Source organism: Sphaerospermopsis kisseleviana CS-549 (genome assembly GCF_028329225.1).
Taxonomy (GTDB): Bacteria; Cyanobacteriota; Cyanobacteriia; order Cyanobacteriales; family Nostocaceae; genus Sphaerospermopsis; species Sphaerospermopsis kisseleviana.
In genome coordinates this window covers 1-43434 of the sequence record NZ_JAQMTI010000279.1, presented here as the reverse complement: position 1 = coordinate 43434, position 43434 = coordinate 1, and the positions used below count along the sequence as shown (strand labels likewise).

At 36.2% G+C, this 43434-nt stretch carries 42 protein-coding genes, 1 tRNA gene and 1 pseudogene; 22 read left to right on the top strand and 22 right to left on the bottom strand.

Annotation, left to right across the window (positions count from 1 at the left end; all coding sequences use genetic code 11):
- A pseudogene (locus PN497_RS22430) lies at positions 1-75 on the top strand (photosystem II protein D1); the annotation flags it as partial.
- A 410-nt stretch (positions 76-485) separates the two neighbouring features.
- Here PN497_RS22430 and murA read toward each other — a convergent pair.
- The gene (murA, locus tag PN497_RS22425) at positions 486-1832 is read right to left on the bottom strand and encodes a UDP-N-acetylglucosamine 1-carboxyvinyltransferase (RefSeq protein WP_199301859.1); all 1347 of its coding nucleotides are present in this window, start codon (positions 1830-1832) and stop codon (positions 486-488) included.
- A gap of 328 nt (positions 1833-2160) precedes the next feature.
- On the opposite strand from murA, the gene PN497_RS22420 reads away from it, so the two are divergent.
- The 4 genes from PN497_RS22420 (at position 2161) to PN497_RS22405 (ending at position 4522) form a co-directional block, all read left to right on the top strand.
- Positions 2161-2242, top strand: a tRNA-Leu gene (locus PN497_RS22420).
- A gap of 60 nt (positions 2243-2302) precedes the next feature.
- The gene (locus PN497_RS22415) at positions 2303-3085 is read left to right on the top strand and encodes a TrmH family RNA methyltransferase (protein ID WP_096567412.1); all 783 of its coding nucleotides are present in this window, start codon (positions 2303-2305) and stop codon (positions 3083-3085) included.
- 120 nt (positions 3086-3205) lie between these two features.
- Entirely contained in the window at positions 3206-3775 is a 570-nt protein-coding gene (locus tag PN497_RS22410; RefSeq protein WP_096567410.1) for a thermonuclease family protein, read from the top strand.
- 90 nt (positions 3776-3865) lie between these two features.
- Entirely contained in the window at positions 3866-4522 is a 657-nt protein-coding gene (locus PN497_RS22405; protein WP_096567408.1) for a polysaccharide deacetylase family protein, read from the top strand.
- 263 nt (positions 4523-4785) lie between these two features.
- Here PN497_RS22405 and PN497_RS22400 read toward each other — a convergent pair whose 3' ends face one another.
- From PN497_RS22400 to PN497_RS22385, 4 genes are all read right to left on the bottom strand, one after another.
- Positions 4786-5562 carry an ABC transporter ATP-binding protein gene (locus tag PN497_RS22400; protein WP_096567406.1) on the bottom strand — a complete coding sequence of 259 codons (777 nt, stop codon included), beginning with the start codon at positions 5560-5562 and terminating at the stop codon, positions 4786-4788.
- Positions 5563-5601: 39 nt separating this feature from the next.
- Positions 5602-6600 (bottom strand): FecCD family ABC transporter permease, encoded by a 999-nt coding sequence (locus tag PN497_RS22395; protein WP_096567404.1) that lies wholly within the window; start codon positions 6598-6600, stop codon positions 5602-5604.
- A gap of 196 nt (positions 6601-6796) precedes the next feature.
- Positions 6797-7060 carry a hypothetical protein gene (locus PN497_RS22390; protein WP_096567402.1) on the bottom strand — a complete coding sequence of 88 codons (264 nt, stop codon included), beginning with the start codon at positions 7058-7060 and terminating at the stop codon, positions 6797-6799.
- Between the two features lie 380 nt (positions 7061-7440).
- Positions 7441-8868 (bottom strand): isochorismate synthase, encoded by a 1428-nt coding sequence (locus PN497_RS22385; protein ID WP_096567400.1) that lies wholly within the window; start codon positions 8866-8868, stop codon positions 7441-7443.
- A gap of 298 nt (positions 8869-9166) precedes the next feature.
- Here PN497_RS22385 and menA point away from each other — a divergent pair, with 298 nt between their 5' ends.
- The 3 genes from menA to PN497_RS22370 all read left to right on the top strand — a co-directional run bounded on the left by menA (position 9167) and on the right by PN497_RS22370 (position 12790).
- Entirely contained in the window at positions 9167-10066 is a 900-nt protein-coding gene (gene menA / locus PN497_RS22380) for a 2-carboxy-1,4-naphthoquinone phytyltransferase (RefSeq protein WP_096567398.1), read from the top strand.
- Positions 10067-10301: 235 nt separating this feature from the next.
- Complete coding sequence (locus PN497_RS22375) at positions 10302-11237, top strand: o-succinylbenzoate synthase (RefSeq protein ID WP_096567396.1); 936 nt, start codon at positions 10302-10304, stop codon at positions 11235-11237.
- A 179-nt stretch (positions 11238-11416) separates the two neighbouring features.
- Complete coding sequence (locus tag PN497_RS22370; protein WP_096567394.1) at positions 11417-12790, top strand: 2-succinylbenzoate--CoA ligase; 1374 nt, start codon at positions 11417-11419, stop codon at positions 12788-12790.
- Positions 12791-12829: 39 nt separating this feature from the next.
- Here the strand turns inward: PN497_RS22370 and PN497_RS22365 are convergent, their stop codons facing one another.
- From PN497_RS22365 to PN497_RS22350, 4 genes are all read right to left on the bottom strand, one after another.
- Complete coding sequence (locus PN497_RS22365) at positions 12830-13279, bottom strand: acyl-CoA thioesterase (RefSeq protein ID WP_096567392.1); 450 nt, start codon at positions 13277-13279, stop codon at positions 12830-12832.
- Positions 13280-13406: 127 nt separating this feature from the next.
- On the bottom strand, positions 13407-14522 hold the full coding sequence (locus tag PN497_RS22360) for a T3SS effector HopA1 family protein (protein ID WP_096572644.1): 1116 nt from the start codon (positions 14520-14522) through the stop codon (positions 13407-13409).
- 76 nt (positions 14523-14598) lie between these two features.
- Positions 14599-15837: an aminoglycoside phosphotransferase family protein gene (locus PN497_RS22355; protein ID WP_096567390.1), complete on the bottom strand. Its 1239-nt coding sequence runs from the start codon at positions 15835-15837 to the stop codon at positions 14599-14601.
- A gap of 617 nt (positions 15838-16454) precedes the next feature.
- On the bottom strand, positions 16455-16763 hold the full coding sequence (locus tag PN497_RS22350; RefSeq protein ID WP_096567388.1) for a TMEM14 family protein: 309 nt from the start codon (positions 16761-16763) through the stop codon (positions 16455-16457).
- A 77-nt stretch (positions 16764-16840) separates the two neighbouring features.
- Between PN497_RS22350 and PN497_RS22345 the strand changes: the two genes are divergently transcribed.
- The 3 genes from PN497_RS22345 (at position 16841) to PN497_RS22335 (ending at position 21149) form a co-directional block, all read left to right on the top strand.
- Positions 16841-18169: an ATP-binding protein gene (locus PN497_RS22345; RefSeq protein ID WP_272110875.1), complete on the top strand. Its 1329-nt coding sequence runs from the start codon at positions 16841-16843 to the stop codon at positions 18167-18169.
- Positions 18170-18391: 222 nt separating this feature from the next.
- Positions 18392-19678, top strand: coding sequence for a tellurite resistance TerB C-terminal domain-containing protein (locus PN497_RS22340; protein WP_272110873.1), 1287 nt, complete (start codon positions 18392-18394; stop codon positions 19676-19678).
- Between the two features lie 145 nt (positions 19679-19823).
- Positions 19824-21149 (top strand): ATP-binding protein, encoded by a 1326-nt coding sequence (locus PN497_RS22335; protein WP_096567385.1) that lies wholly within the window; start codon positions 19824-19826, stop codon positions 21147-21149.
- 140 nt (positions 21150-21289) lie between these two features.
- Here the strand turns inward: PN497_RS22335 and PN497_RS22330 are convergent, their stop codons facing one another.
- Positions 21290-22687 carry a serine/threonine protein kinase gene (locus tag PN497_RS22330; RefSeq protein ID WP_096567383.1) on the bottom strand — a complete coding sequence of 466 codons (1398 nt, stop codon included), beginning with the start codon at positions 22685-22687 and terminating at the stop codon, positions 21290-21292.
- A gap of 134 nt (positions 22688-22821) precedes the next feature.
- Between PN497_RS22330 and PN497_RS22325 the strand changes: the two genes are divergently transcribed.
- The 8 genes from PN497_RS22325 to PN497_RS22290 all read left to right on the top strand — a co-directional run bounded on the left by PN497_RS22325 (position 22822) and on the right by PN497_RS22290 (position 32321).
- The gene (locus PN497_RS22325) at positions 22822-24996 is read left to right on the top strand and encodes a DEAD/DEAH box helicase (protein ID WP_096567381.1); all 2175 of its coding nucleotides are present in this window, start codon (positions 22822-22824) and stop codon (positions 24994-24996) included.
- Between the two features lie 219 nt (positions 24997-25215).
- The gene (locus tag PN497_RS22320; protein WP_096567379.1) at positions 25216-26637 is read left to right on the top strand and encodes an FAD-dependent oxidoreductase; all 1422 of its coding nucleotides are present in this window, start codon (positions 25216-25218) and stop codon (positions 26635-26637) included.
- A 325-nt stretch (positions 26638-26962) separates the two neighbouring features.
- Positions 26963-27793, top strand: a complete 831-nt coding sequence (locus tag PN497_RS22315; protein WP_096567377.1) for a metallophosphoesterase — start codon at positions 26963-26965, stop codon at positions 27791-27793.
- 186 nt (positions 27794-27979) lie between these two features.
- Positions 27980-28663, top strand: coding sequence for a magnesium protoporphyrin IX methyltransferase (bchM, locus tag PN497_RS22310; protein ID WP_096567375.1), 684 nt, complete (start codon positions 27980-27982; stop codon positions 28661-28663).
- 229 nt (positions 28664-28892) lie between these two features.
- Entirely contained in the window at positions 28893-29369 is a 477-nt protein-coding gene (locus PN497_RS22305; RefSeq protein ID WP_096567373.1) for a hypothetical protein, read from the top strand.
- Positions 29370-29400: 31 nt separating this feature from the next.
- Positions 29401-29781: a DUF423 domain-containing protein gene (locus PN497_RS22300; protein WP_096567371.1), complete on the top strand. Its 381-nt coding sequence runs from the start codon at positions 29401-29403 to the stop codon at positions 29779-29781.
- 154 nt (positions 29782-29935) lie between these two features.
- Positions 29936-30703 (top strand): ATP-binding cassette domain-containing protein, encoded by a 768-nt coding sequence (locus PN497_RS22295; protein WP_096567369.1) that lies wholly within the window; start codon positions 29936-29938, stop codon positions 30701-30703.
- Positions 30704-30806: 103 nt separating this feature from the next.
- Positions 30807-32321: a glycine betaine ABC transporter substrate-binding protein gene (locus tag PN497_RS22290; RefSeq protein ID WP_096567367.1), complete on the top strand. Its 1515-nt coding sequence runs from the start codon at positions 30807-30809 to the stop codon at positions 32319-32321.
- Positions 32322-32410: 89 nt separating this feature from the next.
- Here the strand turns inward: PN497_RS22290 and PN497_RS22285 are convergent, their stop codons facing one another.
- The 8 genes from PN497_RS22285 to PN497_RS22250 all read right to left on the bottom strand — a co-directional run bounded on the left by PN497_RS22285 (position 32411) and on the right by PN497_RS22250 (position 39991).
- Positions 32411-33187 (bottom strand): hypothetical protein, encoded by a 777-nt coding sequence (locus tag PN497_RS22285; RefSeq protein ID WP_096567365.1) that lies wholly within the window; start codon positions 33185-33187, stop codon positions 32411-32413.
- A gap of 377 nt (positions 33188-33564) precedes the next feature.
- Positions 33565-34416: a lipase family protein gene (locus tag PN497_RS22280; RefSeq protein WP_096567363.1), complete on the bottom strand. Its 852-nt coding sequence runs from the start codon at positions 34414-34416 to the stop codon at positions 33565-33567.
- A 106-nt stretch (positions 34417-34522) separates the two neighbouring features.
- On the bottom strand, positions 34523-35017 hold the full coding sequence (locus PN497_RS22275; protein WP_096567361.1) for a DUF427 domain-containing protein: 495 nt from the start codon (positions 35015-35017) through the stop codon (positions 34523-34525).
- Between the two features lie 113 nt (positions 35018-35130).
- Entirely contained in the window at positions 35131-36123 is a 993-nt protein-coding gene (egtD, locus tag PN497_RS22270; RefSeq protein ID WP_096567359.1) for an L-histidine N(alpha)-methyltransferase, read from the bottom strand.
- 82 nt (positions 36124-36205) lie between these two features.
- Positions 36206-37570: a 5-histidylcysteine sulfoxide synthase gene (gene ovoA / locus PN497_RS22265; RefSeq protein WP_096567357.1), complete on the bottom strand. Its 1365-nt coding sequence runs from the start codon at positions 37568-37570 to the stop codon at positions 36206-36208.
- A gap of 319 nt (positions 37571-37889) precedes the next feature.
- Positions 37890-39074 carry an FtsW/RodA/SpoVE family cell cycle protein gene (locus PN497_RS22260; protein ID WP_096567355.1) on the bottom strand — a complete coding sequence of 395 codons (1185 nt, stop codon included), beginning with the start codon at positions 39072-39074 and terminating at the stop codon, positions 37890-37892.
- A 256-nt stretch (positions 39075-39330) separates the two neighbouring features.
- Positions 39331-39696, bottom strand: coding sequence for a DUF5615 family PIN-like protein (locus PN497_RS22255; RefSeq protein ID WP_096567353.1), 366 nt, complete (start codon positions 39694-39696; stop codon positions 39331-39333).
- Positions 39689-39991, bottom strand: coding sequence for a DUF433 domain-containing protein (locus tag PN497_RS22250; protein WP_096567351.1), 303 nt, complete (start codon positions 39989-39991; stop codon positions 39689-39691). Before PN497_RS22250 ends, PN497_RS22255 begins: the two co-directional genes overlap by 8 nt.
- A gap of 285 nt (positions 39992-40276) precedes the next feature.
- On the opposite strand from PN497_RS22250, the gene PN497_RS22245 reads away from it, so the two are divergent.
- Genes PN497_RS22245 through PN497_RS22235 form a run of 3 tightly spaced genes read left to right on the top strand, consistent with a single transcriptional unit; the run spans position 40277 to position 41081 of the window.
- Entirely contained in the window at positions 40277-40603 is a 327-nt protein-coding gene (locus PN497_RS22245; protein WP_334310687.1) for a TerB family tellurite resistance protein, read from the top strand.
- A gap of 35 nt (positions 40604-40638) precedes the next feature.
- Positions 40639-40860, top strand: coding sequence for a type II toxin-antitoxin system HicA family toxin (locus PN497_RS22240; protein WP_096567347.1), 222 nt, complete (start codon positions 40639-40641; stop codon positions 40858-40860).
- Complete coding sequence (locus PN497_RS22235) at positions 40860-41081, top strand: type II toxin-antitoxin system HicB family antitoxin (protein WP_096567345.1); 222 nt, start codon at positions 40860-40862, stop codon at positions 41079-41081. The genes PN497_RS22240 and PN497_RS22235 overlap by 1 nt, the downstream gene beginning before the upstream one ends.
- On the opposite strand, the gene PN497_RS22230 is transcribed toward PN497_RS22235, so the two are convergent.
- From PN497_RS22230 to apcA, 4 genes are all read right to left on the bottom strand, one after another.
- A complete protein-coding gene (locus tag PN497_RS22230; protein WP_268932475.1) occupies positions 41082-41216 on the bottom strand; it encodes a hypothetical protein in 135 nt (44 codons plus the stop codon).
- A 269-nt stretch (positions 41217-41485) separates the two neighbouring features.
- Complete coding sequence (locus PN497_RS22225; protein WP_096567343.1) at positions 41486-41692, bottom strand: phycobilisome linker polypeptide; 207 nt, start codon at positions 41690-41692, stop codon at positions 41486-41488.
- A 332-nt stretch (positions 41693-42024) separates the two neighbouring features.
- Positions 42025-42510, bottom strand: coding sequence for an allophycocyanin subunit beta (gene apcB, locus PN497_RS22220; protein WP_015213876.1), 486 nt, complete (start codon positions 42508-42510; stop codon positions 42025-42027).
- 68 nt (positions 42511-42578) lie between these two features.
- Positions 42579-43064 carry an allophycocyanin subunit alpha gene (gene apcA, locus PN497_RS22215; RefSeq protein ID WP_096567341.1) on the bottom strand — a complete coding sequence of 162 codons (486 nt, stop codon included), beginning with the start codon at positions 43062-43064 and terminating at the stop codon, positions 42579-42581.
- Between the last annotated feature and the right edge of the window lie 370 nt (positions 43065-43434).

Below are 43434 nucleotides of genomic sequence, written 5' to 3'. Positions count from 1 at the left end.
CACAACTTCCCCTTAGACTTAGCTGCTGGTGAAGTTGCTCCTGTTGCTTTGACTGCTCCTGCAATCAACGGTTAATCTGAAACTGGGTTTAATAAGCTTAGTTAAATAAGAAAATACCCTCCAGAAATGGGGGGTATTTTTGTTTTGGGGTAAGCATTCAGCTATCAGTTAACAGCAATCAGCTTTTTGTATCGGTTAGTCCAAAAATCACCTATTGTTGACAGAGATCGTAAGTGTTCCACCGGACATGATATGAATCGCAAAAGCCAAAAGCCAAAAGTTAATATTCTCTAATATTGTCTAATATTCTCTCCCTGACTCCTGACTCCTGACTCCTGACTCCTATAACACCGATTCATTAATCGTAAGGGCGAAGCATTCGGACGGAATATGAACTGGTTTCAGCAATAGGTTATCACTCGAATGCTTCGCCCCTACAAGGTAAAAACAAATTACCTAGCATTACTGAATCGACGCTCTAGACCCTAGATAGATGCAGAAGCTGACGAGATTTGATGATTTGAATGTAATTCAGCATCTGCCGATGCTTCATTTACTCGAATAATTTTCGCTCCCAGTTGCTGTAACTTCATATCTAATCTGTCATAACCACGATCTAGGTGTTTTAGTCCTTGAATAGTGGTTTTTCCTTCTGCTGCTAGTCCAGCAATGACTAAAGCTGCGGATGCTCGTAAGTCTGTACCTATTACTGGTGCGCCGGATAACATTGGCACTCCGCGAACAAAGGCAGTATTACCTTTAACGCGAATATCTGCCCCCAAGCGGTTCAACTCAGAAGCATGGCGCAGCCGATTTTCAAACACAGATTCGTTAATGATACTGTCACCTTCGGCCAAAGTTAGCAAGGCCATAAACGGTGCTTGCATATCTGTGGGAAATCCCGGATGGGGTAAAGTATCAATATCTGTAGCTCTGAGTTTTTCGGCGGGTAAAACTCGCAAACAGTCTGAACCTTCTTCAATGATCGGTACACCAATATCTCGCAATTTGGCAATGACGGGAATTAGATGATCCGGTGCTACGGGAGACAGTAACAGTTCTGAACGGGTGATTGCGCCAGCGACTAAAAAAGTTCCTGTTTCAATGCGATCAGGAATAATTGTATAGTCGGTAGAATGTAATTTTTCGACACCAACAATGGTAATGGTACTTGTACCGGCACCTTGAATTTTTGCTCCCATTGAATTACAGAAGTTGGCTAAATCAACTACTTCTGGCTCTCTGGCTGCATTTTCAATAATGGTTTCCCCATCAGCTAAGGTAGCTGCCATCATTAAGGTTTCGGTTGCACCAACGCTGGGAGTATCTAAGTAAATTTTCGCTCCTTGCAATCTTTTATTGCTACCAGGAACGTAGGCATTACAAATACCATGCTCAATTTGCACCTCTGCCCCCATTGCTTGCAGTCCTCGGACGTGCAAATCAACTGGTCTCGCACCAATAGCACAACCCCCCGGTAATGGCATTTGTGCTACACCCAATCGCGCCAAAATTGGACCAATGGCAAAAAAACTGGCTCGCAGTTGGGTAACTAATTCATAGGGTGCTTTAGATGTGCTGATATCTATGGCATTGATATCTAACATATCCCCTTGTCTGGTTAAGGACAAACCTAAAGCGGATAAAACTTGCCCCATGCGTTCTACATCCGCCAATAAGGGGACATTGCGAATCCGACAATCTCCTGAACAAAGCAAAGCTCCAGCCATGATTACCAATGCTGAATTTTTTGCCCCGCTGATTCTTACATGACCTTGCAAAGAATGTCCACCCCAAATTTGCAAGACTGAGGAGTCTGCTTCAGGTGACAACTTGCCCTCTGGTAAGCTGCTAGAAGAATTAATAAGCCTACCTCCAAAAAATAAGTAACAATAAAGGTTTGAAGTTGGTTTCGATTCTACAGTAAAGAGTAGATTTGTCTACATTTTCTTTCTTTGGGCATTGGGCATTGGGCATTGGGCATTGGGCAAGATCAAGTCAAAAGTCAAAACTAAATAACTCTTTTCTCCCCTGCACCCTGTCCCCTGCCCCCCTGCTTCTTCCCCAGTCCCCAGTCCCCTGTTCCCTATAAAGAATTATATTGACAATTTTCAAGATTTACGCAATAATAGGAAATTGGTGATAAGATAATAAAAGCCAGCGGAACTGGCGGAATTGGCAGACGCGCTAGATTCAGGTTCTAGTGCCGCAAGGCTTCCGGGTTCAAGTCCCGGGTTCCGCATTATTAACATAATATTGGGTTTTAGATCATTCTAAAATCCGAAATCTAAAATTTAAAATCGTGCTGACCAGTTTACAAAATCCCCTAGTTAAGCAGATCCGCAAGTTGCACTCTACCAAAGAGAGGCATAGACAACAATTATTTTTATTGGAAGGGACGCACTTGTTAGAAGAAGCTTGTGCGGTTGATTATCCTTTAGATGTAGTTTGCTGTACTCCGCAATGGGAACAGACACATCCTCAATTATGGCAAGTGGCTTGTAATCAGTGTAATCGGGCAGAAATTGTCAGTACAGAAGTTTTAGCAGCGATCGCAACTACAGTACAACCAGATGGTGTGGTAGCGACTGCAAAACGGGGTGAACAGGAAAACCAAGTTCCTTGGAGTGGGTTAGTTTTGGCTGTGGAAACTTTGCAAGATCCCGGTAATTTGGGAACTATTATTAGAACTGCGGCAGCTGCGGGTGCGTCGGGTTTATGGTTGAGTGATGATAGTGTTGATTTAGATAATCCCAAGGTTTTACGTGCATCTGCGGGGCAGTGGTTTCGTTTAAATAAGGCAGTAAGTGAAGATTTAAAAGCAACAGTTCAACAATGTCAGCAAGCGGGAATGCAAGTAATTGCGACTTTACCAACTGCGAGTTTAACTTATTGGGACGTAGATTGGCAAAAACCGAGTTTAATTTTACTGGGAAATGAAGGTGCTGGTTTGTCAGATGATTTAGCCGCAATGGCAGATACTCAAGTTAAAATTCCCCTTAGTCCTGGAGTAGAATCATTGAATGTGGCGATCGCCGCAGCTTTAATGTTATATGAAGCCCAGCGACAATTAACTCATAGGTGAACAATTCTTAATTTTTCGGTTTTTTGTCCTTTTGTGCTAAATATTGTTCAATATCCGCAACTGCATCTTCTAAAGCATCTAGATCAATATTGTCTGTGTCGTCACTGTTGTTATCGTTAAATGAATAAATTAATTAAAAAAATTATCATTGCTTTAAGTGCAGTTCTCATTGTTGTGAGTTTGATGGAATGTAATATTCTATTTGCTGGCTCTGGTGAAGTTGTGGAAAGGGTAAGTGATGGTGATACATTGGTGTTAAGAGGTGCAGATAATCAAAAATTTACAGTTAGATTGGCTTGTGTGGATGCACCAGAAATACCTCACACCAACAAAGAAAAAAATAGTAGGCGGGTTCGGGATATAAATCAATTTAATTGGGGAGTAAAAGCACAAATACGGGTACAAGAATTGGTGAAACAGTCAGGCGATCGCGTGAAGTTGGGTATTATAGAAAGCGATCGCTATGGTAGAAAATTGGCAGAAGTGCGATTAAAAAATGGCACTTTTATCCAACAAGTTTTGTTAGAGGAAGGTTTAGCTAAAGTTTATCGTCCTTATTTAACCAAGTGTCCCAGTAAAGATATCATCCAACAGGCAGAAGCACAAGCACAACAGCAAAAGCTAGGAGTTTGGAATGATCGAAAATTTGTTGATCCTTGGGAATATCGGAAGTTTAGGAAGGCTAATTAACATGATGATAATTGCAGAAAATTAAATCTTAATTACAAATTATCAATTATCAATTATCAATTATCAATTATCAATTATCAATTATCAATTATGCAGTTTGCACCTCTATTTCCGATAGTTTACCGCATACTTCAACCGACTTTTCCCCACTGTCTTTGGTGTGGAGATAGTAAGACTAAAAAAATAGCACTTACTTTTGATGATGGTCCCCATCCTCAATACACACCGCAAGTATTGAAGGTTTTAGAACATTATAAAATTACAGCTAGTTTTTTTTGGTTGGGTGTTTGTGTTAACCGTTCACCCGATATTGCTAAAGCTGTTAAAGATAGAGGACATTGGATAGGGTTACATGGTTACGAACATCATTCATTTCCCACCCTGTCAGAAACTCAACTTAAACAGAGTTTAGAAAAAACCCAAACTGCAATTTATAATGCTTGTGAATTACAACCGGAACAAGTGAGAGATGTGCGTCCTCCTAACGGTTTTTTCACACCCAAAATATTACAATTATTTCAACAGTGGAATTATAGACCAGTGATGTGGAGTGTTGTTCCAGAAGACTGGGTGCGTCCTGGTATTTCTATTGTTGTGAACCGAGTTTTAAAACAAGTCCAAAATGGATCATTAATAGTATTACATGATGGAGTTTGTGGTGGACAAGATGTAGCAGAAACTATCAAAATTTTGATTCCCCAACTGTTACAACAGGGTTATGAATTTATAACTGTTGATAAATTATGACAGTTATAGCAGGAGTCAATCAATTTTGGATTTTGGAGTGACGATTTTGGATTATCCTCTCCTTTAAAGAAGAGGCTTGAAACCTTATTTTTAGATTTTAGACTTTGATTTCAATCTAAAATCCAAAATCTAAAATCTAAAATTCCCGGTCAGGAGTCAGAAATAGAAGAGGAAATAGGCAATTTTTTATTTTCTCTCCTAGAAAAGAGAGGTTTTAAAACTTGAGTACAACAATTGTCAATTATCAATTGTCAATTCTCAATTTATAAAGATGAAACTGCACAAACCTGTAAACCAATAGGAGTTTGAATAATTAAAGATTCAACACCAAAAACTTCAGAAATATTACTTGGGTTTAACACAGTTTCCGGTGTACCAACTTCCCAAAGTTGACCTTGTTTTAATAAAGCAATTCTCGAACTATAACGAGCAGCTAAATTTAATTCATGTAAAACAGTGACGATAGTTAATTGTTGTTGGAGATTGAGATTTTTGAGTAATTCTAATAACTGAAGTTGATAATTGATATCTAAATAAGTAGTCGGTTCATCTAATAATAAAACCTTGGGTTCTTGTGCTAAAGCTAAAGCTAAAAAAGCCCGTTGTCTTTCACCTCCTGAGAGATTTTCTACTAGGCGATCGCTAAATTTTTCAAGTTGTGTTTTTTGAATTGCAGTTTCTACAATTTGTTTATCATTACCAGTTAATTCCCATTGCCACCATTTTTGATGAGGAGTTCTACCTAAACTAACTAATTGACGTACAGTTAACCCAGTAGGAACAGGTTGTTGTTGTGGTAAAAGAGCTAATTTCTGAGCAACTAAATTAGGTGGTTGAGAATGAATAGCTTTACCATCCAATAAAATTACTCCACCTTGAGGAGAGAGAATACGACTAACTAACTTTAATAAAGTAGACTTACCAGAACCATTAGCACCAACTAAACTCAACCATTCACCAGTTTGTAAAGACAAATTCACATCTTTAACAATGGGTAAAGCAGTGTAACCACCAGAGAGATTTTCTAATTCTAAAGGCATAGTTTTTAATTGATAATTGATAATTGATAATTGATAATTCTAACCTAAACCACCTGCACGACGATAAAGTAACCAAATAAACAAAGGAGAACCTAACAAAGCAGTAACCGAACCAACAGGAAGTTCCACCGCACCGAGTCGCGCTAATAAATCTGCAAACATCAATAACCAAGCACCAGCAACAGCAGAAAAAGGCAAAACAAAACGGTTATCAGTTCCCACCATTAAACGTACAGCATGGGGAACAAGTAAACCCACAAAACCAATTAAACCAGCAATACTCACAGCACCAGCAGCTAATAAAGTGGCAACACCACCAATTAATAAACGAGAACGAAATAAAGAAACACCCAAACCCACAGTTAACTCATCACCCAAAGCCAAAACATTGAGCGATCGCGCTAACAAACAACCACATAATAAAGCCAAAATAATATAAGGACTAGCAGTAGAAATTTCTGGCCAACCACGACCATTTAAACTACCAACCAACCAACTTAAAGCAATTTGCACCTGACCATCTTCCGCCATTAATAATAACGTACTTTGCACAGAACCAAACAAAGCACTAACAGCAACACCGCCCAAAATTAACCTTTCTACAGAAATTCCTCCTGGAGAACGACCGAGGAAAATAACAAGAGCAGAAGTTAAAATTGCCCCCAACCAAGCAGCAAAAGGAATCGCAATAGGGAACACCTGCAAAACAATCATAATAATCACAATTAACCCAGCGCCCGCAGAAATTCCCAAGATAAAAGGGTCAGCCAAACTATTACGCAACATCCCCTGTAAAAGTGCGCCTGACATACCTAAAGCCGCCCCTACAACCATAGCAGCAATAATTCTCGGAAGTCGTAAATCCCAGAGAATAGTTTGTTTAATAGGGTCGCCTTCTCGAAATAAAGCTTGGTAAAAATCAACAAAATTAAAATTAACAGCACCTTGAGAAAGAGAGATAAAAAAAGTCAATCCCAAAGCACCGACCAGAAAAATAATAGACCAGAATAGACGATATTTAGTAAATAAACTCTGCATGGTTAGTAGTAAGGACTTCAGTCCTTTTATATTTTATTTTATATTTTAGAATAAATCAAGGTTAAAAAGTTTGAAAAGTTTTTTATGTGAACATCAAAAATTATAGTTAACCCTTGAAAATGAACACATTAAATAATCACATTTATATTTTAATACAGGTAGGGTGTTGCCAGAAAAATAATTAATGTAGCCGAATTTAATAGATATTTGGGATTTTTGCTTCTGGATGGGGAATACTAAAATTAGATATTTCCTCACATCCGAGCAAACTTATACCAATATCAATACCTTCGCCAAAATCAAAAATATCTTGATTTGTAGGTTGGGTTGAGGAACGAAACCCAACAAATACGTTGAGTTTACAGCAGTTTTCATGTATTTGTACCACATCCTTCTTGTTATCTTCCTTTCTTCCTTTGCGCCTTTGCGTCTTTGCGTGAGATGAAAAAATGTGGTTCATTTACCTGAAAATCGCTGTAAGTTGGGTTTCACTTCGTTCAACCCAACCTACGGGAAAATGGCAAAGGTATTGTCATCTGTCAAAAACTTGACATTTATGGCGATGTGTTGTACATATAAAAAGTGTATCAAGAACATCGACACACGTCCCCCGAACCTTGAAAACCTAATAAATTCGTTGACCTGTGTCGATTGCTTTTGTAGCAAGGCTTTTGACTCTTGAATGAGTCAGTTTTTTATCAATAAGCACTGATTTTTTCTCAATAAAAAAAGGTGTGTAGATTGGGGTATCTGAAACCCTTGCTCAGTAAAGTTTCCAGAAGTGAACTCTTTACAAATCAACTTCCCCGCAAGGGGATGGAAACAATTATTTACCAAAACCTAAACCAAAGCTTTGAGTAATGCTTGAAGTTTAAGCTGCACTTCAGCAAATTCTTTCTCAGGATCAGAACCAGCGACAATACCCGCACCTGCATAAAGTCTAGCGCGATCGCCATCAATTAAAGCTGAACGAATACCCACAATAAACTCACAATTTCCCTTTGCATCTACCCATCCCAAAGGTGCAGCATATAAACCCCTTTCAAATTTTTCATAACAGCGAATTTCTGCACAAGCAATATCTCTATCTGCACCGGCAACCGCTGGTGTAGGATGTAATTGGGCAACGATTTTTAAAGGGTGGACGTTAGCAGGTACTACCGCAGTAATGGGTGTCCATAAATGTTGAATATTAGATAATTGTCGCAGACGTGGTGATAAAATTTGGGGAAATAAACCGAGTTGTGATAAACGTTGGGTGATAAAATCAATTACTAGGTTATGTTCGTGTTTTTCTTTGGTACTATTAACTAAGTTGTTGGCATTGGCCGCATCTTCATTTGGTGTTTTACCTCTGGGGGCTGAACCTGCTAAAGCATCAGTAATGAGTTCCTGATTTTGAATACTAATTAACCGTTCTGGACTCGCACCTATAAAGTTTTGTCCTTTGCCATTGCTGATAGAAAATACATAACAATTAGGATGGAAATGTCGCAGATTATTTAAAGATTTGAATAAGTTAAAAGAATTATATGATTTGACATCTAAAGCATCGGCTAAAACAATTTTTCTTAAATGTTTGGATTCAATTTTTTCTAAAGCTGATAATACTGAATATTTAAAATTATCGGCATTATTAATCTTGGTTTTAATAAAATTGGCTGAAGAATGTTCAATGTTTGGCGATGATTTTACTAAAGATTGGAGAGTTTTAATTTTGTCCTGTAATTCCCGTAATATTGTTTGAATATTAATGTCAGCATGAATTAAATGATTCACAACTAAAGTGCAAGATGAATTTTTGACTGCTACTTGTAATTTAGGCAGAAAAATAGTAGCAGATGAAAATGGATAATCTAAATAGTGATGCTGATCAAAAAAACTGAAGCTACAAAAAAAGTGAGTACCGGCAAAAGGTTGCCCCATTACAGGGTTTATATTGCCAAAATTAATGACGTTGTTGAGACAATCTTTGATAAATTCTTCGGTTTTATGAAATCTATTTTGACCACTAATATCTAATTTTTTGATAGCATCAATGGCTACAATAGCTTCACCTTTACTTCTGTTCTCAAAGTAAAAGTTTAATGTATTTTTTTGGGCAAACTTATCTAATACCACTAAAGGATCTATGAAATCAATTGCCAGGGAAATACTCACAATTTGCTGGCTACGCTGTTCATAGCACTTTTCTTGCACTGCTAACAGTAATTGATGCAAATCTTTATATTCTATAAAGAAACTGCTGCGACATGGTGAAATTGTCATGGATGTATAAGTTAATTTTTTTTAAGTTATCTTCCTAAAGTGTAATAAGTCATGGTCGTATTTCTATAGGTAGCATATTCTGTTACCATTAACCAGCCTCTAATTTGCTGGGTTCTGGTAAAACTGAAAACACATACTCTTGAATACTGCAAAATGTCAAGTCAAGTTTTGTTAACAGTAGGTAAACTATCAATCACAAAATTAGCATTTTTTGGTAATTTACTACTGTAAAATGTCTCAGCCAACTATAAAATCTAATTGATAAGTCAATTTTTAGTAATTTAATTTATCAAGACTGATGACTACAAATCAGATATCAATACCCAAAAATAAGTTATGGATGGCTGCTATCAAACCGCCAATGTACAGTGTTGCTATTATGCCTATATGGGTAGGTTCGGCGGTAGCATTTGCAGAAACTAAGATTTTTAATGGTTTAATATTTGCAGTTTTTATGACTGCGGCAATTTTAATTTTAGCTTGGGAAAATATCAGTAATGATGTTTTTGATGCAGAAACAGGTATTGATAAAAATAAACATCATTCTTTGGTGAATTTAACTGGTAATAAGCAGTTAATGTTTTGGTTAGGTAATTTGTGTTTAAGTTCGGGTTTGTTGGGGATAATTGCGATCGCCTTTTTGCAAAAAGACCCTACTGTAATTGGTATAATCTTGCTATGCTGTGCTTTGGGTTATATGTACCAAGGACCTCCTTTTCGTTTAGGATACCAGGGTTTAGGTGAAATTCTTTGCTTTTTTGCCTTTGGACCATTGGGAATGACAGCAGCATATTACAGTCAAACTCAAACTTGGTCAATGACTAATTTAGCAGCTTCTGTGATTGTTGGTATTGTCACCAGTTTAGTTTTATTTTGTTCACATTTTCACCAAGTTAAGGATGATATAGCAGCAGGAAAGCGATCGCCTATTGTGCGGTTAGGTACAGAAAAAGGCGCACAGGTATTAGTTTGGTTTACAGCTAGTATTTATCCCTTATCTTTGTTATTAGTTGTGTTAGGAATTTTCCCCCTTTGGACTTTATTAAGTTGGCTAAGTTTACCTTTTGCGTTTAAATTATGTCGTCATGTTTTAGAAAATCATCACTTACCAGAAAAAGTTAGTAACTCTAAATTCATTGCTGTTGCTGTACATTTCTGGACTTGCTTATTATTGGGTACAGGATTTATGCTGGGATAATTGTAAGGAGTCGGGCGACGTAGGGGCAACGTAGGGGCGAAGCTTATGGGCGATAATTTAACGGAAAAATCAGAGATATAGATATCCCATAAGCTTCGACCTGCCCCCATACATAAGTTCCATAATTTCTTTTCTAGAGATGTCTAATGGAAAGTTGATAATTTTTCAACATTGCATGAAACAATTGTCAATTGTCAATTGTCAATTGTCAATTATCTATTATCAATTGTTCAACATGAAATATCAATTTTCTTTTCGCAACATTAGTCAAAAATTCACTCGTCCTGTGATTACCAATCATGGAGTTTGGGAAATACGAGAAAGTGTAATTATCAGACTTGTGGATATGACAGGAAAAGTGAGTTGGGGGGAAATTGCCCCTATTTCTTGGTTTGGTTCGGAAACTTTAGAAGAAGCTTTAGATTTTTGTCATCAACTACCAAGAGAAATTACATCAGAGATAATTTTTGATATTCCCAATCAATTGCCAGCTTGTCAATTTGGTTTTGAATCAGCACTAGAGAATTTACAAGAAAATCACGAATCTCTAAATTACCATCATCTGAATTTTAGCGGATTATTACCAGCAGGAAAAGCGGCTTTAAATCAATGGCAAAATTTATGGAAACAAGGTTATAAAACCTTTAAATGGAAAATTGGAGTTAATGATATAACCGAAGAATTAGCAATTTTAAATTTACTGATTGATCAATTACCAGAATCAGCAAAACTGCGGTTAGATGCTAATGGTGGACTTGATGATAATGCAGCTAAATTATGGTTAGAAAAATGCGATAATTTCCCCAATCAAATTGAATTTATTGAACAACCATTACCTGTAGATAAATTCTCAGAAATGCTGGAATTAAGTAATTATTATAGTACAAAAATTGCCTTAGATGAATCCGTAGCTACATTACAACAACTGGAAAATTGTTATCAACAAGGTTGGCGGAGTATTTTTGTCATTAAACCTGGTATAGTAGGTTCACCATCAAGGTTAAGAAAATTTTGCCAACAACATCAAATTGATGTGGTATTCTCATCTGTATTTGAAACTGCCATTGGTAGACAAGCTGCACTAAAATTAGCAGCAGAATTATCTAGCAATAATCGCGCAGTCGGTTTTGGCATCAATCACTATTTTACTGGGAGCATCCCAAATGTGTAAATTTATTTTTAACTAGGTAAATAAAATGCTCCAAGACTTGATATGATTGAACCGCAAAGGACGAAAAGCACACAAAGGTAAGAGATTATGAGAGATTTTTTAGTGTTGCTGCGTTCATTTTTCCTTTCATTGGGATGCTCCCATTTTACCCAACTACAAGCAAACTGGCCTCAAAGTCTATGGAACAACCTTTAGAGTATTTAGAAAAACTCAAAAATCATCATTGGTTAATTGTTGATAATAGCCAGGAATTTTATCAAATAGCTACAGAATTATATTTAGGACTTTTAGAAATAATCGAATTATCTAAAAATACAACACTACCAAAAATCATTTTATCTGAACGCGAACCAGTGAGATTTTTAGCTTGTTTCATTGCTGCTTGTGCTGCGAAATGTCCAGTTTTTTTATGTAACCCAGACTGGGGTAAAAATGAATGGGAACAAGTTTTTAATTTGGTACAACCAGATATAGTTTGGGGAGATTGTTGTCAGTTTACTCCTCATTTACCAATTACCAATTACCAATTACCAATTACCAATTCTATCATGATTCCTACTGGTGGTTCATCGGGAAAGATTAAATTTACAATTCATACATGGGAAACATTAACCGCATCTGTACAAGGTTTTACAGAGTATTTTCAGTTAAAAACAGTAAATTCTTTTTGTATTTTACCGCTGTATCATGTCAGTGGTTTAATGCAGTTTATGAGAAGTTTTACCACAGGTGGTAAATTAGTGATTACTCGATTTAAAGAAATTGAATTTCAACAAATACCAAATATTAATCCTTCAGATTTTTTTATATCTTTAGTTCCTACTCAGTTACAAAGACTGCTGCAAAATACACAACTCACAAAATGGCTATCTGAGTTTGAAACTGTACTTTTAGGAGGTGCGCCAGCATGGGATGAATTGTTAGAAAAAGCGAGATTTCATCATATTAGGTTAGCACCTACTTATGGAATGACAGAAACAGCTTCTCAGGTTGCAACTTTGAAACCTGATGAATTTTTGCAGGGTAATGTTAACAGTGGTAAAATTCTCCCCCATGCAGAAATTACTATTAATAATTTAACGGGAAATATTAATATTCAAGCTAAATCTTTGGCTTTAGGTTATTATCCCCAACTTTGGGAAAATAGGGATAGTTTAGTAGTAGATGATATTGGTTTTGTAGATGGAGATGGATATTTACATATTATTGGACGTAGTAGTAATAAAATTATTTCTGGTGGTGAAAATATTTATCCGATAGAAATTGAATCAGCGATTATAAAAACAAATATGGTAATTGATGTTTGTGTAATTGGTATACCTGATAAAGATTGGGGAGAAGCATTAACAGCTATTTATATTCCTCAGCATTCAAATATTTCTATTTTAAATATTGAAAGTCAACTCAAGGATAAACTTAGTAGGTTTAAAATTCCTAAATATTGGATTTCCCTACCAAAATTACCTCGTAATGAACAAGGTAAAATCAACCGTCAACAACTGCAACAAATAGCACTGGATTTTTTAGCTAAATCATCTCATTATTATGAATAATTAATCATCAATTATCAATTATCAATTATCAATTATCAATTACATAATCTCTTCCCTTGACTTTCTTCTCTCAGCACCTTCTGCGTCTCTGCGGTTCGTTTCTAACCAAGAAATTATCTCTTCTGGTAATTCTTGCTTGGTTCTACTATTGAGATCAATACAAACGTGGCGAGTAATTGCTTTAGCAACTATTACATCAGTTATGGTAATTTCATAAGTAATGTTAAATTTATCAATACTTATTTTTTGGGGTATTAAACTAATCATTAACTTGTCACCGCAATAAATCGGACGCAAAAAATCTACATTTGCATGAACGATGGGAAAAGCAACAGATGGATGTGTAAAAAAAGTTTTGATATTTATGCCAGAATGCCAAAGTGATTCTTCGTAAGCTTCATGACAAATACTTAAAATGTTGGCAAAATAAACGACTCCAGCAGCATCAGTATCGGCAAATCTGACAGTTCTTTGATATGTAAAAATCATCGTCTAAAAATCCTCTATTAAAACAAAAAAACAGGTAAATTACATTTTCTGTAAGCAGTCAGCAGTCAGCTATCAGCAAAACTCACAAAAAACACAAATTACTGATAGCTGAATACTTACTAAGTTATTAACAATTTAATGGGATATATATATCTTCAGAACTGGGGTTAAGGTAAGGACGTTGTACATCAATTAAATGCTGTGCAAAGTGTTGGTTAATAATCTGTATACGTTCTTCAATGGCGTTTTTCCCTTTTTCCCAAGCTTCTAACAAAGCATTAGCAACTATTTGACAACGGTTCATCCCAAAACTTTCCTGGGCGGCAAATTTTTGGTTTGGTTCTTCTGCTAAACTCAGTCCAGGTGCTAAATATTTGGTAAATAGGGGAATTTCTGGGTGAAAATAAGATTGATTTTCTTGGTAAACTGTCTGAAGAATTTTGTGAATTATGGGGTAATCTTGTCTTTCAAAATAAAGTGTACCAGCATCATACCGCCCATAAGCACCGGGGTTATAAAGAACTTCAAAACTAAAGGGAATATGGGCGTTATTGAGTTGTTGTGTGAGGGTATCCATGAGAGCGATCGCACCTGATGGACTAAAATTAAAATAAATTCGCCCTACTCCTAGATTAGTCTCGGATGTATTTTGGCGTTGTTGTCCTAAATTACTAACCGCCACATAACAGTTATTTTGTAAACGGTTTTTTGGCATCCAAATTGCTATTAAATCACCTACTTTTATCGACTTTTTACTTGATTTGAGATAGCATTCTGGTTCAACATATAATGTTAACCCATTTTTAGTTACTGCTAGAGTTTTATCTGGTTCTCGTCTTAATACTTCCCAATTAGAATCATAGTTACCTATACCATGATTATTTTGGTGTAATTGCTCATAAAAATCCCAATCAATACCCACATTATAATTTGGCTCTAAACTTTTCTGTTGTGAGTTCTGTTGTGAGTTCTGTTGTGAGTAATTACCATCTTCGGCATTGACTGATAAAACAGTTTGCAGCGAACCATTATAATAAATACCGTGGAGAAAATTCCGCAATAGTAAAGCCAGATATTTATGTTGTAAATCTGGTGAATTGTGTTTAAATCTATTCGCTACTGTCGCTGGCAATGCAAAAGGTTGATAATTGGGATGTTGAATACAAAAGTTTGGGGCAATCTGAATATTGCTGGCAATATCAAATAAAGAATTGAGAATTTGATTAGTAGAGTTATCTAACATGAAGAAATTGCACCTCCAAATTTGAATATCATCTAAAATACTACCTAAAATACTACCTAAAATATTACCTAAAATACTAACAACCACGTAGGCGAGTTTTTTCGTAATAAATCCGTAGTAGTTGTTTTTCTTTTTCAGGTTTAGCTTTGGTGTTTAATCCGGTTACTGATTGGAGAATTTCTGCTTCGGAACTGCCGAAAATAGTTAATACTGCTTGTTCAGGCATAATTAACAAACTTTTGGCAACTTCTAGCATACACAGGTGGGTATTATCAAAGTATTTGTGATACTCAATCATGTTTTGAATTTGGTGAGTTAGTGCCAAACCTGTAAACTGAATCACTCGCAGAATAAAGTCCCGACGGTAATCCAAAATTATGGGAAAAGCATGAAGATAAGCGTGGATAACTGCCAAAATTGAAGGTTGAATAACTTCTAAGGGAATGATTGCCAAATTTAGAGATTCTTCTAAATTTAAACTGGGATCTACTACTAAACTAGAAAGCCAAATTTTGACATAGCTTCCTAGTAAAGTACCTAAATCAAAGGCTGGATCTCCCCAAGTGCAAGCTTCCCAATCAATTAATCTTACCAAACAGTTATCTAGATTTTGCCAACGGGAATGCACCAAAATATTGTTTAATTGTAAATCGTTGTGAGTTAAACAACAAGGTTTCCATTCATAAGCTAAATCGGCGATCGCTGATTCTAAACTTTCATATTGTTGATAGAGTGTATGCAATTTGAGTGCTTCTGTAGGAATATTGCCAAAAATATCTTGATTTATTGATCCTATTCCTTGCGCTGGGTTGTAATAGTGATAGCGAAACTGTCCTTGGGGAGCAGTATCCATAAAATCACGATACTCTCGTTTTTGGAAAGTAGAACGATGTAACACCGCTAATGTATTACCAATGGCGGTGGCAATTTCAATGGGGAAAATACTGTTATTTTCGTAAAATTTCCCCAGTTCCATATATTCGCTGAGGTAACTACGAACCAGGATATAATTTTCTGCATCAAAATGGACCAATAATGATGCGATCGCCGAAATATTCCCCAGCACTGGAAATTTATCCAGTAATTGATGAAACAGCCACTCATTAAAAAATTCATGGGGACTGCTATCAAAATTCCTGCATTGTTCTTGTTTAACCAGAAGTTTACGATTATCTGCCAGCTTCACCAGTAAATTCCGATTATTACCGCCACTTTCTGGTAAATCAGATTCATATAATGCGCCATCTTCTGAGCTACACAGACCTGCTTTGTGCAGATACTGGATAACATTTTGAGAAGACAGTGATAATATCATGTATTAATTTCCTAGTTGCTTAAATTGCTGAAAGAATTACTTAGGTATGCCTTGATTTCCTCTGCTTAGGATTAGGTAGATAGCTACAATAGCGCAAACATTAATAAAGATTGCTACTATCTAGTAATATCCTATTTATTTCAGGAAAACCTGCCAATATGGCAAATTTACCTTTATTTTTCCTTTAAAGTATACTGAAGATACCATAAAATCTTTACACTATTGATAATACTAACTCTAGTATATATAGAGTTCTTTGTTTAAATCTTGTTAATCGTAATTTTTACTAACAATTTAATAATTGCTAGTTCATATCCTTTGCTCTCAAGGATTTTTTTTATCCATACCCTCAATGTGTCATAAAAATCACGCCTTTATTTATAATATAATTGTACTAAAATCAGGCTTACTAGGAACAGTATGTTTCAAATTAAACATTAATCGCTGTTATGTGGGCTAAAATTCGCCTGTAAAGACCAAATTTACTCACTCAACTTTTATCTTTACTGATACAGCAGATTGCATATCAACGAGGTACAGAATCAAAATTGAAAGCTAGACACATTCGCCAGTTTCACTCCTGACTCCTGCCTCCTGCCTCCTGCCTCCTGCCTTCGTTAAATTTGATTCAATATGACTACTAATGTCACGATCCCAAAAATAATCATCAATCCCCCAGGCATAAATTTCCGTGTTTTAGCCAATCTAATGGAAAAGAAAAATACTAACACACCAATAACAAAAGCTGCTACACTTAAACCCCAGCTTTGTCCTTGAAGTTGGCAGTAAGCAGCAAAGATAATGAATAAGCCACTAATTATACCACTAATTAAGGAAACTTTGCTCTTGGCTTGGATGTAGCCAATGATTCCGCCTAATAATGCTAAAATGCCGTAGCCAAAAGCGGCAACTATACCTAAATTCATTGTTACAGCCTGTGTTGATTTGGATTTTACTTTTAGATTGAGCAGACAAATACAGTTAATTGATGGATAATCAAGGAATGTCTACCGTAAATACTTCGTCTTACACCAAAGTTCAATTCTTCCAACGCCAAGCAGCGTCTCTTTTAATTTACCAATCAGTTCTTAAAGGCGAAGTAGCGATCGCATTTCTTGATCTGCTGCAAGCTATACGTTACACTGACGCAGATGGGCGCGACTGTCTCCAAGCTTACGGTAATTATTTTCAAGCTTTGGCAGCCAGTAAACAAACCTGGGAAGAATACTTAATTAAACAAATTCTCATTGCGGATAACCCCTTTACCAGACTAGCTCAACAGCGAGAATTTACTGATTTACCACCAGCCTTAATTGCAGCAGCCCAGCATGATTTACAAGCCTTACAAAATTTATATGAATGTAATAGTGCTGTTTTAAGTGAGTGGGTGCAAGTGGTATCTCATTTGCCAGTTTCCCCAGTCGTCTGGTATCAAGAACCCCAAGCAGTAGAAGTTGATACTGATTTAATCAGCACTTTACAACAATTAGATACTTGGGCTGATGCTGTTGAAGACTTAGCCGCTTATTATCAACAGCATGGCACTGGTTTATTTGCCCAATATCGCGCTTTTAGGTGGCAAGATGGGCAGTTTTTAGGTATACTCTATCCTGATCCAGTTAAACTAGATACATTAGTAGGTTACGATTGGCAAAAAGATGCTTTGTTAAAAAATACCCTGTTTTTATTATCAGGACAACCAGCACTGCACGTATTACTATACGGTAGTCGCGGTTCTGGTAAGTCATCTTTAGTAAAATCTTTATTAAACGAATATAGCGACAAAAACCTGCGCTTAATCGAAGTGGCAAAATCAGAATTACAAAACTTACCAAAAATTGTTGAACATTTACGAGGAGTGCCGCAAAAATTTATTATCTTTGTCGATGATCTTTCCTTCGAGGAAGATGATGATGCTTTTAAAGCACTAAAAGTAGTTTTAGAAGGCAGCTTAACCGCTAGACCAGAAAATGTAATTGTTTATGCTACATCCAACCGTCGGCACTTGATTAGAGAGTATTTTAATGATAGACCTACCCCCAAGGATAACGAAGAAGTCCATGCTTGGGATACAATGCAGGAAAAGCTTTCCTTTAGCGATCGCTTTGGTTTAACATTAACCTTTGAAGCCGCAGATCAAAAAACATATTTACACATTGTTCAGCATTTAGCAGTACAAACAGGCATTAATCTTAAACCCGAAGATTTAGAATTTCAAGCTTTACAATGGGCAACTCGTCATAATGGCCGTTCTGGCCGCACAGCACGGCAGTTTATTGACTTCTTAAAAGCAGATTTAGCTGTGTATGGTAATAATAAAAATAGACTGTAATTAATTTACAGCAATCAGCAGTCAGCTTTTAAAACTCTTAACTTAGCGACAGCTATACTATTAAATTTTTAAATACAGCAGATTGCAGATCCATGAGGTACAGAATCTAAATTGAAACCTATACACTAAGCTAGTTTTACTCATGACTCCGGTTGGTGAGCGAAGCCGAACCACTGACTCCTGCTGTAACACACCCTGACTTTCAATAAAATGTGAACAATAATGACCTTAACAACTACTGATTCTCACCAGATTAATAAGCTAAAAACCAGCAAAATGCAATCAGGAATAGTAAGCAATAAAGTGATTTTAGGGGTATCAGCCTTTAGTGTAAGTTTTGGTTTAAGTCTTGTTCCCAACTGGGATTTTACTCAAGCCTTAGTTACTGGAATCATTACCGTACTTGCCACCTATTCAGCCGCCTTATTTGTGGATAAAAGACGCAGAAATTATGAACTGATGGTTTTAAGTTCTCTCTATAGAAAAATTAGAGAATTGGAAGGCTTAAAATATCGCATTGCCAGAGAATTAGAACAAGTACAACAACATAAAATTCTTCTCTATACAGAATCACAGCAACTACAAAATCAAATCGCAGAATCTCGTAATCAAAGAGATAATTTACATCGAGAAATAGGTAATTTTGCTGGACAAAAAAAGCATTTGGAGCTAGAAATTAATAGTATAAAAAATGCCATAGACAAATTAGAAAGCAGCACAATAGAACTCAAAAAATCTTGTTCTGAACTAGCAGCAGAAAAACGCCGTTTAGAGCTAAATTGTAACGTATCCCGTTCAGAAATAACCCAATTACAAGCCCAAATAGAAGCATTTAAGCAAGAAAAAGAAGAAATCGAAAATCACCTGATTCTCTCCAATAGACTCAAACCCCAACTAGAAGAAAAACTCTATGAACTCAGAATAGAAATCCAAGACTTAGAAAGCAAAGTCTTCACTAAAAATAACTTATTAAAAGAGACAATTAACGCCCAAGAAAATCTAGAAAATAAACTGAAAAATTTACAAAATCAAAAACAAGCACAACAGGCAGAAATTAGCCAATTACACAATCAAATTTCCTTATTACAAGATGAGCGAGACTTATTACAAAACCAAGTTTGGGAACTACTGCAAAACATAGAAAACCTCAATCAAGAACCATTATCTGATAATACCCAGGAAAATGAAGTTGAATTATTTCCCTTTGATGAATTACTAGAACCTATAGAAGAAAAGCTACCTTCAGAATGGAGGAATTTTTTAGAACAAATGCCAACCCATCAAATTCAGGTATTAAAAGCCATAATCGAACAAGATAATCCCCAAGCTATTATTAAACAAATTGCCGAGGCACAAATCACCATGCCTAATTTATTAATTGATGCTATCAATGAAATCGCCAAAAATACTATTGGTGAATTAATTATTGAAACAGCAGAAGACAAACCGGAAATTTACCCAGAACATCTGCTCAATGTCCAAAAAATTATAGCAATTCATGAAGATTAGAGAAATAAATAGCCCTCATTTATAAACTAATTTTAACCAAACTAATTTTAACCATTGATTGAATAGAAAAAATTGTACTTTTATGATATAATATATTATGCTTTCAAGGAAAAATCAATTAATAACAAACACTAATACAAACTACATGAGCAAACAGAAAATATCAAAAAAAGTATCCACAGCTTTAATCAATTCCCTGGGTGCAGGAGTAGTTCCCAGAACCGGAATTGAACATATAGCCGTAGGTAGAGAAAAAGAACTAAATAGCCTCTTACAAAATCTCAATGATATAGCAGAAGGTGTAGCTGCATTTCGGTTTATAATTGGTAATTACGGTTCAGGAAAAAGCTTCATGCTACAGATGATTCGTAACCATGCAATGGAGCAAGGATTTGTAGTTGCTGATGTTGATTTATCCTCTGGAAGAAGACTAGGAGGAAGCAACAATGAAGGTTTAGCAACCTATCGAGAATTAATGAGTCGTTTAGCTACAAAAACCCGTCCTGATGGTGGTGCTTTAATTTCCATTTTAGAAGGATGGATTAATAAAATTCAGCAAGAAGTAGCCAAAGAAACAGGAATGCGTCCCAATGATGTAGGTTTTGATGACCAAGTAGAAAACAAAATTCGGGAAGTAATTCATTATATTGAAGACTTAGTTCATGGCTTTGATTTTGGTAGTGTCATTATTGCTTATTGGCGCAGTTATCGCTTAGATGATGAAGAATTAAAAAACGCCTCCCTACGCTGGTTAAGAGGAGAATTTAACACCAAAACTGAAGCTAGAGCAGCTTTAGGAGTGCGTGTCATTATTGATGATGAAACTTGGTATGATTATATTAAATTATTAGCTAAATTCGTTGCAGAAATCGGTTATAAAGGACTGTTAATTTTAATAGATGAAGCAGTAAATTTATATCAAATATCCACTACAGTTACTCGTGAAAAGAACTATAATAGACTCTTGGGAATGTTTAACGATACCATGCAATGTAAAGCCGAAAATCTGGGGATTTTCATTGGTGGAACTACTCAATTTTTAGAAGACCCAAACCGGGGACTTTTTGCCGATCCAGCTTGGCGCAGACGCACCAAAGAAAGCCGATTTGTTACCCACGCTAATGTACAAGAATACATCGGGCCTGTGATGCGTCTGCACCCCTTAACAGAAACAGAGATACTTACACTTTTCCAAAGATTAACAGAAATTCATGCCTTAAATTTTGGTTATGAACCAAGATTAAAAGAGACAGATTTAAAAGAATTTGTCCAAGAAATTGTGACTCGCTTAGGTGCAGAAGCTTTATTAACACCAGGGGAAATAATTCGGGATTTTATTAGTGTGTTAAATGTTCTTTATCAAAACCCAGAAATTAAATTCTCTGAATTAATTCACGGTGATAATTTTCAACTTACGGTAGCAGGTAAAGATAGCTATTTAGATGATGATGCTGCCGAATTTAGTTTATAACTAGGGGTTGCTGAGAAAGTCTTGTGGTTAGGGGATAGGAGTCAGGAGTCGTAGGGGCGAAGCATTCGGAAAATAACCTGTGATCAAAATTGATAATTTATCGCCCGAATGCTTCGCCCTTACAGGTGTCACCTTTTAAATTACTCTTTTGTAATTGGTAAACCAAGCCATTCACTAAGTTCTTGTGCTAACCAATCTAATTCTATGGTACTAACAGAAAACATATTATTTTGACTGGTATTAATTTCATACTTTGTCAGCCCCGCCCAGATAATTAAACAGGGATGAGGAGCAAGATTATAATATATACTACCACGCTCCAAACGAATAATATTCTTTCTGTAACTGGGAAGAGGATGATAGCGCCTCATACCAAATAAGTCATAACATAAAGAAATTTCTCGTTTATTGATATACAGTCTTTTTTTGCCAAATAAAGACAGTAGAACGATAAAAATCAATAGGAATATATTAAGTGTAGGTAGCAAAGGTGAAAGGATACCAAATATAGGTGAAAAAATGGAAAAAACAATAGAAAGCGGTAAAACGGTCGTAAAATACCAAACAAACATCACCCCTACCTTAGACATTCCTGATTTGGGGGGAATGAGAATTTCTATAAACTCAGCATTTTTATTTAACATCACCTGACTACCAAAAGGCTTTTCTAAAATCAAATTAGATGTCCTTACTGGAGCAGGAATTTTATTAATAGGTACTTGTAGAGCTTGTAAAGCTTGATCCGCAGAAGTAAAACGTTTACTCAACATCGGTTGTGTCATTCTCCGCAACCAATTACTAAAATCACGACTAATATTTGCAGCTTCTTCAAATTTAATGACTAAATCTTGTTGCGGTAAATCTGCTGGATGTTGACCTGTAACTAAATAAATTAAAGTTGCACCCAAACCATACAAGTCAGAAGCAGGACTAGCTTTACCACTAAATTGTTCAGGTGGCATATATCCATAACTACCCACAACAGTCATGGTACTATTACTTCTAACAATAGTTTGCACTGAACCAAAATCAACTAAATAAACATCACCAACACTATTACCAGAGCGATTTGTTAATAATATATTGCTCGGTTTAATATCACGATGAATTACTGGTGGTTGCTGACTGTGTAAATATTTGAGAATTTCTAGCAATGCAGTTGCTAATTGTTTAACTTCTTTTTCACTAAAACTGCGTCCTGCTTTCAGTTGCATTTCCAAAGATTCAGCAGGAATATAACTTTGTACCAGTGCAAATCCTTTGTAGTTTGGTGTGTCTAATTCAAAATAATCTAAATATTGAGGAATAGCAGGATGAGAAAGTGATTTGAGGGTTTCTGCTTCCCGCTCAAATAACTTTAAATCGTGCCATTGAAAATCATCATCAAATGTTAGTAATTTCACTACTACCAGTTCTTGGGTTTGTAAGTCACGAGTTAACAGTGTCCTCCTTCCTGCTTTTTTACCTAGTTGTTGCTGGACTTCGTAGCGTTCTAATAACGTCTCTTTGGTAAGATCACCTGCATCTTGATTTGTCATTTTCCTAATTTTACAACTTCATTAAATTGATCACTTGACTTCTTGTTACTAGCTTACTGTAAGCTTACTGAAGTCAGCAACTAATATAAAACACAAAATTCTGTATACAACATTCTGTGAATATCCTGCTATCTATGAGTAACAGCACATTTTCTAGACTTGCTCCCTTTATCCAAGAATACATTTATCTTCACAATTGGACAGAATTAAGACCAGTACAAATTGCGGCTTGTGAAGTTATATTTCAAACTGATGCTCATTTGCTGGTTGCTGCTGCCACTGCTGCGGGAAAAACAGAAGCGGCGTTTTTACCTATTTTAACTTTACTAAAGGAAAAACCATCTACTACTATAGGTGTATTGTATATTAGTCCTATCAAAGCTTTAATTAATGACCAATTCCAACGCCTCAATGACTTATTAAAAACCGCAGATATTCCTGTATATTCTTGGCATGGTGATGTATCTCAAAGTCGCAAAAACAAACTTTTAAAAAATCCCCAAGGCATTCTGCAAATTACACCGGAATCTTTAGAAAGTTTATTAATCAATAAACATCAGGAATTAAGCAGATTATTTGCTGATTTACGTTTTATTATTATTGATGAAATTCACGCCTTTATGGGTTTAGAAAGAGGTTGTCAAATTCTTTGTCAATTACAAAGATTAGCCAAATTTACCAAAATTAAACCTAGACGCATTGGTTTATCTGCAACTCTTGGTGATTATTCAGTAGCGGAAAAATGGTTAATTTCAGGAACAGATAAACCAGTAATTACTCCAAATGTTGAAGCAGGAAAGCGGCAATTAAAACTAGCTTTAGAACATTTTTTTATTAATGAAGATATTGATGAATCTGATTATGAAAAATATATTTTTAACCTTACCAAATCTCGTAAATGTTTAATTTTTGCTAATAACCGGAATCAAACAGAATCTGTTATTTCTTCTTTGCGGAACATAGCACAAACCGCAGGATTTCCAGATATATATCATGTACATCATGGTAGTATTTCTGCCAGCTTACGACAAGCTGCGGAAAATGCTATGCGAGAAGCTAATACTCCTGCGGTGACAGCAGCAACTTTAACTTTAGAATTAGGGATAGATATCGGTTATTTAGAAAGAGTTATTCAATTAGAATCACCTTTATCTGTTGCAAGTTTTTTACAAAGATTGGGACGCAGTGGGAGAAGGGGAGAAACTGCGGATATGCGTTTTATTTGTGCAGAAGAAAAACCATTATCAGAAGCTTTTTTACCAGATCAAATTCCCTGGCAACTTTTACAGTGTATCGCTATTATTCAACTTTATTTAGAAGAACGTTGGATAGAACCAATTACACCAATTAAATATCCTTTTAGTTTACTTTATCATCAAACTATGAGTATTTTAGCAGCAACGGGAGCAATTTCACCTGCTGCTTTAGCTCAACAAATTTTGAATTTATCACCTTTTGCTAATATTTCCCAAGATAATTATAAAACCTTACTTCGTTATTTAATTGATATTAATCACATTCAAAAAACGGAAACTGGTAAATTAATTATTGGTTTAGCAGGGGAAAAAGTAGTTAATAAATTTCAGTTTTATGCTGTGTTTGCTGACTATCAAGAATATACTGTGAAACAAGGGACAACAGAAATAGGTAGTATTGCTACACCTCCTGCTGTGGGTAATCAATTTGGGTTAGCTGGTAATAGTTGGGAAGTGTTAGAAGTTGATTTTAAAAAGCAGGTGATTTTGGTTAAACAAGTTGAAGGTAAGGCTAATGGTAAAGATAATATCTATTGGCGTGGTGGAAGTGGGAATATTCATGGGAGAATTTTACAAAGAATGCGTCAGGTTTTGTTAGAAGATACAGAATATAGTTATTTACAAAAAAATGCTCAATTGCGTTTGCAGGAAGTGAGGAAATTAACGCGCAATGTGGGATTAGATAAACAGAATATTATACAATTAGAAAAAAATAAATGCTGCATCTTTCCTTGGATGGGTACGGTAGGTTATCGAACTTTAGAAAGATTATTAAATTGTTTTTGTCGAGAATCTTTGGAAATTAGCAGTATTGGGGGTATGAATCCTTATTATTTGACGTTGAAATTAGGTAAGGATAAGTTTTCATCGGTTTATTCAGAAATTGCCTCTTTATGTGAGCAAAGAATTACAGCAGAACATTTAGTGAGTCATGCAGAAGCACCGAAATTACAAAAATATGATCAGTTTATTCCTGATCAGTTGTTAAGAAAAGCATTTGTCAATGATTATTTAGATATAGAGGAGATGAGGAAAGAGGTTTTAAAATGGTGATTTTGGATCAGCAAAAATTGAATCATTTAAGTTGTATATTTAGGGCGGGCAAGACTTGTACTCAGCGGTTAGTGAGCTTGTACTGAGCGACTTGTACTGAGCGTAGTCGAAGTAAGTCGAAGTGCGGAGTCGAACTATGTCGAACCATGCCCAAACCACAAAATTTTGATAAAATTCTGATATGTAACATAAATTTGTTTTAACTCAGTCTATTTTGAAATGATGTATTCAAATAATTCCACATCTACAGAAAAAACTGCTGTTGTGATTGGTGGAAGCATCGCCGGAATGTTGGCGGCTCAGGTGCTGACTTGGTATTTTGACCGTGTAATAATTGTAGAAAAGGACTGGCTAGGGTCAACTGCACAACCAGAAAAACGCCCTGGTGTTCCCCAATCTTTTCATGTTCATGCCCTACTGATACGGGGGCAACAGATTTTAGAACAATTGTTTCCTGGTATACTTGCTGAATTAGCAGAGTCAGGTACACCTTTTGTAAATTGGACAGCGGATGTTCCTTGGTTGGGTTCTAGCGGATGGTGTCCCCGTTTTCACTCTCATTTAGCTACCCACACCTGTAGCCGGAATTTGCTAGAGTGGATTATCCGCCGGCGTTTGGTGGCAAATGATCGTGTAAAATTGAGGTTAGGTACACAGGTAACTAGCTTTTTATCAAACGCGGACAAAACTCAGGTTACTGGTGTACGGATACGCACTGGTAATGAACCGGAAATAGAGATATTTGCGGATTTAGTGGTAGATGCAACTGGACGAACTTCGCGCACACCTCACTGGTTGCAAGAAATGGGCTATGAACCAACCCAGGAAACAATTGTTAATTCTTTTTTAGGCTACGCTAGTCGCTGGTATCAAATTCCATCAGATTTGCAAATAGATTGGCATTCAGTGTATATAACAGCACAACCACCAGGTACTCGTGGGGGTGTGATTTATAAAGTTGAAGGTAATCGGTGGATTGTGACACTGGTGGGTATAGGTCGAGATTATCCACCTACGGATGAGGGTGGTTTTTTGGAATTTGCTCGCAGTTTGCGATCGCCTATTATTTACGAAACCATCAAAAACGCTCAACCAATTTCACCAATTTACGCCTATAAACGCACAGAAAACTGTCTGCGTCATTATGAAAAACTGTCTAGATTCCCAGAAAATTTAGTAGTAGTCGGTGATGCTGTTTGTAGCTTCAATCCTGTTTACGGTCAAGGTATGACTACCGCTGCTTTAGGTGCTGTAACTCTGGATGAATGTTTAAGTAAGCAAGAAAATTTAACTGGTCTATCTCGACGGTTTCAAAAACAACTTAACAAGGTAATTAGTATACCTTGGATGATTGCTACAGGTGAAGATTTCCGTTGGTCTACCACCGAGGGAGGAAAACCCAGTTTAATCAATAAAATGATGCAAAAATATTTAGAACAAGTGCTGGTTTTACAAAGCAAAAGTGGCGAAGTTCATCAGTTGTTTTTAGAAGTAATCAACATGATCAAACCTCCCAGGGCATTTTTCCATCCCAGAATTTTCATGCAGGTTTTGAAACAGGTGTTAACTTTCCACGTTCAAGGCGAAAATTTGAGTCATGGGGAGAATTTAACCAAATCTCTACCTGCTGTTTTAGAGTAGGTTTTCAGAATTTATCCGCTTTGTTAGGGTTGACATTAGCTTTTGTGGAGTGGGCATACTATGGCTAACGCCACGCTACGCGAACGACAAGCTCAGTACAAGTCTTGCCCGCCCTAATTCTGTAAACTTTACTACTTTTTAAACATCCTCGTAAAAAACTCAGGGATTTGAAAAAAACTAAAGTTATGTTTAAAAAGTTTAAATAAAAACACGTAAAAATACACAAATTTTGTAAAATTTTCCAAAAGTTATCTTATTCCTACAAACAACCCGAAAGTTTTCAGTTAACTTATAAATAACACTATTCAAAATCATCAAAATCATTATGCACAGATTATTATCTGGACCGTTGACGACAGAAAAATTAACGGTAAAAATTGCGGGTTTACCTGCATCATTACAAGGTAAAAAACTGGTGCAAATGTCAGATTTTCACTATGATGGTGTACGGTTATCAGATAAAATGTTAAGTCAGGCGATCGCCATCGCTAACCAAGCAAAACCCGACTTAATTTTATTAACCGGCGACTTCATCACCACCAGCACTGCAACCCTTGATCAACTAGCAAAATACCTGAAAAAATTGCAAAGTCGTCATGGTATTTATGCCGTACTAGGAAACCACGATTTATATTATAAAAATTCCCAAACTGAAGTGACAACCACATTAACAAATATAGGTATTCATGTTCTTTGGAATCAAATTTCCTATCCATTAGGAAAAGAATTACCAATTGTAGGACTAGCAGATTTTTACTCAAAAGAATTTAATCCTACACCAGTGATGAACCAACTAGATCCTGATACACCTTGCATAGTTTTATCCCATAACCCAGATACAGCAGAAATATTGCAAAAATGGCGCGTAGATTTGCAATTATCTGGTCATACTCACGGCGGACAAATCGTTATTCCTGGGTTGGGTCCTGTCTTAATGATTCAACATAAAATTCTCAGAATAACACCCAAAATATTACAAAATTTCCTGCCATTTTTCAGAAAAAAACACCCTGTATGTAATCATTGGGAATGGTCACAAGGTTTCCATAAAATAGGCAAAAATCAACTATATATTAATCGCGGTTTAGGTACTTATTTACCAGGACGTTTATTTTGTCCGCCAGAAGTGACTATCATTACTTTACAAAGTAAATAAAAATTGGCAGATCATAAAATATCTATCAGCTTTCAGCAGTCAATGTTTGAGAGGTTAAGCCAAAAATCACTATTTGATAATCTATCAATTTATCAAAAATTATCAAAAATTCTGACTCCTGACTTCTAAATTCTGACATTATTTTATTATAATTTTAAGAATTGTTAACTGTCAAAAATTAAGGTCATGAACGCAGCCGACGATAAAACAATAGTCCGCGAATACTTCAACTCTACAGGTTTTGACCGTTGGAGACGCATCTATGGAGATGGTGAGGTCAACAAAGTACAGCTAGATATCCGTACTGGACATCAACAAACCGTAGATACCGTCATCGGCTGGTTAAAAGATGATAACAATTTATCCCAGTTAACCATCTGCGATGCTGGGTGTGGTGTTGGTAGTCTCAGTATTCCCCTGGCTACTGAAGGTGCTAAAGTTTACGCCAGTGATATTTCCGCCAAAATGGTCTCAGAAGCACAGGATAGGGCTGCATTAGCTTTAAAAAATACAGTTAATCCTGATTTTACAGTACAAGACTTAGAATCGTTAAGTGGCAATTATCACACAGTTATTTGTTTGGATGTGCTGATTCATTACCCCCAAGAAAAAGCAGATGAAATGATTTCTCACCTGTGTTCTTTGGCACAATCACGCATCATGATTAGTTTTGCCCCAAAAACCTTTTTTCTGTCTATCCTCAAAAAAATAGGTACTTTCTTCCCAGGACCAAGTAAAACAACTCGTGCTTATTTACACCGTGAAGCAGATGTAGTGAAAATTCTGGAGAAAAATGGCTTTAAAATACAAAGAAAAGCCATGACTAGAACCCGTTTCTATTTTTCCCGCTTGTTAGAAGCTACAAGGTAAAAATTCCTTGTTTCTCGTTCCCATACTCTGTATTTCCCGTTATTTCTCGTTTTCTCGTTCCCATACTCTGTATAAAAATGAATTGTAGCAGACTCTGGCTGCGATTAAATCAAATGTAGAGCCTCTTCATAGCATTCCCAGTCGGAGACTGGGAACGAGATAATATTAGTGGAACATAAAAGCAAGTCAGGTTAAAATCGCAAGCAAAGTCTAACTCAGAAGTAAAACTATGAAAACGGCGGAAAAATTGGCTGCTGGTTGGCTGCTTACACTCGGATTCATGTTTTTAACGATATCAGTAACCGCAGGAATTGAAAAACTGACAGCAGAAAAATCAATAAATATACCTACTCAAGATGAGTATGATTGGCAAAATCCCGATTATGAGAATAATGACACTATAGTAGGGGGTATTATTTTTGGTGTTCCTAGTTTGATATTAGGTGGTTGGTTAGCATTAGGACTATATAAGCAAAGCCGACAAAATAAAAAAGCGATTACTCAACAAAATCATGAGCGGTTACAATCCCAATTTTATCAAATATTACAAACAAATAATGGCAGAATTACATTGTTAGGTTTTGCCATGCAGTCACAGTTACCAGCCGCAGAAGCTAAAGAATATTTAGACCAAAAAGCTAAAGAATTTAATGCTAATTTTCAAGTCAATGAAGAAGGAGGGGTATCATATCACTTTGATGTTTAATGTCGCTTTGCTCATTTATAGCTAGGTAATAATGACACAGATTTTTTTAACCATAGCTGCTATTTTCGGTGGTTTATCTGTAGCTGCTGGTGCGTTTGGCGCTCATGCTTTGCGGGAAAAAGTCAGTGAAAGAATGTTGGAAATTTTCGACACTGGCGCACGTTATCAAATGTATCATGCCCTGGCATTGTTGTTAGTGGCTATCCTCATCAGTCGCTTTGAAACTCCACCTACAACTCTGTTAGCTAGTGGCTGGTTATTTATTATTGGTGTGGTGATTTTTTCTGGCAGCTTGTATGCTATCACATTTTCTGGTATAAAATCACTGGGAGCGATCGCACCATTAGGAGGAGTTTCATTAATGGCTGGTTGGGCTGCTTTAGCTATTACTGCTGCAACTATCAAATTTTGATATTTATCAGTTATCAGAGATAATAGGTTGTAGGAACTATTTATCCTGATACCTGTAAGGGTTTAGAAATTCTAAACCCCTACTGACTCCTAAAATATTGCATTTAAAATATTCCATTATTCATGATCACCTTTGATTGTTTTATTACACTCTTATGTCGCCAACAAAAGAATTAGCAGTTGAATTTAAAAATGTCAGTTTTAAAATTAATCACCGTCTTCTATTATCTAACCTAAATCTTAGCATTTATCAAGGAGAAGCATTAATTTTATTAGGGCGTAGTGGCAGTGGTAAAACCACAACTTTAAAATTAATCAATCATTTACTGACACCCACCCAAGGACAGGTTTTAGTACAGTCAAAACCAACTACCCAATGGGATGCAATTAAACTGAGAAGACGCATAGGTTATGTTATTCAAGAAACAGGTTTATTTCCCCATTTTACCGTAGCTGAAAATGTGGGAATTGTACCATCTTTAGAAAAATGGTCAGCAAATAAAATTCAAACAAGAGTCCATGAAATGTTAGAATTAGTAGGTTTAGAACCTACAAAATTTGCCCAACGTTATCCCCATCAACTATCAGGAGGCCAACGTCAAAGAGTAGGAGTTGCTAGGGCTTTAGCCGCAGATCCACCTATACTATTAATGGATGAACCTTTTGGGGCGTTAGATCCTATTACTCGTTTAGAATTACAACAACAGTTTCAATATTTACAACAACAATTAGGAAAAACCGTGATATTTGTCACCCATGATATTCAAGAAGCTTTCTTTTTAGCCTCCAGAATTGGTTTAATGTATGAAGGAAATTTAGTTGCTTTAGGAACGAGAAGAGAATTTATTAAATCCCAGCATCCTGAAGCACAGGCTTTTTTATCTTGTTTGAATGCTTTAAAACATTGGGAAGAACTTAATTAAGAAAGGAGTCAGGAGTGGGGAGTAAGGTTGAATTTAAACGCTTTATTAACTCTGAATTAATACTTCAGATACATCAATTAAAAATATATAACAATCAAAAATCATGTTTTTATTTAAATATGCTTCAGAAATTATCCTCCGCAGTGGCGAACATTTAATATTAGTAGCTATAGCCATGATAGTGGCCATTTCTATTGGTATTCCTTTGGGTATTTTTATCACCCGTAAACCAAAACTTGCACCTCCGATTTTGGGTTTAGCAAACGCTATCCAAACTATTCCCAGTTTAGCCATATTTGGTTTTTTAATTTCCGTTCCCTTTTTAGGAGGAATCGGTAAAAATCCGGCTGTTGTTGCCTTAACTCTTTACGCCTTATTACCCATAATTCGTAATACTTATATTGGTATTAATGGCATTGATCCCGCCATTAAAGAAGCGGGTATAGGTATGGGAATGACAGATAGAGAATTATTATTTCAAGTAGAAATTCCTTTAGCTTTAGGAGTTATCTTAGCAGGTGTAAGAGTTGCTACTGTTATATCTGTAGGAATTGCCACTATTGCTGCTGCTATTGGTGGTGGTGGTTTGGGAATCTTTATTTTTAGGGGTATTTCTACAGTTAATAATGAATTGATTTTAGCAGGTGCAATACCCGCAGCTTTAATTGCTTTAGGTGCAGATTTTGGATTAGGTTTTTTAGAAAAAACCCTTAATAAACCAACAGGAAATAAACCAAAAATAGCAGTTATTTTAGGAATAATTGTCTTTATTATATCTGGATTATTTGTATTTAACTCTCAGCAAACATCAGCCACAATCACTATTGGTTCAAAAAACTTTACTGAACAAGTAATTTTAGGTGAAATATTAGCACAAACAATAGAAAACAATACTAATTTAAAAGTAGACAGAAAGTTTAACTTAGGTGGTACATTTATTGCCCATGAAGCAGTAAAAGCTGGAAAAATAGCGGGTTATGTAGAATATACAGGTACTGCATTTGCAGCAGTTTTAAAAGAAAAAACCATTACAGATCCGCAAGTTGTTTATGAAAGAACTAAAAAAGCATATCAAGAAAAATATAATTTAACCGTCATGCAACCTTTAGGTTTTGAAAATACCTATGCGATGCTTATTCGTGCTGAAGATGCAAAAAAATGGCAAGTTAAAACCCTTTCAGAAATTGCAAAATATACTCCGCAAATGCAAGCAGGTTTTGGTTATGAATTTTTAGAACGTGCTGACGGTTATCCTGGTTTCTCAAAAACTTATGGTTTAAAGTTTGCTAATATTAAACAAATGGAATTAGGGGTGATGTATCAAGCATTAAAAGAAAAACAAGTTGATTTCATAGCTACAAATTCTACAGATGGGTTAATTCAAGTTTTAAATTTAGTGATGTTAGCAGATGATAAAAAATACTTTCCACCTTATGAAGCAGTACCTGTTTTTAATCAAGAAATACTTGAAAAATATCCAGATTTAGTAGAAACTATTAATAAATTAGCAGGTAAAATTTCTACAGCAGAAATACAGCAGATGAATTATCAAGTTGATAATCAATCTCAACCAGTGGAAGATGTGGTGAGAGAGTGGTTAAAATCTCAGAAGATATAGTTTTTAACGCTGATCACACTGCAATTTTAAAATAAAAAGGTGTGTTATTTGTATTAACACACCTGAAAAAAATAGTATTGTTGAAGGGCTTATTCAAAAGATAGTTTATGTTTGGGCGATCGCTTCAATTCAAACACAGATAGAATCATAGGAATGGGAAATACTAAAACAGTGTAGAACTGGGTTAGGGATTTGAAGAATAAGCGTTGTCCGGGATCGTTGACGAGATCGAGAATAGGATGTCCAAAGGCACTTGATAGTCCAATGACCGTATAGCCTACTGTTACTACGAATAACACGAGAAGATAGATAAGTGCCATGAGTCGGCTATTTTTGAATGGTAGTGCCTTCATTGCATAGAAATACAAGGCATTCTCGAAGGCTACCAAAAACAGAAGAAACTGAAAGCCGATATAGGGGAGATAATGATACAAGAAGTTGACTTCTGGACTCCAGACAAACACAATTCTGAACCAGACCGTCAAGAGAATTTCAATGGGCAAGAAAATTGCTGAAACGATATAGGCATATAGTGGAACTTTCTTTTCCTTATACGCATCTTGAATTCTCAAAAAATTGAAAATTACATAGAAGAGAAAAGGAACTTCCCACAAAGGTAGGAGCATCGCCGAAACCGTTCGACTGGGTTCATGGTCTAACAAATTACAGGAGTGATTAAACCCAAACAATTTATAGATTGCAGTGGTATGGGGATCAACATCAACGAATTTTGCAGTTAAAATCGCTCCCGTGAGCAGTATGATGGTCAATGCCACATAGGAAATAAGTCTCAGAACTTCTGGATTAAACGTCAAACTAAAGGAATAGTTGAGTGCCTCATTCTTGGTTGACTTGTCAACAGTCATATTTGTTTTACCTCAATAAACGTGTAATTTTAATTTTGGATAACTGAGTAATTCAGGTTTGAAAAACCTTACTATTGATCAATTTGGGAAAATTTTTCTGAGAGCTTTTTATAGATTCTTAGGTCAGTAATCTGAAGACGAAACCCAACCAAATCTATACAGCAACCAAACTGATTTTATTAATTAAAATATAAAATATCACATAAGTGTTGAATGTGGACATAAAATTTAAGAGAAAAATAGGCTCTGCGTCTGGTGTATTACAATGTTTTGCACAACGGAGAGCCTCTGGAAATGCGTTACCATGCTCTGGATAGTAACGATAAACAAAAATCTTAATTAAATGTGAATATCTATTGGCTTTCGTTAGTAAAACACTAACTAGCTTTTAGCCCTAATTTTTTCACATCCTGAGTTTCAAAAGACCAGCTTTGAATAGCATTTAGATAGTTATTCATATCATGATCTTGAATACCATCAAAACCAGGTTGCGATAGGGCGCTGAATAATCCATCCAAATAGTCCATCAAAATATAGCGCAGCCCTGGATTCAACGTGATTGTTTTCTCTTCAGAAATATATAAATGTGTTCCCACATGGGTGTAACCCGCCAAACGCGATGGCACTTTGGTGACTATATCATTATTGTTTTCAAAGCGGAAAAATTGCCCTTTACACATTGAGTCGAGCAGTTTAGCCGTACTCCAGGTCATTGACCGGGGCTGACCAAAAGTATAAACACTCGTAAAAGGAATCTTCAGATGTGCAAGGCGAGCCGCCGCAATCGTCGCCATTCCACCACCAAGGCTATGACCTGTAATCAGGATAGGACGCTCTTGTACTTGTTCGCACTCTTTATAAGCCGCCCAGAGAGGATCCCAAACGTCAGTTACAGAATCCCAGAAGCCTTTGTGAAATTCGCCAAATAACTGCTTCGTTGACAAGACATTGATATTGTCTAACCAGTCTACAAGTTCATTTGTGCCACGGAAGGCAAAGCATAGATAATCTTTATGCTCAATCAAAGCGGCTTGTGCGCTATTTTTATCTGCACCAACGACAGATATAAAGCCATCATCTTCAGCTTTAAGACTGGCTAAAATTCCTGCCTCATCCGGTAGCTGATTGTCCTTTGATACACATTTGTAAACTTCAGAAGCACAACGAGCCATCCAGTAGGCATTACCAGGGTCAAGCTCTGTTTTATGTGGTGCAATGGGTTTGTTCATTGGGTGTCTGCAAATCAAATAGTATAGGTTTGAGAATCGAAGTTATTATACCAGTGTGATCGCACAACATTGTATTGTAAAATTTCGTCAAATCTATAGACAAAATTTACCATCCCCAAGTACCAGGTTCGCCTTTAAATGGACCAACAACATCAGACGTTATCCATCCTCCATAAAAACCACCAGCTTGAGGTTGAACTAATTCGTCATTGACATAACAAGCATCCATTAAACTAGGATAAAAACTAAAGTATTCTTGAATTGATTTAAAGTTAGGAGTTGGTTGAATATAACGCCAAGCTGCATTATTTACATATTTATCTCCTACAGAAATATCATAATATTCACATATACCTTTCCATTCACACATCGTTTTTCTAGCTGTAGCTATTAAATATTCTGTTTTAATATCTTCAGCAGGAATATAATAACCAGGAGGATGACTGGTTTCTAAAACTCTTTTTGCTTTATTTGTGTCTGCTAAAACAATACCATTAAAAATTACTTTGATATGTTTATTGCTGTCTTGTAAAATTGCTGGACGAGGGTAGTCCCAAACTGATTCTTGTCCTGGTTGTGGGGGGATGGGATTTGGTTTCATGGTTAGTTAAAATCTCAATTCAGGTAATTTATTATCATTCCTATCAAAATGATAACATTAATCTTGGGTTTAGCAGTGCTAAACCCTGGCAAAATTATTAAATCTAAGATTGATTATTCAACCTGACACAAAATCAATCCAAACCATCCTTTTTCATCTGTCCAAGTTTTGATAGTTTTTAATCCTTTGCTTTCTAGTTGTTGTGACATCTTTGTTAAATCAAACTTGCGAGAAATTTCTGTAAGTATGCTTTCTCCTCCTTCAAAAAATACTTTTAAATCTAATCCTTCCAAAGTAACCCAATGGCTTTTTTGACAATGTAGATACATTTCAATTTGATTTTCTACCTCATTGTAAATTGCCTGATGTTTAAACAAACTAATATCAAAATCACCTTGAAAACGCCAATTTAAATGAGAAAGCATATTCAAATTAAAAGCAGCAGTCACATCTTGACTATCGTTATAAGCTGCTTCTAAAATATCCTTGGGTTTTTGTAAATCAATTCCAAGTAAAAAGTAGTCACCTGTTTGTAAGGTTTTGGAAATTTGATTTAAAAAACCATCGCATTCTTCTGAGTTAAAATTCCCTAGTGAACTTCCCAGAAAGAACAACATCCGTGACTGTAAATAATTGCTTTCTAAATGCACCAAAGCTTGATCATAAGTTCCTAATAAACCGTGAATTGCAATATCAGGGTATTTCTCTTGTAACTGTAAAACACTGGTTTTGAGAATACCCCCACTGACATCAATAGGAAGATAACGACAATTATCAGCTATTTTTTGATAAGCGTCTAATAAAAGTTGAGTTTTTGTAGAACTCCCACTTCCTAACTCTATCAACTCACAACAATTTGTAATTGCCGCAATTTCATCAGCATATTGTTGTAAAATAGCTGCTTCTGTACGAGTAGGATAATATTCAGGTAAATCACAAATTTCTTCAAACAACAAAGAACCACGATCATCATAAAAGTATTTTGGTGATAAAGTTTTATGTTTTTTACTTAATCCCTCAATCACATCTTTACCATCAATAGCTAACTCTTGATAATGATGATCTAAAACTGTTAAAATTTGTGGGTTCAATGTTTTTGCAATCATGGTAAATATCCTGGAAATTAACTGTTTACAATTTTGGTTTTCAGAAATTTAAAACTGTCACCTGTCACCTGTCACCTGTCAACTAATTCAAACTTTCAGCAATTCTAAAACCAACGTGCTGATAGAAAAAAGGACGAAACCAATTTCGATAACATGGTAAAGCCATAGTACCATTAGTTGCCCAAGAACCACCTAACATCATTTGATGTCTATTATCAAAAAATGGTGCAGATTGATCTTCATAAAGATAATGGGTTTGAAATCCTGGTAAGGGGTAAAATGTACTAGATAACCATTCCCAAACGTTACCACGTAGATCAGAAATTCCTGATTTCTTATTTTTGGAAAACATCCCTACAGGAGAAGGTGAAACATATTGTAAATTGAGATTATAGTCACTTTCTAAACCCTCACCCTCGGAAAATTGTAAAGCTTGATTCCACTCTGCTTCTGTCATTAAACGAGTACCTTCACCTTTCCATTGACAGTAAGCCATTGCTTCATAATAATTGACTTCTACAGGCCAGTCTAATGGTAAATCTATTTCATCAAATGTGGTACGATAGCGGTATTTACCATTGTTTTTGTCCATAAAATCTGGTATCCAAAATTTTGGATGTTGCACATTATAGAGTTTCTTCCAATCCCTAGCTTCCAGCATCCAATATTCTAAATTATCATAACCACCAGCTTGAACAAATTCTAAAAATTCCCCATTTGTGATTAAATTTTGACTGGCTAAAAACGGTTCAACTCCAATTTCTAAACTACCATATTCACTGTCCCAACCGAAAGTTAAATCATCATCTTTTTTACCTAATTTTACCACGCCACCGGGAATTTCGATCATTTTATTTTCAGGAATTTTCCCATTTGTCGGCGCATAATTCCAACCTTGGGGGCGTTTTAATTGATCAACAGGTAATTGACGCAGTAACATGGATGAAGTTTCAAAATGGATGCGACTGTGTTCAATTGCCATTAATAAAGCCCATAAAGGATGTTGTTGATCAATGGGCAGATTTAAAGGGGTATTTTTGATAATGTTTGTAATTGCGGTTTTGGCTTTTTCTCGATATTGCCAAACTTGATCTATATCAGGCCAAACTATATCTTTTGTTGCTGCTTCTAGTTCATCTGGTGTTTCTGGATCAACACCAATTTCAAACAAAATTTCAAATTGAGGATGAATGCGCTTTTCTAATAAACCAACCCGAATTAATTTGTTGATGTAAAAAACTGCGGAATGTCCCAGATAAAAGATTAATTTGTTTCTTAAAGAATCAGGACTGCGGTAAAATGTATCTGTGCTATTTATGCTTTTGAGTAGGGTTGCTTCTAGTTCCCAAGAATTTTCAAAATAGTTGAGCAGGTTTTCGGTACTACAATGATCAAGTTTGGGTATTTGAGTAGATGCTAATTTATTCAGCCTGGGAATTGTTTGCATTGTATTATCTTGAGTTCTACCAATGTGCGAAAATGTGCGATGCACAACTTTTTATTATCCTTATTTTTAAATACCGCACATCGGTACATTTTTTTCATTGTTAACCAAAATTTAACTTTTTATTTAACTTTTTAGACATTTTTGCTGAAGAAAAGTTAAAATATCTTGTTTTGCGTAACATTTTATGGTTAAGTTTTCCCAATAACTACTAGTATATATACCTATTTGCCAAATTTTGTGCCAAATTTTGTATTAATTACAAGAATATCACTACTTTTATCTATTAATAATCTGGTGGGAATTACCCACCAAGAAAAATCTAAATTCTTTTTCTACGTCTAGTTTCTGGTGTATTAATTGGTAAAGGCAAAACCTCAGCTTCACTGCTTTCTCTAGCAACACGAATTAATAATCCAGAAGCCACCAAACTAGCAATCATAGAATTACCACCATAACTAAACATTGGCAATGGTAAACCCGTTGTTGGTATCGCCCCCGTAGCCACACCAATATGTAATAATGATTGTCCAATCATCACCACAGTAATACCTATTGCCACCAGCCGATGGATAGAACTTTTTGCTTTCATGGCTACAATTAATCCTAAGGTAGCGAAGACAGCTAAAAGTAACAAAAATAGCATACTACCCACAAAACCAAATTCTTCAGCAAAGATGGCAAAGATAAAATCAGTATCTTGAATGGGGAGATAAAAAAGCTTTTGTTGAGAAAGTCCAAAACCCACACCCCAAGTTTTCCCTGTACCTACTGCTAATAAACTTTGTACCAACTGATAACCATCTCCGGTAGAATCAGCCCAAGGGTTGATGAAAGACATCACCCTTCGGCGTTGATATTCTTTGATAGTAATACTTAATAGGGCTAATAAAAATCCACCAATAGCTGTTCCTCCTAAGTATTTGTATGGTATTCCACCAGCTAGGGCAATTAACCAAACTGTGATGCCACAAAGTGCAGTTGTACTGAGGTTTGGTTGAGCTAAAATACCCAATAGCACCAGACAGAACACACCTAACCAGGAAAAACGAATTTCCCACGTTAATCTTTCCCAATGGCCAAACAGCTTCGCACCTTGCAATACTAAAAACGGTTTAATCAATTCTGATGGTTGCAGGGGAATAGGACCGATCGCTATCCATCGTGCTGCGTCAAATGCTTTTTTTCCCACTCCGGGAATAAGAGTGACGAAAATTAACAACAAAAACAGGAATAAAAACCAATGAGATACCGCCAAAATTTTCCGTAAGGGAAGATTGACAATGATGTTGAATAGTATTAATGAAACTAATACCCAAATAATTTGACGCTTAAAATAATACATTCCATCACCCTGACGAGCATCAGCCACAGGATAGGATGCAGAAAAAAGTACAACTAAACCAACAAACAGCCACAGAAAGGTTAACCAGCGCAATAAACGCGCTTCCAAAGCCCAACTGGCAACGGAATTATCAAAAATAGGGATGAATTGGCGTAAATTCACAAGTTACAGGAATAGCAACATAAGCTATTGTAGGTTTTAAGGTTTCATTTAGTCTAAAATAATTAGGACTTACGCAGGATTGAACTCAACAGAGGGGTGTAGATTTACAAAGATTCATTCGCAAATTGGGTAATGTGTCTAACGTTACAATGTTAGAAATTGCTGCTGCCATTCTTGGTGTGATTGAATGGGAGTTTTGATTGTATCGGCGATCGCTCACAATAGAATGGATAATTGACTATAACAGATGGGATAATTAATAAACCCAGTTGCTTAAAAACTCTACTTGTCCCTGCATATCTTTTGCTGATTTGGTGTTAATCAGTCGCAAAACTCCGCGCATTAATTCACCAATTCCATATCGTTGTTGTGGTGCTAAAATGATTCCCGCATGAGACAACCCTTGTTCCAGCAAATTAGTATGAATCTGGTAAAAGTCTCTGGCGTTAAAACTAAATATAACTCGGTTGTTTTCCCTAGCCCAAGTTAGCTGTTCTGGATCAGATTTGTACAACATTCCCACATCTGCAACCGTTAATACATCTACATTGCGGGAACGCAAAGCTTGAACAAAATCTTCATCCATAGAGTCTTCGTCAATATAAAGCCGGATCTTATTCATCTGCTTTTTTATCTTTCTGGCTGTGTAACTCTGCTAAAGTCCAGTATTCTGCCTCTGCTTGTGCTAACTCATTTTCTATCTGATCACGGTTAGCGTGGTAGTAAGCTAAAGCTGCATAAACTTGGGCAAGGTTGAGGTGACTGATCCGACGGGTAATTTCTTCAGCATTTGCACCTTGTTTATAAAGCACAACTACCCGACTTACAGAGGTTCTAGTCCCTGCTATCATGGGACGACCATTACCTACATCGGGAGAACAAGTTATTAATGTACCAATATTAGTAGCAGTTAACATAGTTGAGATAATTTTTAGCTTGTTTTACTTTAGTCTATCATGAGTGCAGGTATAGCTCATCATTGATACTTAATCTAATACCTAAACTTTTGTAAATTTGCTACCATTAAATATTGACGCTGAATAAAATTATACTGTAAAATTATACTGTAAAATTGTACTGAAGAAATAAATATGTAAGATACAACCGGGAAAAGGTTGTATTCAATATATCGGTTATATCTGTAATCAGTTTTTGACCTAAAAGTAAATACTACAACAGGAGAAAGACTAGAATTATTAAAGATTAAAACCCTGATTAATTTAATGAAAGTTGATGGTAGTATTGAACCTGAAGAAAAAGAATATCTCAAGACAATTATTACCAATGCTAATTTAACATCGGCAGAAATTCAGGAAATCAAAAATTTATTATCTGCTCAGAGAATAGAGGTAGATTATTCAATAATAGCTAAATATCCCGATGATGCTTTAGGTTTATTAATTGATTTGATCGCACTTGCAAAGCGTGATGGAGATTTTCACATAACGGAAAAAATGTACATTAAACAAGTGGGAAAATTAATGAGATTTTCTGAGGTAGATATTGCCGAAATGATGTTAGCTTATTAAAGTTAAGACCAAGAATAAATAAATATCTAGAATAAATGCCCAGAAAAATTCGGGAGTTAAAAGCCGAGATTGCACGTAAAGGGTTTGTGTATCTACCAAAGCGTGGGAAAGGCAGTCATGAAAGATGGAAACATCCTTTACTGAGGAAAACATTAACAATTCCAGGTAAAGATGGAGATGATGTTCCACTTTATCTAGAAAAGCAATTAGCAAAATTATTAACTGAACTGGAAGAATTAGGAGAGGAGCAAAATTAATGAGTCAATACAGTATGATTATTCAATGGTCAGAGGAAGACCAACTTTTCCTAGTTACAATTCCCGAATTTAGTCATCTTGTAATCATGCCTTGTACTCACGGAAAAACTCGTGAAGAAGCAATTAAAAATGGAGAAGAAGTAATTGAAATGTACCTAGAAGCTTGGGAAGCAGAAGGTGAATCTATCCCTGAACCCAACATATTGCAAATTGCATCTTAATTACCAAATACCCAAACGTTTACGCGCTTCCTCTAAAGATACTCGTTTATCAGATTGAGAACGTCGGGCTAAAAAGTCCATAAATTCCTGATTTTCTTGCAGTGCTTGAACTTCAGCAGCAAAATCATCAACCACACACAAAACAAACTCCCATCAGCTTTCTTAATAATTACAGTATCATTTTCCGCTAATTCTAATAATTCGGATATTGTTAATGTAGCTTGGGAAAGCTCAATAGTTCTCATAAATTTTCATCCTGTTCATCCTTTAATCCTGGACATCCTGATATGGCTACGCCACGCTACGCTATCAGACATCCCTATTCCCTGCTATCAATAAAAAAAAGAGGTCATCACTGACCCCTAAAAAATCTACCAAAATAATCTCTGATGTATGTATAGAAATTAAGCCAAACCAGTATTTGTACCTTGCTTACCAGTTGCTAATTCCACTTTAACAATCTTACCGCCCATTTTTTGAATCCGTTGTTGTTCACGGAACCAGTTTTCATAAGGAACTAACTTAGTGAAGTAAGTATTTTGTAATTCGCGTTGGGTGCGAGTGCGAGTTAAGCTAGGAACACAAGCAGTTACTTTAAATAAACGAGCCATTTTTTTCTAAACTCCGTGTTTGTTTGGAAAAACTTTTTTATCTCAAAAATCTTGAGTACAAATCTTTAATTTATCTGTAAGGATTTAAATGATTTAGCTGTCATCGGTCAAATCTCAATTTACCAAGCCAAAAATCAATATTATTCTGACTCCTGACTTCTGACTCCTGACTCCTTACTCCTTACATTTCAAAGCCTGGAAATCAAACATCAACACTAGACCGCTAATACTCATGTTTAGTAAGCAATAGAACGACCTAGAACTCATGGTTGATTTCCAGACCTTAATCAAGCCGCACCTAAATTATAAGTGCAGTAAGTGCAAACTTACTCCTAGCTCAAGCCAGAGGAGATATAGTCAAAGTAAACGCCCATTTCTTTACCAGCGTCAGGACCAACCAAGCTTGCAGTTACTTCTTTCATAGCTTGGATAGCTTGAACGGTAGCGCCTACGGGTACACCCAAGGAGTTGTAGGTTTCTTTCAAGCCGTTTAATACACGCTCGTCGAGGATGGAAGGATCTCCAGCCAACATAGCGTAGGTAGAATAACGCAAGTAGTAATCCAAGTCACGGATACAAGCTGCGTAACGACGAGTGGTGTACATATTACCACCGGGACGGGTGATATCAGAGTACAACAAGGATTTAGCTACAGCTTCTTTAACGATCGCAGCAGCGTTAGCACTGATGGTTGTAGCTGCACGAACGCGCAGTTCACCAGTAGCGAAGTAACCTTTGAGCTTTTCTAAAGCAGCGGTATCAAGGTATTTACCTTGAACGTCAGAGGAATTAATTACAGAGGTAATTGCGTCTTGCATTGTTGTTATTTCCTTATTTCCAGATTGATTGCAACAGTTTTCAGTTTCAGCAGTTAATTAGCTGTAACCTATGACATTGCACCAACAACGTAGTCGAAGTAAGCGCCAGCTTCAGCTGTGTCTTCAGCAGACAACAAGGTAGAAGCAACAGCTTTCATAGCAGCAACGCCACCAGCAACAGCGTCAATGGGAGTACCCAAGGACTTGTACATTTCACGTACACCAACGATACCGATTTCTTCGATGGGGGTGACATCGCCAGAAACGATTCCGTAGGTTACAAGACGCAAGTAGTAGTCTAAGTCACGAAGACAGGTAGCTGTCATTTCTTTACCGTAAGCGTTACCACCGGGAGAAACAACATCAGGACGCTTTTGGAACAATTGATCGCCAGCTTGCTTAACGATGCGCTCGCGGTTGTCGGTCAATACTTGAGCGATGCGGAGACGTTGTGCGCCACCAGAAACAAAGCTCTTAATGCGATCTAATTCACCAGGGCTGAGGTAGCGAGCTTCTGCATCAGCATTCACGATGGACTTCGTGACGATACTCATTAATGGATTCCTCCAAAACTAATGACACCAGTTTTTAAACTGGTAAGACTTTGATTTGATTGATAACTGTTTTGCATCTTAGTACAAAGTGAGTCACATTTACTCAACAAAAGTACATAAGTTGAAAAACTTAATTATCCTTCCGCAAAATATTCTCCGGCATTATGTTGAGCATTTATTACTGCTCTTAATACTTTGTAATATTTTCTTTCAGAAATGGGAATAGGAGTCAGGAGTCAGGAGTCAGGAGTCAGGAGTCAGGAGTCAGGAGTCAGAAGTCAGGAGTCAGAAGTTAATATTCTCCCCCTGCTTCCCCTGCTTCCCCTGCTTCCCCTGCTTTCTTCACTGTCACCTGTCACCTGTCACCTAT

Excerpts from the sequence above, each read along its gene's own strand:
- PN497_RS22410 (WP_096567410.1), top strand. The coding sequence starts at position 3,206 with ATGAATAAATTAATTAAAAAAATTATCATTGCTTTAAGTGCAGTTCTC.
- PN497_RS22405 (WP_096567408.1), top strand. The coding sequence starts at position 3,866 with ATGCAGTTTGCACCTCTATTTCCGATAGTTTACCGCATACTTCAACCG.
- PN497_RS22400 (WP_096567406.1), bottom strand. The coding sequence starts at position 5,562 with ATGCCTTTAGAATTAGAAAATCTCTCTGGTGGTTACACTGCTTTACCC.
- PN497_RS22395 (WP_096567404.1), bottom strand. The coding sequence starts at position 6,600 with ATGCAGAGTTTATTTACTAAATATCGTCTATTCTGGTCTATTATTTTT.
- PN497_RS22390 (WP_096567402.1), bottom strand. The coding sequence starts at position 7,060 with ATGAACCACATTTTTTCATCTCACGCAAAGACGCAAAGGCGCAAAGGA.
- PN497_RS22385 (WP_096567400.1), bottom strand. The coding sequence starts at position 8,868 with ATGACAATTTCACCATGTCGCAGCAGTTTCTTTATAGAATATAAAGAT.
- menA (WP_096567398.1), top strand. The coding sequence starts at position 9,167 with ATGACTACAAATCAGATATCAATACCCAAAAATAAGTTATGGATGGCT.
- PN497_RS22375 (WP_096567396.1), top strand. The coding sequence starts at position 10,302 with ATGAAATATCAATTTTCTTTTCGCAACATTAGTCAAAAATTCACTCGT.
- PN497_RS22370 (WP_096567394.1), top strand. The coding sequence starts at position 11,417 with ATGGAACAACCTTTAGAGTATTTAGAAAAACTCAAAAATCATCATTGG.
- PN497_RS22365 (WP_096567392.1), bottom strand. The coding sequence starts at position 13,279 with ATGATTTTTACATATCAAAGAACTGTCAGATTTGCCGATACTGATGCT.
- PN497_RS22360 (WP_096572644.1), bottom strand. The coding sequence starts at position 14,522 with ATGTTAGATAACTCTACTAATCAAATTCTCAATTCTTTATTTGATATT.
- PN497_RS22355 (WP_096567390.1), bottom strand. The coding sequence starts at position 15,837 with ATGATATTATCACTGTCTTCTCAAAATGTTATCCAGTATCTGCACAAA.
- PN497_RS22350 (WP_096567388.1), bottom strand. The coding sequence starts at position 16,763 with ATGAATTTAGGTATAGTTGCCGCTTTTGGCTACGGCATTTTAGCATTA.
- PN497_RS22345 (WP_272110875.1), top strand. The coding sequence starts at position 16,841 with ATGTCTACCGTAAATACTTCGTCTTACACCAAAGTTCAATTCTTCCAA.
- PN497_RS22340 (WP_272110873.1), top strand. The coding sequence starts at position 18,392 with ATGACCTTAACAACTACTGATTCTCACCAGATTAATAAGCTAAAAACC.
- PN497_RS22335 (WP_096567385.1), top strand. The coding sequence starts at position 19,824 with ATGAGCAAACAGAAAATATCAAAAAAAGTATCCACAGCTTTAATCAAT.
- PN497_RS22330 (WP_096567383.1), bottom strand. The coding sequence starts at position 22,687 with ATGACAAATCAAGATGCAGGTGATCTTACCAAAGAGACGTTATTAGAA.
- PN497_RS22325 (WP_096567381.1), top strand. The coding sequence starts at position 22,822 with ATGAGTAACAGCACATTTTCTAGACTTGCTCCCTTTATCCAAGAATAC.
- PN497_RS22320 (WP_096567379.1), top strand. The coding sequence starts at position 25,216 with ATGATGTATTCAAATAATTCCACATCTACAGAAAAAACTGCTGTTGTG.
- PN497_RS22315 (WP_096567377.1), top strand. The coding sequence starts at position 26,963 with ATGCACAGATTATTATCTGGACCGTTGACGACAGAAAAATTAACGGTA.
- bchM (WP_096567375.1), top strand. The coding sequence starts at position 27,980 with ATGAACGCAGCCGACGATAAAACAATAGTCCGCGAATACTTCAACTCT.
- PN497_RS22305 (WP_096567373.1), top strand. The coding sequence starts at position 28,893 with ATGAAAACGGCGGAAAAATTGGCTGCTGGTTGGCTGCTTACACTCGGA.
- PN497_RS22300 (WP_096567371.1), top strand. The coding sequence starts at position 29,401 with ATGACACAGATTTTTTTAACCATAGCTGCTATTTTCGGTGGTTTATCT.
- PN497_RS22295 (WP_096567369.1), top strand. The coding sequence starts at position 29,936 with ATGTCGCCAACAAAAGAATTAGCAGTTGAATTTAAAAATGTCAGTTTT.
- PN497_RS22290 (WP_096567367.1), top strand. The coding sequence starts at position 30,807 with ATGTTTTTATTTAAATATGCTTCAGAAATTATCCTCCGCAGTGGCGAA.
- PN497_RS22285 (WP_096567365.1), bottom strand. The coding sequence starts at position 33,187 with ATGACTGTTGACAAGTCAACCAAGAATGAGGCACTCAACTATTCCTTT.
- PN497_RS22280 (WP_096567363.1), bottom strand. The coding sequence starts at position 34,416 with ATGAACAAACCCATTGCACCACATAAAACAGAGCTTGACCCTGGTAAT.
- PN497_RS22275 (WP_096567361.1), bottom strand. The coding sequence starts at position 35,017 with ATGAAACCAAATCCCATCCCCCCACAACCAGGACAAGAATCAGTTTGG.
- egtD (WP_096567359.1), bottom strand. The coding sequence starts at position 36,123 with ATGATTGCAAAAACATTGAACCCACAAATTTTAACAGTTTTAGATCAT.
- ovoA (WP_096567357.1), bottom strand. The coding sequence starts at position 37,570 with ATGCAAACAATTCCCAGGCTGAATAAATTAGCATCTACTCAAATACCC.
- PN497_RS22255 (WP_096567353.1), bottom strand. The coding sequence starts at position 39,696 with ATGAATAAGATCCGGCTTTATATTGACGAAGACTCTATGGATGAAGAT.
- PN497_RS22250 (WP_096567351.1), bottom strand. The coding sequence starts at position 39,991 with ATGTTAACTGCTACTAATATTGGTACATTAATAACTTGTTCTCCCGAT.
- PN497_RS22240 (WP_096567347.1), top strand. The coding sequence starts at position 40,639 with ATGCCCAGAAAAATTCGGGAGTTAAAAGCCGAGATTGCACGTAAAGGG.
- PN497_RS22235 (WP_096567345.1), top strand. The coding sequence starts at position 40,860 with ATGAGTCAATACAGTATGATTATTCAATGGTCAGAGGAAGACCAACTT.
- PN497_RS22225 (WP_096567343.1), bottom strand. The coding sequence starts at position 41,692 with ATGGCTCGTTTATTTAAAGTAACTGCTTGTGTTCCTAGCTTAACTCGC.
- apcB (WP_015213876.1), bottom strand. The coding sequence starts at position 42,510 with ATGCAAGACGCAATTACCTCTGTAATTAATTCCTCTGACGTTCAAGGT.
- apcA (WP_096567341.1), bottom strand. The coding sequence starts at position 43,064 with ATGAGTATCGTCACGAAGTCCATCGTGAATGCTGATGCAGAAGCTCGC.